Origin of the sequence: Brachybacterium phenoliresistens (genome assembly GCF_000576425.1) — a bacterium.
Lineage (GTDB): Bacteria > Actinomycetota > Actinomycetes > Actinomycetales > Dermabacteraceae > Brachybacterium > Brachybacterium phenoliresistens.
On record NZ_KK069997.1, the window covers coordinates 56,147 to 113,817 of the forward strand.

At 73.1% G+C, this 57,671-nt stretch carries 46 protein-coding genes (2 of these 46 running past the window's edge); 20 read left to right on the forward strand and 26 right to left on the reverse strand.

Features of this window, described 5'->3' with window-relative positions; genetic code table 11:
- Positions 1-684: the 3' portion of a phosphotransferase gene (locus BF93_RS12425; protein ID WP_038373054.1), read on the forward strand. It extends 264 nt beyond the left edge of the window; 684 of the gene's 948 nt are visible here — the last part of the coding sequence; its start codon lies beyond the left edge, outside the window; the stop codon is at positions 682-684.
- Here BF93_RS12425 and BF93_RS12430 read toward each other — a convergent pair.
- Complete coding sequence (locus tag BF93_RS12430; protein ID WP_038373055.1) at positions 663-3,950, reverse strand: ATP-dependent DNA helicase; 3,288 nt, start codon at positions 3,948-3,950, stop codon at positions 663-665. The two genes, BF93_RS12425 and BF93_RS12430, sit on opposite strands and share 22 nt — an antisense overlap.
- Complete coding sequence (locus BF93_RS12435; protein WP_051486913.1) at positions 3,947-7,207, reverse strand: UrvD/REP family ATP-dependent DNA helicase; 3,261 nt, start codon at positions 7,205-7,207, stop codon at positions 3,947-3,949. Before BF93_RS12435 ends, BF93_RS12430 begins: the two co-directional genes overlap by 4 nt.
- Positions 7,208-7,266: 59 nt before the next feature.
- On the opposite strand from BF93_RS12435, the gene BF93_RS12440 reads away from it, so the two are divergent.
- The 3 genes from BF93_RS12440 to BF93_RS12450 all read left to right on the forward strand — a co-directional run bounded on the left by BF93_RS12440 (position 7,267) and on the right by BF93_RS12450 (position 10,175).
- On the forward strand, positions 7,267-7,899 hold the full coding sequence (locus tag BF93_RS12440) for a TetR/AcrR family transcriptional regulator (protein ID WP_038373058.1): 633 nt from the start codon (positions 7,267-7,269) through the stop codon (positions 7,897-7,899).
- A 157-nt stretch (positions 7,900-8,056) separates the two neighbouring features.
- Positions 8,057-8,278 carry a DUF3107 domain-containing protein gene (locus BF93_RS12445; RefSeq protein ID WP_038373059.1) on the forward strand — a complete coding sequence of 74 codons (222 nt, stop codon included), beginning with the start codon at positions 8,057-8,059 and terminating at the stop codon, positions 8,276-8,278.
- A 130-nt stretch (positions 8,279-8,408) separates the two neighbouring features.
- The gene (locus BF93_RS12450) at positions 8,409-10,175 is read left to right on the forward strand and encodes a DEAD/DEAH box helicase (protein WP_038373060.1); all 1,767 of its coding nucleotides are present in this window, start codon (positions 8,409-8,411) and stop codon (positions 10,173-10,175) included.
- A gap of 160 nt (positions 10,176-10,335) precedes the next feature.
- Here BF93_RS12450 and BF93_RS12455 read toward each other — a convergent pair whose 3' ends face one another.
- Positions 10,336-10,965 (reverse strand): MarC family protein, encoded by a 630-nt coding sequence (locus BF93_RS12455; RefSeq protein ID WP_084148522.1) that lies wholly within the window; start codon positions 10,963-10,965, stop codon positions 10,336-10,338.
- Positions 10,962-11,858, reverse strand: a complete 897-nt coding sequence (locus BF93_RS12460) for a PHP domain-containing protein (RefSeq protein WP_051486914.1) — start codon at positions 11,856-11,858, stop codon at positions 10,962-10,964. The genes BF93_RS12455 and BF93_RS12460 overlap by 4 nt, the downstream gene beginning before the upstream one ends.
- 39 nt (positions 11,859-11,897) lie before the next feature.
- Between BF93_RS12460 and BF93_RS12465 the strand changes: the two genes are divergently transcribed.
- Genes BF93_RS12465 through BF93_RS12480 form a run of 4 tightly spaced genes read left to right on the forward strand, consistent with a single transcriptional unit; the run spans position 11,898 to position 16,730 of the window.
- On the forward strand, positions 11,898-13,472 hold the full coding sequence (locus tag BF93_RS12465; RefSeq protein ID WP_051486915.1) for an aminopeptidase P family protein: 1,575 nt from the start codon (positions 11,898-11,900) through the stop codon (positions 13,470-13,472).
- The gene (locus BF93_RS12470) at positions 13,469-14,791 is read left to right on the forward strand and encodes a magnesium transporter MgtE N-terminal domain-containing protein (RefSeq protein ID WP_038373061.1); all 1,323 of its coding nucleotides are present in this window, start codon (positions 13,469-13,471) and stop codon (positions 14,789-14,791) included. Before BF93_RS12465 ends, BF93_RS12470 begins: the two co-directional genes overlap by 4 nt.
- A 2-nt stretch (positions 14,792-14,793) precedes the next feature.
- Positions 14,794-15,552 carry a DUF1003 domain-containing protein gene (locus BF93_RS12475; RefSeq protein ID WP_084148523.1) on the forward strand — a complete coding sequence of 253 codons (759 nt, stop codon included), beginning with the start codon at positions 14,794-14,796 and terminating at the stop codon, positions 15,550-15,552.
- Positions 15,549-16,730: a P-loop NTPase gene (locus BF93_RS12480; RefSeq protein ID WP_084148524.1), complete on the forward strand. Its 1,182-nt coding sequence runs from the start codon at positions 15,549-15,551 to the stop codon at positions 16,728-16,730. Before BF93_RS12475 ends, BF93_RS12480 begins: the two co-directional genes overlap by 4 nt.
- Before the next feature lie 51 nt (positions 16,731-16,781).
- Here BF93_RS12480 and BF93_RS12485 read toward each other — a convergent pair whose 3' ends face one another.
- A complete protein-coding gene (locus BF93_RS12485; protein ID WP_051486916.1) occupies positions 16,782-17,171 on the reverse strand; it encodes a twin-arginine translocase TatA/TatE family subunit in 390 nt (129 codons plus the stop codon).
- A 140-nt stretch (positions 17,172-17,311) separates the two neighbouring features.
- Between BF93_RS12485 and BF93_RS12490 the strand changes: the two genes are divergently transcribed.
- Complete coding sequence (locus tag BF93_RS12490) at positions 17,312-17,965, forward strand: O-methyltransferase (protein WP_038373062.1); 654 nt, start codon at positions 17,312-17,314, stop codon at positions 17,963-17,965.
- Between the two features lie 98 nt (positions 17,966-18,063).
- Here BF93_RS12490 and BF93_RS19365 read toward each other — a convergent pair whose 3' ends face one another.
- The 4 genes from BF93_RS19365 to dapE form a co-directional block, all read right to left on the reverse strand.
- The gene (locus BF93_RS19365; RefSeq protein ID WP_084148525.1) at positions 18,064-18,234 is read right to left on the reverse strand and encodes a DUF3117 domain-containing protein; all 171 of its coding nucleotides are present in this window, start codon (positions 18,232-18,234) and stop codon (positions 18,064-18,066) included.
- A gap of 109 nt (positions 18,235-18,343) precedes the next feature.
- Positions 18,344-18,553 (reverse strand): hypothetical protein, encoded by a 210-nt coding sequence (locus tag BF93_RS12495; protein WP_038373063.1) that lies wholly within the window; start codon positions 18,551-18,553, stop codon positions 18,344-18,346.
- Positions 18,553-19,287, reverse strand: coding sequence for an LOG family protein (locus tag BF93_RS12500; protein WP_038373065.1), 735 nt, complete (start codon positions 19,285-19,287; stop codon positions 18,553-18,555). Before BF93_RS12500 ends, BF93_RS12495 begins: the two co-directional genes overlap by 1 nt.
- On the reverse strand, positions 19,284-20,423 hold the full coding sequence (gene dapE, locus BF93_RS12505) for a succinyl-diaminopimelate desuccinylase (RefSeq protein WP_038373067.1): 1,140 nt from the start codon (positions 20,421-20,423) through the stop codon (positions 19,284-19,286). Before dapE ends, BF93_RS12500 begins: the two co-directional genes overlap by 4 nt.
- Before the next feature lie 189 nt (positions 20,424-20,612).
- Between dapE and BF93_RS12510 the strand changes: the two genes are divergently transcribed.
- A complete protein-coding gene (locus BF93_RS12510; protein WP_038373068.1) occupies positions 20,613-21,563 on the forward strand; it encodes an endo-beta-N-acetylglucosaminidase H in 951 nt (316 codons plus the stop codon).
- A 70-nt stretch (positions 21,564-21,633) separates the two neighbouring features.
- On the opposite strand, the gene BF93_RS12520 is transcribed toward BF93_RS12510, so the two are convergent.
- Both BF93_RS12520 and BF93_RS12525 read right to left on the reverse strand, forming a co-directional pair.
- Complete coding sequence (locus BF93_RS12520; protein ID WP_156954144.1) at positions 21,634-24,231, reverse strand: FAD/NAD(P)-binding protein; 2,598 nt, start codon at positions 24,229-24,231, stop codon at positions 21,634-21,636.
- Between the two features lie 97 nt (positions 24,232-24,328).
- Positions 24,329-25,636 carry an MFS transporter gene (locus tag BF93_RS12525; protein ID WP_038373069.1) on the reverse strand — a complete coding sequence of 436 codons (1,308 nt, stop codon included), beginning with the start codon at positions 25,634-25,636 and terminating at the stop codon, positions 24,329-24,331.
- A 90-nt stretch (positions 25,637-25,726) separates the two neighbouring features.
- On the opposite strand from BF93_RS12525, the gene BF93_RS19075 reads away from it, so the two are divergent.
- The 5 genes from BF93_RS19075 to BF93_RS12550 all read left to right on the forward strand — a co-directional run bounded on the left by BF93_RS19075 (position 25,727) and on the right by BF93_RS12550 (position 31,323).
- Positions 25,727-26,362 carry an ArsR/SmtB family transcription factor gene (locus BF93_RS19075; RefSeq protein WP_051486917.1) on the forward strand — a complete coding sequence of 212 codons (636 nt, stop codon included), beginning with the start codon at positions 25,727-25,729 and terminating at the stop codon, positions 26,360-26,362.
- A 48-nt stretch (positions 26,363-26,410) separates the two neighbouring features.
- On the forward strand, positions 26,411-26,686 hold the full coding sequence (locus BF93_RS12535) for a DUF2277 domain-containing protein (protein ID WP_038373070.1): 276 nt from the start codon (positions 26,411-26,413) through the stop codon (positions 26,684-26,686).
- 92 nt (positions 26,687-26,778) lie between these two features.
- Positions 26,779-27,762 (forward strand): 2,3,4,5-tetrahydropyridine-2,6-dicarboxylate N-succinyltransferase, encoded by a 984-nt coding sequence (dapD, locus tag BF93_RS12540; protein WP_038373071.1) that lies wholly within the window; start codon positions 26,779-26,781, stop codon positions 27,760-27,762.
- Positions 27,763-27,770: 8 nt separating this feature from the next.
- A complete protein-coding gene (locus BF93_RS12545) occupies positions 27,771-28,688 on the forward strand; it encodes a hypothetical protein (RefSeq protein WP_038373073.1) in 918 nt (305 codons plus the stop codon).
- A gap of 127 nt (positions 28,689-28,815) precedes the next feature.
- On the forward strand, positions 28,816-31,323 hold the full coding sequence (locus BF93_RS12550; protein WP_051486918.1) for a polysaccharide lyase 8 family protein: 2,508 nt from the start codon (positions 28,816-28,818) through the stop codon (positions 31,321-31,323).
- Between the two features lie 141 nt (positions 31,324-31,464).
- On the opposite strand, the gene BF93_RS12555 is transcribed toward BF93_RS12550, so the two are convergent.
- From BF93_RS12555 to fdxA, 3 genes are read right to left on the reverse strand one after another with little or no spacing between them, the layout of a single operon-like run.
- Complete coding sequence (locus BF93_RS12555; protein WP_084148526.1) at positions 31,465-32,862, reverse strand: citrate synthase; 1,398 nt, start codon at positions 32,860-32,862, stop codon at positions 31,465-31,467.
- 42 nt (positions 32,863-32,904) lie between these two features.
- On the reverse strand, positions 32,905-34,062 hold the full coding sequence (dapC, locus tag BF93_RS12560) for a succinyldiaminopimelate transaminase (protein WP_084148527.1): 1,158 nt from the start codon (positions 34,060-34,062) through the stop codon (positions 32,905-32,907).
- A 3-nt stretch (positions 34,063-34,065) separates the two neighbouring features.
- Positions 34,066-34,389, reverse strand: coding sequence for a ferredoxin (fdxA, locus tag BF93_RS12565; RefSeq protein WP_038373074.1), 324 nt, complete (start codon positions 34,387-34,389; stop codon positions 34,066-34,068).
- Positions 34,390-34,594: 205 nt separating this feature from the next.
- Here fdxA and BF93_RS12570 point away from each other — a divergent pair, with 205 nt between their 5' ends.
- Complete coding sequence (locus BF93_RS12570) at positions 34,595-34,873, forward strand: acetyltransferase (RefSeq protein WP_084148528.1); 279 nt, start codon at positions 34,595-34,597, stop codon at positions 34,871-34,873.
- Here BF93_RS12570 and BF93_RS12575 read toward each other — a convergent pair.
- From BF93_RS12575 to BF93_RS12605, 7 genes are all read right to left on the reverse strand, one after another.
- Positions 34,791-35,429, reverse strand: a complete 639-nt coding sequence (locus BF93_RS12575) for a CDP-alcohol phosphatidyltransferase family protein (protein ID WP_084148529.1) — start codon at positions 35,427-35,429, stop codon at positions 34,791-34,793. The two genes, BF93_RS12570 and BF93_RS12575, sit on opposite strands and share 83 nt — an antisense overlap.
- A gap of 52 nt (positions 35,430-35,481) precedes the next feature.
- Entirely contained in the window at positions 35,482-35,868 is a 387-nt protein-coding gene (locus tag BF93_RS12580) for a hypothetical protein (RefSeq protein WP_038373076.1), read from the reverse strand.
- Between the two features lie 38 nt (positions 35,869-35,906).
- Positions 35,907-37,826, reverse strand: a complete 1,920-nt coding sequence (gene typA / locus BF93_RS12585) for a translational GTPase TypA (protein ID WP_038373077.1) — start codon at positions 37,824-37,826, stop codon at positions 35,907-35,909.
- 379 nt (positions 37,827-38,205) lie between these two features.
- Positions 38,206-40,122, reverse strand: a complete 1,917-nt coding sequence (locus BF93_RS12590) for an ABC transporter ATP-binding protein (RefSeq protein ID WP_084148530.1) — start codon at positions 40,120-40,122, stop codon at positions 38,206-38,208.
- Positions 40,119-41,072, reverse strand: a complete 954-nt coding sequence (locus BF93_RS12595) for an ABC transporter permease (RefSeq protein ID WP_038373078.1) — start codon at positions 41,070-41,072, stop codon at positions 40,119-40,121. Before BF93_RS12595 ends, BF93_RS12590 begins: the two co-directional genes overlap by 4 nt.
- Entirely contained in the window at positions 41,062-41,991 is a 930-nt protein-coding gene (locus tag BF93_RS12600; protein ID WP_038373079.1) for an ABC transporter permease, read from the reverse strand. The genes BF93_RS12595 and BF93_RS12600 overlap by 11 nt, the downstream gene beginning before the upstream one ends.
- An 82-nt stretch (positions 41,992-42,073) precedes the next feature.
- Entirely contained in the window at positions 42,074-43,729 is a 1,656-nt protein-coding gene (locus BF93_RS12605) for a peptide ABC transporter substrate-binding protein (RefSeq protein ID WP_038373080.1), read from the reverse strand.
- Positions 43,730-43,914: 185 nt separating this feature from the next.
- Here BF93_RS12605 and pgi point away from each other — a divergent pair, with 185 nt between their 5' ends.
- The 3 genes from pgi to BF93_RS12620 all read left to right on the forward strand — a co-directional run bounded on the left by pgi (position 43,915) and on the right by BF93_RS12620 (position 48,040).
- Positions 43,915-45,621: a glucose-6-phosphate isomerase gene (gene pgi, locus BF93_RS12610; protein ID WP_038373081.1), complete on the forward strand. Its 1,707-nt coding sequence runs from the start codon at positions 43,915-43,917 to the stop codon at positions 45,619-45,621.
- A 74-nt stretch (positions 45,622-45,695) separates the two neighbouring features.
- A complete protein-coding gene (locus tag BF93_RS12615) occupies positions 45,696-46,424 on the forward strand; it encodes a GH25 family lysozyme (RefSeq protein ID WP_038373134.1) in 729 nt (242 codons plus the stop codon).
- A 260-nt stretch (positions 46,425-46,684) separates the two neighbouring features.
- Entirely contained in the window at positions 46,685-48,040 is a 1,356-nt protein-coding gene (locus BF93_RS12620) for a nucleobase:cation symporter-2 family protein (RefSeq protein ID WP_051486919.1), read from the forward strand.
- A gap of 88 nt (positions 48,041-48,128) precedes the next feature.
- Here BF93_RS12620 and BF93_RS12625 read toward each other — a convergent pair whose 3' ends face one another.
- Positions 48,129-49,517 (reverse strand): MFS transporter, encoded by a 1,389-nt coding sequence (locus tag BF93_RS12625; RefSeq protein ID WP_232226394.1) that lies wholly within the window; start codon positions 49,515-49,517, stop codon positions 48,129-48,131.
- Between the two features lie 223 nt (positions 49,518-49,740).
- Here BF93_RS12625 and BF93_RS12630 point away from each other — a divergent pair, with 223 nt between their 5' ends.
- Positions 49,741-51,354 (forward strand): flotillin family protein, encoded by a 1,614-nt coding sequence (locus BF93_RS12630; protein WP_051486920.1) that lies wholly within the window; start codon positions 49,741-49,743, stop codon positions 51,352-51,354.
- A gap of 136 nt (positions 51,355-51,490) precedes the next feature.
- On the opposite strand, the gene BF93_RS12635 is transcribed toward BF93_RS12630, so the two are convergent.
- From BF93_RS12635 to BF93_RS12650, 4 genes are all read right to left on the reverse strand, one after another.
- A complete protein-coding gene (locus BF93_RS12635) occupies positions 51,491-52,726 on the reverse strand; it encodes an acyl-CoA dehydrogenase family protein (protein ID WP_038373139.1) in 1,236 nt (411 codons plus the stop codon).
- Positions 52,727-52,794: 68 nt separating this feature from the next.
- Entirely contained in the window at positions 52,795-56,349 is a 3,555-nt protein-coding gene (gene dnaE / locus BF93_RS12640; RefSeq protein WP_038373082.1) for a DNA polymerase III subunit alpha, read from the reverse strand.
- A 196-nt stretch (positions 56,350-56,545) separates the two neighbouring features.
- Complete coding sequence (locus tag BF93_RS12645) at positions 56,546-57,274, reverse strand: hypothetical protein (RefSeq protein ID WP_038373083.1); 729 nt, start codon at positions 57,272-57,274, stop codon at positions 56,546-56,548.
- Positions 57,275-57,321: 47 nt separating this feature from the next.
- Positions 57,322-57,671 carry the end of an RluA family pseudouridine synthase gene (locus BF93_RS12650; protein WP_038373084.1) on the reverse strand. It continues 577 nt past the right edge of the window, so only the last 350 of its 927 coding nucleotides appear in the window; its start codon lies beyond the right edge, outside the window; the stop codon is at positions 57,322-57,324.

Here is a 57,671-nt window from a genome sequence, read left to right on the forward strand (position 1 = left end):
CTGCCCGGGGGCGGCCGCGCGGCCGTCACCGAGGCGCCTCGGGGCCGCCCGCTGATGTTCGACCAGGTGACGGAGGATCCCTCCGTCGCCGTCTCCCTCGGGGCGACGATCGCCCGCATCCATACCCTTCCGGGCTACGCCGCCGAGGCGACGGGCGCGGAGTCCTTCACCGCCGCCGCGCTGCGGGAGATGCACCGCTCCCAGGTGGCGCGCGTGCGCGAGGCGGAGCACCTTCCCGCGGCCGTCTCCCAGCGCTGGGAGCGTCTGCTGGGCGATGACGAGCTGTGGGACTTCTCCCCCGTGTTCACCCATGCGGACCTCTCCGAGGAGTGCCTGTTCGTGCACGAGGGCCGCATCTCGGCCGTCCAGGGCTGGGCCTCGGCCCGCATCGGCGACCCGGCCGCGGATCTCGCCTGGCTGGTCGCGGCGCTGGACGCGGAGGTCTTCGACCGGCTCTACGCCGCCTACTGCGAGCATCTTCCCTCGAGCCCGCATCCGCGACTGCTCGAGCGGGCGCAGGCGGTGGGCGAGTTCGCCGTGGCGGACTGGCTCCTGCACGGGCTGGACTCCGGGGACGAGGACATCGTCTCGGACGCCCGCGGCATGCTCGCCGACCTCGAGGCCGACCTGGCCCAGCTCGCCCGCGACGAGGCCGAGCGGACCTACGACGACCTGGAGTCCTGACCGGTCCTCGACGACCCGCCCGGGTCCAGCATGTCCCGCAGCTCCTCCCGCCCGGGGTGCTCGGTGACCCACAGGGTGCGTCGCGCCGCCACGTAGTGGAAGGCCGTGCGGATCCGTGACAGCGGCATGCCGGTGGCCTCGTGCCAGGCCAGGCGGTACACGGACAGCTGCAGCGCCCGCGCCCGCCGCCGCGAGGCCGGCGGCACGGCGCCCGTCTTCCAGTCCACGATCACCGCGCCCGGCCCCTCCTCGGTCTCCTCGGGGTAGACGGCGTCGATCACGCCGCGCACGCTGAGCGAGCCGATCCGGGTGGTCACGGGGTGCTCGACGGCGATGGGCGTGCGTCCGGCCCAGGCGGAGGACTCGAAGGCCTCCCGCAGCGCGGCCAGGTCGTCCGGCCCGGCGGCCTCGTCCTCGGCGGCCTCACCCAGGTCCACCAGATCCTCGAGGTCCAGCAGGGTGCCGCCCGCGAAGCGCCCCTCGAGCCAGGCGTGGAAGGCGGTGCCGCGCCGGGCGGAGGCCGCCGGCGGCCTCGGCACCGGGCGCAGCAGGTCCAGAGCCGCGGCATCGGGATCCTGGGCGCGCTGGACCACCTGGCTGGCCGACAGCCTCACCGGGGAGTGCACGGCGGTGCGCTCGCGGCGCGCGGCGAGGTCCTCGAGCACCCGCCGGGTGGCCTCGGCCAGGGGATCCTCCGGCGGGACCTCCGGCAGCTCCCCGGCCCGGGCCCGCGCGAGCAGCGCGGCCGCGCGGTCGCGGCGGTGCTCGGCCTCGCCGGGCTCGGGCGGCCACGGCGCGACGGTGGCGATCGCCTCCAGGGGGTTGGCCTCGGGGACCTCCTCGGCGCGCCGGAACGCCGCAGGGACCTGCGGGAGGATCTCGCCGAGGTAGCGCGAGCGCGGCCGCGGGCGGGACAGGCCCGTGCGCCAGGCCGCGGAGGTCAGCAGCAAGCGGCTGCGGGCGCGGGTGACGGCGACGTACATCAGGCGCCGGTCCTCGCCCAGGGAGGCCTCTCCCTCGTCCTCGAAGTACTCCTGGATGATCGCCTCGGCGTCGACCTGCGTGTCGGCCTCGGCCCAGCGCAGCTGCGGCAGGATCTCGGCGTCCCCGCGCAGGGAGGAGGGCACGGCGGCATCGGCCAGCTTCCCCAGCCAGCCGCTGTCGGCGACGCGGACCCGGCCGTCCTCCCCCGTCCGCGCGCGGCGCAGGTCGTAGGAGGGGACGGTGCCCTCGACCAGTCCCGCGACGGCCACCAGGTCCCATTCCAGGCCCTTGGCCGAGTGCATGGTGATCAGGGTGACGGCCTCCGGGTCCGGCTCGACCTCGGCCGCGGTGACGGCCAGGCCCGCCTCCTTGTCCTCGCTGATGTCCAGCAGGGCCAGGAAGGGGCCCAGGCCCGGATGGCGGGCGCTGCGCTCGAACTGGACGGCGTAGCCGCGGAACGCCTCCAGATCGGCGAGCGACCGCCCGGTGGCCATCTGCTCGAGGTCGATGCCGAGCGCGCGCACCGCCGCGGTGACGAGGTCCGGCAGCGGGACGGACACGCGCCGCCGCAGCGCGCGCAGCAGCTCCTGGAGGTCCTCGAGGCGGGCACGGGCCGCGGGGCTGAGGGCGCGGCCGTCGGGGTCGGTCCATCCCTGCGGCGGGAGGTCGTCGACCGCGTCGACCAGGCCCACGGCATCGGCGTCGTCGCGGCGGGCGAGCTCGGTGCGGCGGCGCGCTCCCTGGTGGTCGCGCCATCGGCCCAGCACCGCGAGGTCGCGGGCGCCCAGCCGGAAGCGCGGCCCGGCCAGCAAGCGCATCAGGGAGTCGCCGCGACCGGGGTCGTGGACGCATTCGAGCAGGGCGCGCACGTCCGCGACCTCGGGCCGATGCAGCAGCCCGCCCAGGCCCACGATCTCCACGCGGAGCCCCGCGGCCTCGAGCTCCTCGGCCAGCACGGGGATCTGGCGGCGGGCGCGCACCAGCACCGCCGCGGTCGGGGGCTCCTCCTCCCGGTGCTCGGCGCGTCGGTCCAGGATCCAGGCGGCGATGGCCCGCGCCTCGGCGCGCTCGTCGGCCGCCTCGTGCACCTCGACGGCGCCCTCCCCCGCGCCGGGCCGCGCCTGCAGCTCGGGGATGTCGATGCCGGCCGAGCTCTCCCGCAGGGGTGCCGCGATCCGGTTGGCGACGGCCAGGGGCGCCTGGTCGTTGCGCCAGGAGGTCGACAGGGTGCGCTGCAGGACGGGGGCATCGGCCGCGGAGAAGGCCTGGGCGAAGCCGGACAGGGAGGCGGCCGATGCTCCGCGCCAGCCGTAGATCGCCTGCTGGGGGTCGCCGACGGCGCACGCCGGGTGCCCGGGCCCGAACAGCCCGGAGAGCATCTCCAGCTGGGCCACCGAGGTGTCCTGGAACTCGTCCAGCAGCACGACGCGGTGCAGATCGCGCGCCAGGCGGCCGGCCGCCGGGACGGTGCGGGCGATCCGCGCGGCAAGGGTCACCTGGTCGGCGAAGTCCAGGGCGCCCTGCGCGTGGCGGATCTGCGCGAAGCGCTCCAGCAGCGGGACCAGCGCGCGGCGGGCGTCCAGGGCGGCGATGGCCGAGGCGACCGCTTTCGGGGTGGTGCGGCGCCGGCCCTCGACCTGCAGGGGGATCTGCGCCAGGTGCTCCCGGATCTCCTCGAGCTCCGCCCCGAGCGCGGCCGGGTCCACCAGGTGGTCGGCGAGGGAGCTGGTGAGGGAGACCAGCGCCGCGGTGATCGAGGCCGGCGAGGCGTCCAGGTCCAGGGAGTCGTCCCAGCCCTCGACGATCTCGTGGGCGAGCTGGAAGGAGGCCGAGGGCGACATCATCGTGAAGTCGGGCGTGAGCCCGGCGGCGAGGGCATGCTCGGTCACCTGGTCCAGCGCGAAGCCGTTGTAGGTGTGCACCAGCGGGCGCTGTCCCACCAGCTCGTCCTGGCCCCGCACCAGTGCCGGCGGCAGCGGCAGCCCCTCGGCCTCGAGCGCGGCGGCGAGCGCGGCCAGGCGCCGCCCGATCCGTTCGGACAGCTCATGGGCGGCCTTGCGGGTGAAGGTCAGCCCCAGCACCTGGCGGGGCTGGACCAGTCCGTTGGCGATCAGCCACACCACCCGCGAGGCCATCGTCTCCGTCTTGCCGCTGCCGGCCCCGGCCACCACGAGCATCGGCGCGAGCGGCGCCTCGATGACGGCCTGCTGCTCCTCCGTGGGCGCGGGCAGCTCCATCATCGCGGCGAGCTCCCGGGCCCCCAGACGGATCGACGCGCTCACAGCTCGGCTCCTTCCGGCCACAGCGGGCAGCTGCGGCGCACGGTGCACCGGTCGCAGTGGCTGCAGCGGCGCGCCTGCACCCGCGCTCCGCGCAGCTCGGCGGAGACCGCGGCGACGGTCTCGTCGAACCAGGCCGGGTCCTCCGCCTCGGACAGGGCGCGCTGGTCGCGCACGGCCGGCTTCGCCGAGGGGGTCCCGATGTAGACCAGCGACGCCCCGGCCACCTGCGGGCGGCCGCCGAGCGTCTCGTCGAGGGCGCCGTCGCGCAGGGCCGCCTGGTAGGCGGCCAGCTGCAGGTCCTGCTCGGCCTTGGCGGCGGTCTTCGCCTGGCGGCCGGTCTTGAGGTCGACCACGCGGGCGGCCCGCGGCGTCCCCTCGATGCGGTCGATGGCGCCGCGCAGCACCACGTCGCCCAGGCGGACGGTGAACGGCGCCTCGGTGGCCAGGGGCTCCCCGGCGGCGGCGAGGTAGGAGCGCAGGGTGGCCACGGCGTCGTCGGCCTGCCGCAGGCGCCGCCGTCCCGACCAGGTCTCCTCCAGGCGCATCGGGGCGAGCATCCGGTGCAGCCGGGCGAGCAGGTCCGGGACGTCCTCCTCCGGCACCCCGGCCGGGTGCTGCTGCGCCAGCGCGTGCACGCCGGTGCCGATGGCCTGGGCGGGGCCGGCCTCGGGGGTGCCGCCGGAGCGTTCGAGCAGCCATGCCCGCGGGCAGTCGGCGGCCCTCTCCAGGGCCGAGGGGCTCAGCAGCAGCGGTGCCCCCGGGTCGACGAGGGCCTCCTGCGTGCTGGGCGCCTGGTGGTACCACCGTCCCGGGTCGACGCCGTCGACCCGGTGCTCGGCGAGCCGGGCCAGCAGCGCGGCGGCGCGCTGCGCAGCGGCCGGGTCCTCGCCCAGGAGGTCGCCGCGCAGGGCCGCGACCAGGCGGCGGGCGTCCGGGGCCGGCCCGGGATCGGCGGCCAGGCGCTCCGGGTCCGCCCAGCCGGGGCCGGCAGCCCGCTCGATGGCGTCCACCAGCGGGGACGCCGAGGAGTCCCCGCCGTCGATCGCGGTGACCAGCACCTTCTCGCGGGCGCGGGTGAGGGCGGCGACGGCCAGGCGGATCTCGTCGGCGATGACGATCTCGCGCTGGAGGGCGCGCAGGGCCGCGGGCTCGAGCCGCTCCTCGCGGCCGATCTCGAGGGCGAGCTCGGAGGCGCCCAGCAGCGTCGAGCGCAGCCGGGTGTTGGGCCAGGTGCCCTCCTGCACCCGCGCCAGGACGACCACGTCCCGCTCGTGGCCGACCAGCTGCGCCGGGGTGAGCACCGCGACGCGCCCGCGCGGCTCGGCCCGGGGGGCGAGGGTGTCCTCCGCGATCGCCTGGTCGCGCACGTGGTCGAGGAAGACGAGGGCGTCCGCCTGGGGCCGGCGGTCGGTGAAGCGGTCCACCGCGGCGAACAGGGCCGTCACGGCGTCCAGACGGTGGGCGGTCAGGCGCGACCGGGCCTCGTCGGCGTCGCCGTCCGCCCCGAGGGCCGCGGTGCGCCAGCCCTCGGCGACCCCGGCGGCGGACCAGGCCGCCCAGAGGGCGTCGGTCGCCGCCGCCTCGGGGCCCAGCGCCCGGACCGCGGCGATCATCCGGCGCAGCCGGTGCACCGGGGCGGCGGCGCGGTCCCGGGCATCGGGGGCCGGCAGGCCGGGCACGTCCTCCCCCATGACCGCGTCGGCGAGGAGGTCGATGCTGGCGACCGGATCGCCCGCGCCCTCGTCCGGGGCCCCGTCGGCGGGGCCCGCCGGAGGAGCATCGGCCCGGGCGCGGTGGGCGTCCAGCAGCAGGCGGCGGATCCGCCGCAGCCGCAGGGCGTCGGCGTCGCCGAAGGGCCCGCGCAGCAGCGCCATGGCCTCGCGCCCGTCGACCCGGCGCCCCGAGGCGCCCACCTCCACGATGCGCAGCAGGTCCATCACGACGCTCTCCTCGCGCAGCGGCCGCAGCCGCGTGGCGGTGGAGACGGGCAGGTCCTGGCGCTGCAGCAGTTCGGCGACCTCGTCGACCAGCCCGCCGGAGCGGCAGACGACCGCCATCTCGTCGTAGGGCGTGCCCGCCTCGTGGTGGAGGTCGCGCAGCACCCCGGCGATCATGCGCGCCTCCTCGAGCGCGTCGGCCGCGCGCAGCACGGACACCGAGCGGTCCTCGATCCCCGTCCCGGCGGCCGCCTCGATGCCGTCGGCGCCGCGTCCCGCGAGGACGGCTCGGCGGCGCAGCTCGACCGGTGCCCCGGCGAGCGGGAGCCGCGCGCGCAGGTCATCGGCGGCGCGGAGGGCGGAGCGCGGTCCCCGGCGCCGCGCCGTGAGCACGAGCGCCTGCTCGAGCCCGAGGCGGGAGGCGGCATCGGGCACGGACCCGCGGAAGGTGTCCACGGCGAGATCCGGGCAGGCGGTGGCCAGGACGGGCACGCCGAGCTCGTGGAGCCGGCGGACGAGGGCGACGCCCGCCGCCGTGAGGTCCTGCGCGTCGTCGACCACCAGCGCCGAGGCCGGCGCCTCGTGCAGGATCTGCGCCGCGCTGCGGACGATGTCCCCGGAGTCCAGCCGCGGCCCGGCGTCCAGCGCCATCGCCGCCTCCAGCGACAGCACCTCGCGGTAGGCCCGCAGCAGCGCCGCCGCGTCGCGCCAGGCAGGGCGGTCCCGGCGCACGCCCAGGTCCTCCAGCTCGGACGGTCCCAGTCCCAGCTCGCCGGCCCGGGTGATCAGCTCGCGCAGCTCGGTGCGGAACCCCGGCAGAGCGCGCGTGGCCGCATCCAGCTCGAGGTGCCACGGCTCGTGGACGGCGATCAGCTCGCCGAGGAGCGCGTCCTGCTCGGCACCGGTGACCAGGCTCGGCTCCCCGCGCCCGCGGGAGAGCGCATCGGCCCGCACCAGGGAGAAGGCGAGCGCCGCGGGGGTCGAGACACGGACGCGGCCGGCCGCTCCGGCCAGCGCCACCGCATCGCGCAGGGGCGCCGCGGTGCCCCGGCGCGGCGAGAGCAGCAGCACCGGCGGGGCGTCCGCCCGGGTGGACGCCGCGCGCTCCCCGGCCTCGAGCGCCGCGCTGAGGGCGAGGGCGGTGCGGCCGCTGCCGGGAGCGCCGTGCACGGCCGCGGAGCCGCCGGAGCGGAGGATCCCGAGGGCCTCGGCCTGGACCGGGTCGGCCTGGCCCGGCTCCAGCGGACGCGGCAGGTGGGACAGGTCGGGGTCCAGCAGCTGCACCCGGCGCTCGGCCCGCGAATCCGCTCCTCGTCCCATGCGTCCATCAAACCGCAGGACGGGGACATCTCACGACCGGCCCCACCTAGACTAGGAGCATGACCACCCGCCGACTGCCGAAGCACGAACGCCGGGCGCAGCTGCTCGCGATCGCCACCGAGCAGTTCTCCGCGAACGGGTTCCAGGGGACCTCGATGGACGAGATCGCCCGCACCGCGGGCGCCACCAAGCCCGTCGTGTATCAGCACTTCGCCTCGAAGGAGGCCCTCTACATCGCGGTGCTCGAGGCCCGGGCGGACGTCGTCCACGCCGCCATCGACGCCCTGCGCGAGCACACCGGCTCCCCGCTCGAGCGGGCCGAGACCGGGCTGCGGGCCTTCCACCGGCTGACCACGGCCGGCACGCCCCTGCGCCTGTTCCTCGGCGAGGAGATGGTCTCCCCCGCCGCCGCCGAGCGCGTCGCCGAGCTGCTGGACGCGATGGCCCAGCGCCTGGCCGGCGTGCTCCTGGAGTACCGCAGGATGGAGCCCTCCGAGGCCGTCATCCTGGGCCGCTCCCTGATCGCGATCGCCCAGAACTGCGCCCGGCTGATCGGCCCCGACGGGGGCCCGGAGCGCGAGGACGAGGTCGTCGCGATCGTCGCCCGCATGATCACCTCGGGCCTGACCGGCTTCGCCCCGCAGGACGAGAGCGCCGACGAGAGCCCGGACGAGAGCCCCGACGAGGCCTGAGCCTCCCGCGCGGCGCCGCGCCCGCCCGCCCCCTCGCGTTCCACCCTGCGCGAACGCGCCCCGCAGCGGCGGCCCCTGCGCCCGCGGCGGGCTAGACTCGCGGGGTACCCGACGAACCACGGGGTACCTGTCACCACCATCTGGAGGTCCGCCCATCATGGAGATCCGCATCGGCATCCAGCATTCCGCGCGCGAGCTCGTCCTCGAATCCGACGAGCCGATCGAGCAGACGCTGAGCGCCCTCTCCGACGCCATGTCCGAGGGCACCGCCGTCACGCTGCGCGATGCGAAGGGCCGCACGCTGCTCGTGCCGGGCCCGAAGGTCGCCTATGTGGAGGTCTCCGCCGACGAGCCCCGTCGCGTCGGCTTCCTCGGCTGACTCCTGCGGCGTCGGCGCCTGCCGACGCCGCGGGGCACGCCGGCGGCGTGATCCTGGCCCCCGGGTCCGAGCCCTGCTCGGCCCCGGGGGATACGATGTGTGGCGCAGACCCTTATCAGAGAGATGAACTGTGCCTGACACCACCCCGCACACCCCTGAGGCCGAGTCGGCCTCCCCCGCCGTCGAGCTGAGCTCCGGCACCCCGGCCCCCACCTTCGCGGACTTCGACGTCCGGGCCGACATCATCGAGTCCCTCGCGAAGAAGGGCATCGTCACCCCGTTCCCGATCCAGGCGATGACCCTCCCGGTCGCGCTGCGCGGCCGGGACATCATCGGGCAGGCCAAGACCGGGACGGGCAAGACGCTCGGCTTCGGCATCCCGATGCTGCAGAGCGTCGTGGCCCCCGGCGAGGACAATCCCCAGGACCGGCCGGTCGGCAAGCCGCAGGGCCTGGTGGTCCTGCCCACGCGCGAGCTGGCCGTGCAGGTCGCCCAGGATCTCCAGGACGCCTCGCTGACCCGCCCGGTGCGGATCCTCACCGTGTACGGCGGCCGCGCCTACGAGCCGCAGATCGAGGCCCTCGAGAAGGGCGTCGAGATCGTCGTGGGCACCCCGGGGCGCCTGATCGACCTCATGCGCCAGAAGTACCTGGACCTCTCGCAGGTGCGCACCGCCGTGCTCGACGAGGCCGACGAGATGCTCGACCTGGGCTTCCTCGAGGACATCGAGAAGCTGCTCAGCGCCGTGCCCACGGCCCGCCAGACGATGCTGTTCTCCGCCACCATGCCCGGCCCGATCATGGCCCTGGCCCGGCGGTTCATGTCCCAGCCCACGCACATCCGCGCCCACGACCCCGGCGACGAGGCCCGCACCAAGGCCGACATCACGCAGGTGGTCTACCGCGCGCACCAGCTGGACAAGATCGAGGTGCTCGCCCGCATCCTGCAGGCCCGCGGGCGCGGCCTGACCATCGTGTTCATGCGCACCAAGCGGGAGGCGGACCGGGTGGCCGGCGACCTGCAGGGCCGCGGCTTCGCCGCCGCGCCGCTGCACGGCGACCTCGGCCAGGGCGCCCGTGAGCAGGCGCTGCGCGCCTTCCGCCACGGCAAGGTCGACGTGCTCATCGCGACCGACGTCGCCGCCCGCGGCATCGACGTCACCGACGTCACCCACGTCATCAACTGGAACTGCCCGGACGACGACAAGACCTACCTGCACCGCACCGGCCGCACCGGCCGCGCGGGCAAGAAGGGCACCGCTGTCACCTTCGTGGACTGGGAGGATCTGGCGCGCTGGTCGCTCATCGCGCGCCAGCTGGGCCTGGAGTCCACCGAGGCGGTCGAGACCTACTCGACCTCCCCGCACCTGTACGCCGACCTCGACATCCCCGAGGGCACCAAGGGCACGCTGCCGAAGGAGCTGCGCACCCGCGAGGGCCTCGAGGCCGAGGAGATCGAGGACCTCGGCGGTCCCGACTCCGGCGGTCGCGAGAGCCGCGGGGGCCGCGACGGCGCCCGCGGGCGCGGCGGCCGGGGCGGCGAGCGCGGTGGACGCGGCGAGCGCAGCGGCCGCGGAGGCCGGGACGGCGAGCGCGGCGGTCGCGGGAACCGCGGGGGCGAGCGTCCGGGGCGCGGCTCCGGCGAGCCCGCGGAGGCGCCGGAGGCATCGGCCGCGGGCGGCCGCGAGGAGCGTCCCCGCCGCAGCCGTCAGCGCACCCGCACCCGTCGGGTGCACGGCGAGGTCGTGGACGCCCAGGGCGGCGAGGGCTCGGGGCCGGAGAGCTCCGGCGAGAAGCGCTCCGGCGGCAGCACCCGTCGACGTCGCTCGCGCGGCGGCCGCGGGCGCAGCGGCTCCTCCGAGTCCGCCGCGGCCGAGGGCGGGTCCTCCGAGAGCTGACAGCATCGGCGGCGCCGCGGAGCACCCTGCGCGGCGCCGCCCGATCACCGGAGGCCGGTGCCCTGGATCCCCTGCGGATCCGGGGCGCCGGCCTCCTGTGCTGCGTCGGCGATCCTGTACTGCGCGGGCGATCCTGTGCTGCGTCGGCGGCGGGGTCCGCTCAGGCGGGGAGGATGCCCCAGGACTCGAGGAAGGCCCGGATCGCGTCGAAGATCATCTGCGTCGAGATCGCGGCGAGCAGCACTCCGGAGATGCGGGTGACCAGGGTGACCCCGCCCTTGCCGAGCACCTTGGCGATCACGCCGGAGAAGCGCATGAAGACGTACATCATCGCGGCGATGCCCAGCATCGCGAGGACGATCGCGCTCACGCGGGTGGCCTGGCCGCCGGTCTGCTGGACGAACAGCATCATCGCCACGATCGCGCCGGGACCGCCCAGCAGCGGGGTGCCCAGCGGCACCAGGGCGACGTTCACGCCCTCGGAGGCGGACATCTCGCTCTCCTTGCCCAGCAGCAGCTGGAGGGCGATGAAGAACAGCAGCACCCCGCCGGAGAACTGGAGCGCCGGCAGCGAGATGTGCATGTACCCGAGGATGAACTGCCCGAACACGGCGAACAGGGAGATGATCAGCACCGCCACCCCGACCGCGACGAGAGCGGCCCGCGAGCGCTGCTTCGCGGTCATCGACCCGGTCAGCGCCATGAAGATGGGGATGGTCCCCGGCGGGTCGACGATGACGAAGAGCGTGACGAACACTTCCGCGAGGAAGCGGATATCGACCGGAATCACGGACGGAAGACCTCGGTTTCGCTGGTGGCGCGGGCCAGGAGTGCGCGGAGCACATCCGGCGCGGTGAGGTTCTCTCCCAGCCGGTTGGGCTTGCCCGCGCCATGGTAGTCGCTGCCGCCGGTGGTCAGCAGCCCGCGGAAGCGCGCATAGGCGCGAAGTCGGTCACGCTCGACCTCGTCGTGCTCGCGATGGTCGACCTCGACCGCCGACAGCCCCGCCTCCACCATCGAGTCCAGCAGGTCCACCGGCACCGCGCCCTCGCGCATGCCCGAGGCCGGATGCGCGGCCACGGCCACTCCGCCGGCGGCGACGATGGCGCGCACGGCATCGGCCGGGGCGGGGGCGTAGTAGGGCACGTAGTACGGGCTCGAGGGCGCCAGCAGCTCGGTGAACGCGGCGCTGCGATCGGCGACGATGCCGCGCGAGACGAGGGCGTCGGCGATATGGGGGCGCCCGACGGTGGTCTCCTCCCCCGCCACCTGCTCGAGGACGTCCTCCCAGCGGATCGGGTGGTCCGCCCCGATCCGCTCGACCATCACCCGGGCCCGGCGGGAGCGGGAGTCGCGGGCACGGCGCAGCTCGATGTCCAGGGCCGTCCCCGCGGACGGGTCGACCAGGAGCGCGAGGACGTGGACGCTGAGCCGATGATGCTCGGCGGAGACCTCGATGCCGGGGACGATGGTCACCCCGGTCTCGCGCGCGGCGCGCCGCGCGTCCTCCCAGCCGGCGGTCGAGTCGTGGTCGGTCAGGGCGATGACGTCCAGCCCCGCCGCCGCGGCGTCCTGCGCGAGCTCGAGGACGCTGGAGGTCCCGTCGGAGTACGTGGAGTGGGTGTGCAGATCGATGCGGGGCGTCTGCGGGCGTCCCTGCCCGGTCGTGTGCTCATCACCCATGGATCCCACAGTATCCCGACGTGAGACGATCGGACGGTGATGAACGAGGACAGCAGCCAGCCCACCGCACAGAACTCCGGTCCGAGCCCCGAGGAGCTCGCCGCCCGCGGCGACTCCCGCTCCCAGCGCCCCACCAACGAGGCGTTCCGCGCCTTCATCGCCGCGGACTGGGACGAGACCGTCCCCGACACGCAGCGCCGCGAGGTCGCCGATCACACGCCGGCGCGCCATGACGCGCTGGTCCGGGCGGTCCCCGGCACCCGCATGGTGCTGCCGGCGGGCGTGTTCAAGGTGCGCTCGAACGACACCGACTATCCCTTCCGCCCGGACACGGCCTTCGCCTACTACAGCGGCCTGGGCACCGATGAGGAGCCCGACAGCGTCCTGGTCGTGGAGCCCTCGGCCGATGATCCCGAGCGCGGCGAGGCGACCTACTTCTTCCGCCCCCGCGCCGGCTTCGACACCACGGAGTTCTACGCCGATGCCCGCTACGGCGAGCTGTGGGTGGGGCGGCGCCCCACCCTGGAGGAGACGGAGCAGCGCCTGGGCATCTCCTGCCGGCACATCGACACCCTGCGCGACCACCTCGCCAAGGACGTCGGCGACCAGCTCTCCCTGGTGGTGATGCCCGGGGTGGACCAGGGCGTCGAGGAGATGGTCCAGGAGATCCGGGCCCAGAACGGTCTGCCCGGCGGCGAGGAGGAGACCGGCGAGTTCGACCGGCTCGCCGAGGTCGCCAGCGAGCAGCGCCTGGTCAAGGACTCCTACGAGATCTCGCAGATGCGCAAGGCCGTCGCGGCGACGATCGCCGGGTTCACGGACGTGGTCCGCCACCTCCCCGATGCGGTCGCCCATGCCCGCGGCGAGCGCGTCATCGAGGGCGTGTTCCAGCGCACCGCCCGCGGCGACGGCAACGGCGTCGGCTACGACACCATCGCGGCCGCCGGCGATCACGCCTGCACCCTGCACTGGATCCGCAACGACGGCCCGGTGCGCGAGGGCGAGCTCGTGCTCATCGACGCGGGCGTCGAGGTCGACTCCCTCTACACCGCCGACATCACCCGCACCCTGCCCGTGGACGGCACCTTCACCGACGTCCAGCGCCGCGTGTACTCGGCCGTGCTCGAGGCGGCCGATGCGGTCTTCGCCGTCGCCCGCCCGGGGCTGCGCTTCCGCGACCTGCACGCCACCGCGATGGAGGTCATCGCGGGCCACCTCGAGCAGTGGGGCCTGCTGCCGGGCACGGCGGCGGAGTCCCTCTCCCCCGAGGGCCAGTTCCATCGCCGCTGGATGGTTCACGGCACCAGCCACCACCTCGGCATGGACGTGCACGACTGCGCGAAGGCCCGCCGTGACATGTACCTCGACGCCGAGCTCGTGCCCGGGATGGTCTTCACCATCGAGCCGGGCCTGTACTTCAAGGCGGCCGACCGCAAGGTCCCCGAGGAGCTGCGCGGCATCGGCGTCCGCATCGAGGACGACGTCCTGGTCACCGAGGACGGCGTCGAGAACCTCAGCGCCGCGCTGCCCCGGGACCCCGACGAGATCGAGGCGTGGATGGCGTCCCTTCTCACGGGCGACGCCGAGGCCGGGGGCACTACGCTGGGAGGGTGACCTCCCCCCAGAAGCGCATCTACGCCGCCCGCCTCGCCGGCACCCGGGTCTTCGACCCCATCGGCGACATGGTCGGCACCGTGCGCGACGTCGTGGTCCTGCCCCAGGTCCACGGCGCCGCGCGCGTGGTCGGCTTCGTCGTCGAGGTGCCGGGCAAACGGCGCGTGTTCCTCCCCGCCACCCGGGTGACGGCGATCGACGCCGGCCAGGTGATCATGTCGGGCCTGCTGAACATGCGCCGCTTCGAGAAGCGCAGCGGGGAGATGCTCGCGATCGGGGACCTGCTCGAGCGCCGCGTGACCCTGCTGGACGGCTCGGGAGAGGCCGTCGTCGAGGACGTGGGCCTGGAGCAGAACCGGCATCGGGACTGGGAGCTGACCAAGCTGCACCTGCGCCGCCGCAAGGGCGGGTCCTTCAGCCGCCTCGTCTCGCGCGGGGAGAGCCTGACGGTGCCGTGGCGGTCCGTGGCCGGTCTCTTCGGCACGCAGGCGGAGCAGTCCGCCGCCCTGCTGCTGGCGTCCTACCAGGACCTCAAGCCGGCGGACCTGGGCGAGATCATTCAGGAGCTGAACCCCAAGCGCCGCATCGAGCTCGCGGCGGAGCTGTCCGACGAGCGGCTCGCCGATGTGCTCGAGGAGCTGCCCGAGGACACCCGCGTCGAGGTCGTCACCGGCCTGGACGCGCGCCGCGCGGCCGATGTCCTGGACGCCATGGACCCCGACGACGCGGCGGACCTCGTCCAGGAGCTGCCCGAGCCCGTGGCCCAGGAGCTGCTGGACCTCATGGAGCCCGAGGAGGCGGAGGACGTGCGCCGCCTGCTCGCCTACGACGAGTACACCGCCGGCGGCATGATGACCACCGAGCCGCTGATCGTGGCCCCCGAGACCCCGGTCGCGCACTGCCTGGCGATGATCAGCCGCGAGGAGCTGCCGGCCGCCCTGGCCTCCACCGTGCACGTGTGCCGCTCCCCGCTGGAGACGCCCACGGGCAAGCTGCTGGGCATCGTGCACTTCCAGCATCTGCTGCGCGAGCGGCCGGACCGCCCCGTCGGCGAGATCCTCGACCCGGACCGGCACACCGTGGAGGGCGCCGCGCCGCTGTCCGCGGTGACCCGCGAGATGGCCACCTACAACCTCGTCTCGATCCCCGTGGTCGACGACGACGGGCGCCTGCTGGGCGCGGTGACCGTGGACGACGTGCTGGACCACGTGCTGCCCGATGACTGGCGCGAGCAGGACGAGCCGGTGCCCACCACCACCGGCCAGATCGACCTCTCCGAGATCGCCCGCGGCATCGGCCGCTCCGACGGGGAGGGGTGAGCATGGCCGAGAGCACCCCGGGCCCCCTGGACTCGCCGGCGCCCCGCCGCCGCGCCCTGCGCAACCCCTTCCGGGGGGACGCGTTCGGCAAGGCCGCGGAGGGCTTCGCCCGCTTCATGGGCACCCCCGCCTTCCTGGTGGGGATGACGCTGTTCTGCGCCATCTGGCTGTCCTGGAACTCCCTCATGCCCGAGAGCGCGCAGTTCGACCCGCGCGCCCTGAACTTCACGCTGCTCACCCTGATCCTCTCGCTGCAGGCCTCCTACGCCGCGCCCCTGCTGCTGCTCGCCCAGAACCGCCAGGACGACCGCGACCGCGTGCAGGCCGAGCAGGACCGCCAGTCCAACGAGCGCAACCACGCGACCACCGACTTCATCACCCGCGAGATCGCCTCCCTGCGCCTGGCCCTGAACGACGTCGCCACCCGCGACTTCGTGCGCGGAGAGCTGCGCGACCTGCTCGAGGAGCTCGAGGGCGAGGAGCGCGGCGCCGAGGGCGAGGACCGCCCGCACCGCGCCGCACCGCGCTCGCGCACCGCCGGGCCGGCCGATGCCCGGCAGCCCTCGCCGGTCCCGGACGCCCGGCTGCGGGCGATCCTCCGCGAGGAGCTCGCCGCCGTCCTGGCCGAGCGCTCGGGGGGCGCCGTGACGATGCCGGAGGGCGCCGAGGCGGGCTCCGCCTCCGCGCCCGCCCCGTCCCCGGCCCCCGAGGCCGCCCCTGCACCCCGCCCGCACCGTCCCGAGGAGGGACCCCGCCCGTGACCGACACCCCGCCCGCCGCCCCGTCCGAGGACCGGCCCGCCGGCCGCTCCGACGACCCGCGCGTCGCCCGCATCCTCGAAGCCCTCGACGGGGTGATGGACCCCGAGATCCATCGGCCCATCACCGAGCTGGGCATGGTCGGGGACGTGAGCGTCGACGACGAGGGCGCCGCCCTCGTCCATGTGCTGGTCACCATCGAGGCCTGCCCCATGCGCGACCGGATCGAGCAGCAGACCGCCGAGGCCGCCGCGACCGTCCCGGGGCTGACCTCCGTGCGCGTGGAGACCTCCGCCATGTCCGAGGAGCAGCGCAAGGAGCTCACCCTGCGCCTGCGCCAGGGCCGTCGCGCCATCCCCTTCAACCAGCCCGGGTCCCTCACCCGCATCCTCGCGATCTCCTCCGGGAAGGGCGGGGTCGGCAAGTCGACGGTCACCGCGAACCTGGCTGCGGCGATGGCCGCGGACGGCCTGCGCGTGGGCGTGATCGATGCGGACATCCACGGCTTCTCGATGCCGGGCATGTTCGGCATCGACGACAAGCCGACCAAGGTCGGCGATCTGCTCATGCCCCCGTCCGCGCACGGCGTGTCGGTGATGAGCATCGGCATGTTCGTCCCGCCCGGGCAGGCCGTGGTCTGGCGCGGCCCGAAGATGCATCGGGCGATCGAGCAGTTCGCCTCCGACGTGTTCTGGGGCGACCTGGACGTGCTGCTGCTGGACCTCCCGCCGGGCACGGGCGATGTCGCCATCTCGGTGGCGCAGCTGCTGCCGCAGGCGGAGATGGTCGTGGTCACCACCCCGCAGGCCTCGGCGTCCTCCGTCGCCGAGCGCGTGGGCTCCCTCGCCCAGTCGACCGAGCAGCGCATCGCCGGCGTGGTGGAGAACATGGCCGGCCTGCTGCTGCCCGACGGCACCCGCATGGACGTCTTCGGCACCGGCGGCGGCGAGCGGGTGGCGGCCACGCTCTCGGCGGCCGTGGAGAAGGACGTGCCCGTGCTGGGTCAGGTGCCGCTGGCCCCCGCCCTGCGCGAGGGCGCCGACGGCGGCGTGCCGCTGGTGGTGTCCTCCCCCGAGGACCCGGCGGCGCAGGAGCTGCGGCGGGTCGCACGAGCCCTGGTGCGCCGGCCGCGCGGGCTGTCCGGCATGAAGCTCCCGCTGGCGGTCAGCCGCCCGTCCTGAGCGCGCCGGCCCGGGGTCGGATCCCCGGGCCCGGGTCGCTCGTCGGGGGGATCAGGTCGCCTCGTCGTCGAAGGGGGCCCGCTGGGGGCCGGTGTCCTTCTTCCTGCGGCTGCTGCCGGTCTTCTTGGCCGCCGCCCCGGCGGCGCCCACGGCGAGCGCCTCCTTGTCGGGCAGGATGTCCTCCGGGCTCGTGTCGCCCCAGGCCTCGCGGATGATGCGGCGGGGATCGTACTGTCGCGGATCGTACTTGCGCAGGTCATCGACGGCGATGCCCATCTCGCTCTCGACCGTCTCCCGCGAATCGTCCACCCAGCGGCGGGCCCGGCGCACCATGCGCACCACGTTCCGGGTGTACTCGGGGAGGCGCTGCGGGCCGATGATCACCAGGAAGACGATCAGCAGGACGACTGGCTCCCAGCCGCCCAATCCCAAGAACTCCACGTTCCCACCTGTCGTCGCGCCTCAGGACCGGCGGATGCGTCCGGCCCGGCGTTCATTATGGCAGAGGCCACGGCCCGTGGAGCTGGGAGCTCCACCGCTGTCGTACTCTGGGGCCTGACCTACGAGGAAGGACGGCGTCGATGGCATCGGGGAAGGTCGCCAGCTGGGCCCACGGCGAGGCGTTCGTCGACGAGGAGTCGATCTTCGCCGACGAGAGCGTGCTGGCCCGGGCGCGCGAGCGCGGCAGCGAGCTGGGCGTGGCCCCCGTCCTGCCCGGAGCCGGTGCCGTGATGCGGCTGCTGGCCGCGGCCCTGGACGCGCGGGCCGTCGTCGAGGTCGGCACCGGGGCGGGCGTCGGGTCCCTGTACCTGCTGTCGGGGATGAACCCGGCCGGGGTGCTCACCACCATCGACACGGAGGTGGAGAACCAGCGCGCGGCGCGGGAGTCCTTCGCCGAGGCCGGGGTGCGCCACACCCGCGTGCGCACCATCGCCGGGCGCGCGCCCGAGGTGATCGGTCGCCTGACCGATCATGCCTACGATCTGGTGGTCCTGCGGGCCGATGCCCCGCAGGCGGACGTCCTGCTCAGCCACGCGCTGCGGCTGCTGCGCCCCGGCGGGGCGCTGGTGGTGGACCATGCGCTCTACCACGACCGGGTGGCGGACCCTGCCAGCCGCGACGCGACCACGAAGGCGGTGCGGGCGCTGCTGCGCCGCATCGCCGAGGAGAGGACCCTGCTGCCGGCGCTGGTGCCCAGCGGGGACGGCGTCCTCGCCGCGATCCTCCGCCCCTGACAGGCCCGCCGCAGGCACGACAAAGACCCGCCCCGCGCACCGTCGGTGCCTGCGGAACGGGTCCCGTGCGCCCTGGCTCTCCAGGGATCAGGCGTATCTCACGCCGTGATCACACCCTCGAGGGCGTCGCGGAGCGAAGCCGCTTCGGCCTTGTCGATCTCCACCACGAGGCGTCCTCCGCCCTCCAGCGGGACGCGCATGATGATGCTGCGCCCCTCCTGAACGACCTCGAGCGGACCATCGCCAGTACGCGGCTTCATAGCAGCCATGAGCGTGCCTTCCTCTGTTCTGTGTTGCCCGCCGGGCGCCGCATCGGCGCCCGGGAGGCACGTTCTCCTGACCATTATCCCAGGTTTTGCCGCCGAGGTGTGCATGGCGTCACTCCGGGGGTCGCTCCGGGCGGTCAACGGCGGCCGGATCGGCGGCCTCGGACGGGGGCGCGGAGGGCCGCAGGGCCGGGCGCCGCCGCCACGGCTCGGGAGCATCCATGCCCAGCTCGAGCCTGCCCGTCGCGGCGAGCACCATGAGGCCCGCGACCACGGCGGCGAGCACGAGCAGCAGCACCACCCCGAAGGAGACCGCGGTCATCAGGGCGCCTTCCCGCTCACCTCGCGCAGCGCCTGCAGGGCCTCCTCGGCGGTGTCCACGATGCGCAGGATGTCGAGGTCCTGCGGGGAGATCACCTCATGCTCGAGGACGGTCGAGGACAGCCAGTCGATCATGCCCTGCCAGTAGTCCCGGCCCACCAGGATCAGCGGGAACATGTCGATCTTGTGGGTCTGCATCAGGCACAGCGCCTCGAAGAGCTCGTCCAGGGTGCCGAACCCGCCGGGCAGCACGACGAAGCCGCTGGAGTACTTCACGAAGACCGTCTTGCGGGTGAAGAAGTACCGGAAGTCGACGCCGAGGTCCACGTACTGGTTCATGCCCTGCTCGAACGGGAGCTCGATGCCGAGGCCGACGCTCACGCCCCCGGCCTCCTTGGCGCCCTTGTTCCCGGCCTCCATGATGCCGGGCCCGCCGCCGGTGATGACCGCGTAGCCGAGCTGGACGATGCCGGCGGCGATCTCCTCGGCCGCCGCATAGTGCGGATGGCCCGGGGGCGTGCGCGCCGAGCCGAAGATGGAGACGGCGGGCCCGAGCTCGGCGAGGGCGCCGAAGCCCTCCACGAACTCGGCCTGGATGCGCAGCACCCGCCAGGGGTCGGCGTGGAGCCAGTCGGCGCCGCCCGCGTTCTCCAGGAGGCGCTGATCGGTGGTGCGGTCCGGTCGCTGCGTCCCCCGCAGCGTCACCGGGCCCTTGCGGTAGTCCTCCGGGTTCATGAGGCGAGGGTAGCGTCCGCGCCCGGGAGTCCGAGCCAGCGTCGCAGGGAGGCGAGGGCGATGCGCAGGTCCTCGGTGGGGACGTGCTCGTCGTCGGTGTGCGCGAGCAGCGGATCCCCGGGGCCGAAGTTCACCGCCGGGGTGCCCAGGGCGCTGAAGCGCGCCACATCGGTCCACCCCTGCTTGGCGGCGACGGGGACGTCGCCGCCGAGCGCGGCCAGGAACTCCTGCGCGGCGGGGCTGTCCAGGCCGGGCAGCGCCCCGGCGGCGGCATCGGAGACCTCGATCTCCACGTCGAGGCCGGCCAGGACCTCGCGCACGTGCGCCTCCGCCTGCTCGACGGAGGTGTCGGGAGCGAAGCGGTAGTTGAGCGTCGCGTGGGCGCGGTCGGGGATCACGTTGCCGGCGATCCCGCCGTCGATCGCGACGGCGTTGAGGCACTCGCGGTACTCCAGCCCGTCGATCACGGCCCGCCGCGCCCGGTAGCCGGCGAGGCGCTCGAGCACGGGGGCGAGGCGGTGGACGGCGTTGACGCCCACCCAGTCGCGCGCCGAGTGCGCGGCCACGCCCCGCGCGGTGACCTCGAGCTTCATGGTCCCCTTGCAGCCGCCCTCGACCCCGGCGGAGGTCGGCTCCCCGAGGATCGCGAAGTCCCCGCGCAGGTGCTCGGGATGCTCGGCGGCGATCCGCGTGAGGGAGTTGTCCGCCGCCGCGACCTCCTCGTGGTCGTAGAAGATCCAGGTGAGATCGACCGGCGGGTCCGACGCCTCGACGGCGAGGGCCAGGAACACGGCCACCCCGCCCTTCATGTCGCAGGTGCCGCGACCGACCAGCTCCTCGCGCCCCTCGCGGACCCGGCGGCGGGAGGGGAGGTTGTCGGCCACCGGGACGGTGTCCAGGTGCCCGGCCAGCACCACCCGCTGCGCCCGGCCCAGCTCGGTGCGGGCGATGACCGTGTCCCCGTCGCGCAGGACGCTCAGGTGCGGGGCATGGAGCTTCAGGGCCAGCTCGACGGCATCGGCGAGCGCCTTCTCGTTCCCGGAGACGGACTCGATGTCGACGATCGCGGCGGTGAGCTCGACGATGTCGGCGCGCGGGTCGAGGACGGCGGGAGCGGTGGGATCAGCGGAGGTCATGGCCGACATCCTGCCACGGCGCGGGACGGCGGCCGCGGAGGCGGGCAGGGCCCGCCGCGGGCCGGCGCCGGCCCGCGGGATGCGAGGCGGATCCGACGGAACCCGGGCGACAGCAACCGCTTAAGCGCTAAAGTCGGCGGGGGCGGCGGGATGGCCCCGCCGCCGTCTTCGCTCGATGAGGAGCACTCCATGACCCCGCCTCCCTCCCACCCCGTGCGGCGCCGGCTCAGCCGCCGCGCCGCCCTCGCGCTCGTGCCCGCCACCGGCGCCGCGCTGCTGGCCGGCTCGTCCGCCGCGGCGTCCCCGCTGCCGGCCGACAAGGGCCTCCACCTCGGCCGCGAGAAGGGACCGCTCTCGGTCGCCTACGTCGAGGTCAACAGCAATCCCCTGGCCAGCGTCGGCGACTACGTGCTCTCCGGCACGCGCACTCCCGTCTTCGACGTGGCCATGATCTTCGCCGCGAACATCAACTACGACGGCACCGCCGCGTACCTGCACCTGAACGACCGGGTCACCGCCGTCCTCGCGGACGCCGAGACCCAGATCCGGCCCCTCCAGCGCCGAGGGATCCGCGTGGTCCTCTCCGTCCTGGGCAACCACCAGGGCGCGGGCTTCGCCAACTTCCCCGACGCCGCCGCGGCCGACGACTTCGCCCGCCAGCTGGCCGACGTCGTCCAGCGATACCGGCTGGACGGCATCGACTTCGACGACGAATGGGCGAAGTACGGCGAGAACGGCACCGGGCAGCCGAACGACAGCTCCTTCGTGCAGCTCGTGACCGCGCTGGACCGGCGCCTGCCGGCCGACAAGCTGATCACCCTGTACGACATCGGCCCTGCGGCCGAGCGGACCGAGCACGACGGCGTGCGCCTGGGCGACGTGCTCGACTACGCCTGGAACCCGTACTACGGCAGCTGGCGCCCGCCGCAGATCGAGGGCATGGAGCCCTCCCGGCTCGCCCCCGCGGCGGTGGACATCACCGCGACGCCCGTGGACCGGGCCGTCGAGCTCGCGCGGCGCACCGTCGAGGAGGACTACGGGGCGCTGATCACCTACAACCTCACCGACGCGGACCACACCGAGATGGTCTCCGCCCTGGCGCTCGAGCTGTACGGCACCCCGGCCGTGCGCCTGCGCTGACGGCGTCCCGGGCGGCTGCTCGGGACGGCGCCGGGCGCCGCGGGACGGCGCCGCGGGCCCGGCGGGAGGCTCACCAGCGGGCGCGGGTGGTCTCCGTCGGGCCGTCGAGCTCGGTGAAGCCGGCGTCGATCACCTGCACCGGCCGGGTCGTCGCGGCCCATCGCGCGGCGCTCGGCCGCTCCAGGCGCACGCGGAATCCACCGGACCGCCAGGCCGCACGCGCCGTCTCGTCCATGGCGGAGTAGGCGAGCTGCGCGGCGTGGGCGGCCTGCGCCGCGAGCTTGCCGCTGGTCATCTCGATCAGCGGGCTCGCCTCGATGACCACGGTCGCGCCCTCGGCCGCGCCGTCCCCGGCCGCGCCGGGATCCGCGCAGCCGCCCTCCCCGCCCTCGGCCTGCGCACGGCGCGGGAAGGTGGTCCCGCCGACCTGGAGCTTGTCCAGGGCCTTCGGCAGCGGGCGGGTGGGGCCCGGCACGAGGGCGCGCACGGCGGCGCGCCCGGTCTGCGAGGCCACCGTGACCCCGGGCAGCTCCTGCACGTCGCGCCACCGCTTGCCGTCGGCGCGCCGCACCAGCTTGCGGATCCGGCCGCCGTCCGCCCACCGCGAGATCTCGGCGTGCCAGGGGCCGCCGGGGCGGGCGCGCTCGTCGTCCAGCATCGCGACCACGGCGCGGGCGGCGGTCTCGGCCACGTCCTCCTCCTCGGCGAGGTCATGCTTGTCCCGCAGCACCACCAGCTGCAGGGCCCAGGGGACCTCGTCCTGCTCCGCCTCGGCGCGCTCCTGCGCCCGGCCCAGCGGCGGCGAGGCCTCGGGGACGGGCGCGGGCTCGGTGCTGGGGACGGGAGCACCGGACAGGGGCGCGGGGCCGGCGGCGTCGGCGCCCTCCGGCGGGAGCACGCCGCCCATGCGCGCCAGGCGCACGGCCACCGCCTCGGCGTGGCGCAGGAGCTGGGCGGAGGATCCGGGCTGCGCGGTGATGGCCGAGCCCGGCTGCGCGGTCGAGACGGGAATGCCGACCAGGAAGCGCCGTTCGAAGACCCGGCCGTCCACGGCGATCGGCGCATACAGGCCGTCGACCGCGATCGATCCGGTCAGCACGCGCGTGCCGCTGCCGCGCGAGCTCCACGAGTCCTTCTGCACCTCTCCGCGCTCGCGCCACGCCCCGATCAGCGCGCTGCGGTAGGCGGGCAGGTCCACGGGAGGCAGGTGCGCCTCCAGGACGCCGTCGCAGAGGTGCTCGAGGCCCTCCGCGCCGCTGCGCACCACGAAGCGCCCGCGGTCCGGGTCGACGGTCACGGCCATGCCGGGGCCGCTGAAGACCACCAGCCCGGCCTCGACCAGCGCGAGCAGCTGGCGCGCCCGGCGCAGCGGCGGCCCCGAGGCCCAGGAGGCGAAGGCGTTGCGCAGGTGGCCGTCGATGTCGCGCCGCACGCTGTCGGTCGTATAGGCGCCGAGGTCGACCAGGCGGTTGACCTGGATCCGCAGCGCGGTGAGCACCCGGAAGGTGAGCACCCAGGCCGGATCGGGCTCGGCCGCCTGGCGGACGCTGCGCCGGAGCTCCTCGACCGATCGACGATGCGCGTCCTCGCAGCGGCCGCCGCGCCGGCCGAAGGGGAACAGCAGGCGCAGCAGCCCCTCGTCGGTGGTCAGCTCGCGGTTCCCGGCCTCCCGATGGGCGGCGCGCAGCTCCGCGAGCATGAGCGGCATGACGTCGCGCTCGTGGTCGACGCCAGCCGGACGCACGGCGAGCTCCAGGACGCGTTCGCCGGTGAGGATGCGCGGGGTGTACGGGTCCGGGAGCGCATCGCCGAGGTCGGGCTTGGGCCGGTAGATCATCCCCGACCGCGAGCCGACCACCAGCTGCGGCTCTCCCCCGCCGGGCAGGTAGCGCAGGCCGGAGGGCGCCGATGCGTCCTCGACGAACTCCCCGCCGGCGACGGCGGTGAGCATGCCGATCGCGTCGTAGAAGTTCAGCCCCATCCCGGCGACCGCGATGCGCTCGCGCCCCAGCAGGGAGCGGTAGTCGACCTCGAGCGGGTTCGCGGGGCCGATGTGCAGCAGATCGTGCTGGGCGGCGGCATCGGCCAGCTGCAGGGAGCGGGGACCGAGGGCCGTGGGCAGATGGCCGAGCGCGAGGGCGACGGCGTCGACGGTCAGCACGCGCCCGTCGTCCAGCCGCACCCGCTGCGGGGCGTCCGGCTCCCCGGTGACGTCCACGGCCTCGGCGCGGTGCCGCACGATGCGCAGCCGCGCGGGATCGGCGTCGGCCTCCGCCGCGGCGAGGACATGGGCGAGATAGCGGCCGTGAGCGGCGCGCGGGGCGTAGTCCGTCGGCCCCAGGCCCTCGGCGGCGAGATGGTCGCCGAGGGTCTCCCGCCGCGCCACCGGGAGGTCCGGATGACAGGAGTCGTCGGGATACATGGTGGTCTGGCAGGTGGTGGTGTTCATCAGCAGGACCTCGCCCTGGTCGCTGCGCCAGACGGAGCCGCCCTGCCCCACGTGCGGATCCACCAGGTGCACGGTCAGCAGCCCGTCCCACGGATCGGTGCGCGAGGCCGCGGCGAGCCGCTCGACGATCGCCGTCCCGCGCGGCCCGGCCCCGATCACCGCGACCGCCCGATGGGGCGCGGCGGGGACGGTGCGGCGGGTCTCGACGAAGGCGGTCATGCTCCCAGTATCGCGCCCTCGCGGGCGTCGCCCGGCGTTCCGCGCCTCCGGCGGGAGGAGCGCGCGATGGAGGTCACCGCGACGGGCCCGGCCGGCCTCATGCGGCGTGGAGGCCGTGCGCGCGGGCGTGCTCCTGCCAGCCGCGGGCGGACGGGACGGTGCGCAGGTGCGGACCCCGCAGCGAGATGATCGCGGCCAGCACGCAGATCCCCGCGAAGATCGCCATGATCCCCGGTCGACCCATCCCGTCGAGCCCCCAGCCGGCGAGCGCGGGGGCGAGCGGCATCAGCCCGGTGCCCACGAGCGCCATCAGCGCCCCGATCCTCCCCTGCATCGCCACCGGAGTGATGTGCATGAAGAAGCCCGAGGTCGCCGCGTTGAGCGGGGCGATGCCGAGCCCGATCGCGGCGTAGACGACGGCGATCACCAGCAGCTGATCGGTCAGCGCCAGCACGAGCCCGAGCACGGCCATCGCCGTGATCTGCCCGATGATCAGCAGGCCCGTCGGGATGCGCTCGACCATGCGCGGGGCGAGCAGGGCTCCGACCAGGATCGACCCCGCCAGCACCGAGGACAGCAGACCGATCTGCACGGCCGGCACCTGCCGGAGGGCGAGGCTCAGGGTGACCGTGAGGATCAGCCCGTTCGAGCCGAGGTTGATGAGCGCGGCGACGGCGCCGAGCTGGAGCCGGATCGGCTGGGCGAGGACCCATGCCCCGGCCTCGCGGAGGTCCTCGCGCACCCGGGTGCGCGGCGCGTCCTCTGCGCGCGGGCGGTAGTCGCCGCGCAGCAGCAGGGTGGTCAGCCCCGAGGCGAGGGCGCCGATCAGCTGCACCAGCGCCGGCAGCGCGATGCCGAGCGCGAGGAGCGCTCCGCCGAGCGGGCCGGCGCCGAGCTCGACGGCGGCGCCCCGCCCCTCGTTGACGGCGACGGCCCGCGGGATCTGGCGCGGGGCGACGATCTGCTTGAGCATCGCATCCGTGGACCCGCCCAGCAGGGCGCCGCGGAAGCGGTCGGCGAAGGCGAGGGCGGCGAGGATACCGACCGACCCGGCCCCGGCGAGCAGGACGACGACGAGGGTGCCCTGGAGGAGCGCGCCGAGCAGCCCGGCGAGCGCCCGCAGCCGGCGACGGTCGACCCGGTCGCAGAGCAGGCCGCCGGGGACGAGGCCGAGGAGCCCGCCGATCCCCTGCACGAGGCCGACCAGTCCCGTCGCGGCGGCCGAACCGGTCACGGCGAGGGTGACGAGCGGGAAGGCGAAGGCGCCGACGCCGGAGCCGGCGGCCAGCAGCACGTCGCCGAGAAGCCAGATGCGGTATTCGCGGTTGCGGAGCAGAGGCGTCGGCGCGGGAGCTCCGGGCTCGGCGGGAACGGGGATGGCGGTGGGGGTGCGGGGGGCGTCCATGATCCGAAGCCTAGATCCGCACCACCCATTGCGCAATAGTTCTTGCGCAACTATTCGTGCGGATCCTGTGCCCGCGCCTAGACTCGGGACATGCCCATCGAGGAGAAGCCCGAGTACGCGACGCGCGACATGATGCGCGCCATGGCGCACCCCCTGCGCCTGCAGATCCTCGAGCGCGTGGGGCGCCGCGGCACCGCCCGGGCCGCGGACGTCGCCGCGGACCTCGGGATCCCCGCCAACTCCGTGAGCTACCACCTGCGGATCCTCGCGCGCGGCGGGGTCGTGGTCGAGGCGCCGGAGGCCGCGACCGATCGCCGGGACCGGGTGTGGAAGCTCAGCCGGTCCTCCTACCGCAGCGACCGGCACGCCGCAGCGGCGAACGACCCGGAGGTGGACGAGGGCGAGTACGTCGAGGCGACCGGCGCCATGTCGATCGCTGCGATCGACTGGATCCGCGGCGCATGGGTGGCCGAGGCCGCGCGGAGGGCGGCCGCCGGGGAGGATTCCGAGCCCGCGATCGGCTCCCTCTTCGCGACGACGCTGCATCTCACCCGCGCCCAGGCCGAGGAGCTCTCCACCCTCGTCACGACCAAGATCGCCGAGTTCAACCGGCTGAACCGCGATGCGGAGGGGGTGGACCTGCCCGCCGACGGCGAGGAGGAGGTCTCCGACTACGCGGTCCTGTACGCGCTCCTCGCCGACCCGCGCTCCGCCCCCTCCGCCTGACTCCCCGGTCCTCTTCCGCGGGTCCGCACCCCGGCGTAGCGTGCGGGCATGTGCCGAAACATCCGCACCCTGCACAATGTCGACCCCGGGGCGACCGCCGACGAGGTCCAGGACGCCGCGCTGCAGTACGTCCGCAAGATCGCCGGGACGACGAGGCCGTCCCGGGCCAACCAGGCCGCCTTCGACCGGGCCGTCGCGGAGATCGCCCACGCGACCCGGCATCTGCTGGACGACCTCGTGGCGACGCGACCGCCGAAGAACCGCGAGGAGGAGGCCGCGAAGCGGCGCGCGCGGGCCGTCGCCTCCGGGCGCTACGCCTCCTGACCCGGGTCCTGGGGCGGCCGCCGAGGCCGATCCCGTGATCTTCCCCCGGCCGGCTCGGCGCGCTCTCCCCTGCGCTCCGTAGAATCGGCGCCATGACGACTTCTGCGACCGACTCCGCCGCTCAGACCGCCCGCGCCGCCTGGGGCATCGGCCTGGCGACCCTCGCCGCCGACGGCTCCGTGCTCGACGCCTGGTACCCGGCGCCCCGCCTCGGGGAGGCCCCGGAGGACCCCGCCTCCGAGGACCTCCACGCCCGGCTGACCGCCGCCGCCCGCACCGACGAGGCGCGCGGCACCCGCCAGGAGGTCGTGGTCCGCGCCCTCGACCTCGATGCCGCCCCCGCCGACACCGCCGACGCCTACCTGCGCCTGCACCTGCTCTCGCACCGGCTGGTCCAGCCCAACGAGCAGAACCTGGACGGGCTCTTCGGCGTGCTCACCAACGTCGTGTGGACCTCCGAGGGCCCCTGCGCCGTCGCCGGCTTCGAGGAGACCCGGCTGCGCCTGATCGCCGCGGGCCGCACCCCCACCGTCCTCGGCGTCGACAAGTTCCCCCGCATGGTCGACTACGTCCTGCCCACCGGCGTGCGGATCGGCGACGCCGACCGGGTGCGCCTGGGCGCCCACCTGGCCGAGGGCACCACGGTCATGCACGAGGGCTTCGTGAACTTCAACGCCGGCACCCTGGGCACCTCCATGGTCGAGGGCCGCATCTCGCAGGGCGTGGTCGTCGAGGACGGCTCCGACATCGGCGGCGGCGCCTCCACCATGGGCACCCTCTCCGGCGGCGGCACCCAGCGCGTGCGCATCGGCCGCCGCTCGCTGGTGGGCGCGGAGGCCGGCATCGGCATCGCGCTGGGCGACGACTGCGTGGTCGAGGCCGGCCTGTACGTCACCGCGGGCACGAAGGTGACCGTCGTCGGCGAGAAGGGCACCGAGTCCCGCCTGGTCAAGGCCCGCGAGCTCTCCGGGGTGCCGAACCTGCTGTTCCGTCGCAACTCCGTGACCGGCGCGGTCGAGGTCGTGGCCCGCGCGGGCCAGACCGTCGAGCTGAACGCCGCCCTGCACGCCAACTGAGCCCGCCCATGGCAGCTCGCCGCTCCCCGGTGCGGCATCTCGTGGTGCCCCTGGTGATGGTCCTCCTCTTCGGGGGCATCGCCGGGGGCAGCTACGTGGCCCTCACGCGCTACGGAGATCCGGCCGATGTGGGCACCTGCGTCGCCTCGGGGCTCGGCACCACGCATCGCTACGACACCGAGCAGACCGCGAATGCGGCGCTGATCAGCGCGATCGCCGTGGACCGCGGGCTGCCGGCGCGCGCCGCCTCGATCGCGCTCGCGACCGCCTACCAGGAGTCGCGGCTGCGCAACATCGACTACGGCGACCGCGACTCGCTGGGGCTGTTCCAGCAGCGCCCCTCGCAGGGCTGGGGCAGCGAGGAGGAGATCCTCGACCCGGTGTACTCGACCAACACCTTCTACGACGCCCTGATCGAGCTGGACGGGTACGAGGACATGTCCATCAACGACGCCGCCCAGACGGTGCAGCGCTCCGGGCATCCCGAGGCCTACGCCGATCACGAGACGGAGGGGCGGCTGTACGCTTCCGCGCTCACCGGCCGTTCCGGCCCCAACCTCGTGTGCACCCTCGGCGAGGTCTCCTCGACGGTCTCGCCGGAGCAGGTGCGCGAGCAGCTGCGCACGCACTATCCGCGCGCCGCGGAGGACGGCCGGATCACCGCCGAGCTCGCCTCGGCCGGCTCCGTCGCCCCGACCGTGCCGGCGGGGTCGGGCGCCACGGCGCTGGTGATCGACGTCGGCGGGGACGAGACGCTCGGCTGGTCGGTCGCGAACTGGGCGGTCGCCCGCGCGGCCGATGACGGCATCGTCCAGGTCTCCTTCGCCGGGCGCTCCTGGGACCGGTCCGTCCAGGGCGAGGATGCCCGCTGGGCCGAGGTCGAGGACCGCGCCGCGGGGCGGGTCGTCGTGCTGGTGGGCGGCTGACCCCCGCGACACGGCCCCACACTTGCGCGATAGTGCGCGGTGATGGTGTGATTCACGCATCACCGCGCAGGTAAGCGGTTGCGGCACCGTGGCCGTTGCCCTCTGCGCCCGATCGCCAGGAGCGCGCATGCCCGAGAACTCCCTGCCCGTGGCAGCACCCGAGCACCGACCCGACCCCCGGTCCGCCGCCGGATCACCGGGCCGAGGCCCCGCACGGCCCCGCCGCCGCAGCGTCCTCGCCGGCGGCGCCGCCTCGGCCCTGATGCTGGCCGCCCCGCTGGGCGGCCCCTCCGCGGCCCGGGCCGAGCCCGCGGTTCCCTCCCTCGCGTCGACCGACGACGAGCTCGACGCGCTGCGCCGGCGCTGGTTCGACCTCCTCACCGGCGGCGACGTCCCGACCGAGGACGATCGCATCGGCGCCGCCCTGCAGCGCCAGGACTCCGCGGCGGAGCGGGCCCTCACCGGCTTCTCCCCCACCGCGCCCCTCTGGCCGGACGCCCCGTTCGGCAGCGACGCGGCGAACGTGTCGCTCGCCCTCGGTCGGCTGCGGGCGATCGCCCTGGCCTGGGCGACCCCTGGCTGCCGCATCCACGGCGACGCCGCGATCGGTGCCGATCTCGTCGCCGCGCTGGAGGTCGTCAGCCGGGACGGCTACCACCCCGGTCGCACCCCCAGCGGCAACTGGTGGTTCTGGGAGATCGGCGTCCCCAACGCGCTCACCGACCTCGGCGTGCTGCTGCATGACGTGCTGCCCGATGCGCTGCTGCTGGCCCTGATGGACGCGATCGCCCACTTCGCGCCGGACCCGAACTACCGCGGACGGGGCACGAGCCTGCGCGAGACCGGCGCCAACCGGGTGGACAAGTCCCTGCGCTGCGCGCTGCGGGGGATCCTGCGCCGCGATCCCGCAGACCTGGTGCTGGGACGCGACGCCCTCAGCGACGTCGCCGGCGGCGGGGGCGCGAGCGTCTTCGGCTACGTGACCTCCGGCGACGGCTTCTACGAGGACGGCTCCTTCATCCAGCACGGACGTCTGCCCTACGTCGGCACCTACGGGACCGTCGCCCTGTCCGGGATCTCCCAGATCCTCCCGCTGCTGGCCGGCTCGACCTGGGAGGTCACCGATCCCGAGCAGAGCGTCATCTACGACGCCATCGAGCGCAGCTTCGCCCCCTTCATCTGGCAGGGCGTCATGATGGACACCGTGCGCGGACGCGCGGTCTCCCGCCAGCAGGACAGCGGCTCGCGCAACGCGCTCAGCGCAGCGCACTCGACCCTGCTGCTGGCGCAGGGAGCGACCGGTGCGCTGCGCCGGCAGCTGCTGGGCCGCGCCCTGGGCTGGATCACGACGATGCCGCTGGACATCGCCGAGGTCGCGAGCGTCGCACAGATCTCGCGCTTCATCGCCGCGGAGTCCGAGGGGGCCGAGCTCCTGCACGACGAGCCGGGACTCGCCGTCTTCCCCGACCAGGAGCGGTTCGTCCACCGCCGCGATGACTGGGCGTTCACGGTCTCCACGTCCTCGTCCCGGATCGGCCGGTACGAATGGGGCAATCGGGAGAACGGCACCGCCTGGTACCAGGGCGACGGCGCGAGCTACCTGCAGCTGGCCGCGGACCCCCAGCAGACCGACGTGGACTACTGGCCCACGATCGACCCGTACCGGCTCCCGGGGACGACCGTCGAGATGTCCCCGCGCGCGAGCGGCCTCGCCGACGGCACCGGCATCCCCCGCGCGACGGCGGCCTGGGCCGGTGGGACGCACGTCCTGGATGCCTACGGGGCATGGGGCATGGACCATGCCGACCATGACGGGGCCCTCACCGGGCGACTGTCCTGGTTCCTGCTGGGCGACCTGATCGTCATGCTGGGCGCCGGCATCACCTGCACCACGGGAGCCGAGGTGGAGACCACCGTGGAGAACCGGGCGCTGCGCCGCGGCGCGCCCGCCCTGCGCGCCGACGGCTCCGTGATCGCCGCCGTGCCCGAGGAGACCGGGACGGAGATCGAGGACCCGGCATGGGTCCATCTGGAGGGCGTGGGCGGGTACATCATGCTCGGACCGCAGAGGCTGCGTGTGCGCCGCCGCGTCCGGCAGGGCTCCTGGTGGGACATCAACCAGGGGGCCGACACCTCCGGGGACGACGTGCAGCGCACCGTCACCTACGCCGAGATCTCGGTGCTGCACGGGGTCGCGCCGAAGGACGCCTCCTACGCCGTGGCCATCGCCCCCACCGCCTCGGTGCGGGCCGCGCGACGCCTCGCGGAGCAGGCGGCCGAGGGCAGCGGGGTGCAGGTGGTGGCGAACGACCGCGTCGTCCAGTCGGTCTCCGCGCGCCTCAGCCCGGGCACGATGCGCCTGGCGAACGCCTTCGCGGCGGCGAGCACGCCGTGGCTGGCCACGAGCGGACCGGCGAGCGTGGCCCTGGCCGAGCTGCCGCGGACCCTCGAGCTGTCGGTGAGCGAGCCGAGCCGCACCGCCGCCGAGACCACCGTGACCCTGACGGGGCTCTCCGCCGCGTCGGTCGCCTCCGCCGATGACACCGTCGCCGTCCTCTCGCTCGACCCGGTGACGGTGCGCGTCGCCACCGGCGGCAGCCGCGGCGCCACCCACCGGATCGCGCTGACGCGCTGAGCCTCGACCGGGCCGGTGCCCGGCGACGGCACGAGCCCCCGACCGCGATCGCGGTCGGGGGCTCGTGCCGCAGGCGGAGGATCTCCGCGGCCCGGCGCGCCGAGGGGCCGCGCCGGACGCGACCCCGGAGCCCGGGCAGCCTCAGTGGTCCAGGCGGCGCTCCTGCGCGAGCTTCTGCTGGTGCGCGCGATGCTCCTCCTCGAGCTCCACCTGCAGCTGCTCCAGGCGCAGCTCGGTGGTGCCGGTGCGGGACTCCATGTGCACGTAGTTCCGCTCCCCGTGGCCGGTGTAGATCTGGCGCGGGCGGCCGATCTTCGTCTCCGGGTCGTGGATCATCTCCTGCCACTGGGCGATCCAGCCGGGAAGGCGGCCGATGGCGAACAGCACCGTGAACATGTGCGTCGGGAAGCCGATCGCCTTGTAGATGATGCCGGTGTAGAAGTCGACGTTCGGGTAGAGCTTGCGCTCGACGAAGTAGTCGTCCTTCAGGGCGATCTCCTCGAGCTTCATCGCCAGCTCGAGCCGCTCGTCGTGGACGCCGAGGCGCTCGAGGACGTCGTCGGCGATCTTCTTCACGAAGCGGGCGCGCGGATCGTAGTTCTTGTACACCCGGTGGCCGAAGCCCATGAGGCGGATGCCGTCCTCCTTGCGCTTGACCTTCTCCATGAAGTCGCGCGGGTCCATGCCCTGCGACTGGATCTGGTCGAGCATCTCCATGACGGCGGCGTTCGCGCCGCCGTGGGCGGGGCCGGACAGCGCGCCGATGCCCGCGGAGACCGAGGTGAACAGGTTCGCCTGCGCGGAGCCCACCAGGCGCACCGCGGAGGTCGAGCAGTTCTGCTCGTGGTCGGCGTGGAGGATCAGCAGCTGCTCCATGGCGCGGACCACGACCGGATCGGCGATGTACTCCTCGACGGGGAAGCCGAAGGTCAGGCGCAGGAAGTTCTCGATCAGCGAGAGCCGGTTGTCCGGGTACAGCAGGGCGTGGCCCTGGGAGATCCGGTGGGCGTAGGCGGCCATCGTGGGCACCTTGGCCAGCAGCCGCAGCGTGGACAGGCGGGTCTGCTCGACGTCGAACGGGTTCAGGGAGTCCTGGTAGAAGGTCGACAGGGCCGAGACCCCGGCCTGCAGCACCGCCATCGGGTGCGCATCGCGCGGGTAGCCGTCGAAGACCCGCTTGAACCGCTCGTCGAGCAGGGTGCGCCGCTCCACCTGGGTGACGAAGTTGTCGAGCTGGCCCTTGGTGGGCAGCTCGCCGTTGATCAGCAGGTAGGACACCTCGAGGAAGGTGGAGTGCTCGGCCAGCTGCTCGATGGGGTACCCGCGGTAGCGCAGGATCCCCTCGTCGCCGTCGATGTAGGTGATCGCGGACTTCGTGTTCGCGGTGTTCATGAAGCCGGGGTCGTAGGTGACGTCCCCGGTGGTCTTCCGCAGCGGAGCGATGTCGATCCCGGAGTTGCCCTCCACGGCAGGGACGACGGGGAGGTCGAGGTCATGCCCCGAGTAGGACAGTCGGGCGGAATCGATCGCGTGATCCATGGGCTCTCCGTTGTGCAGGTCGGATCTGTGGACGTGACGAGATCAGCGCGAGGCCAGCCGGGTCGCGGCGGCCCCGATCCGTTCGTCGGTGGCGGTGAGGGCGACGCGGACGAACGCGTCCCCGGCTTCACCATAGAACATTCCGGGAGCGCAGAGGATTCCGAGGTCCGCGAGACGGCCCACGCTGCGCAGCGCGTCCTCCCCGAAGGTCGTCCAGAGGTACAGTCCCGCGGCCGACTCCTCGACGCGGCCGCCGAAGGACTCCAGGGCGGGACGCAGGACGGCGCGCCGGTCGCGGTAGCGCTGGTGCTGCTCGGCGACGGAGGCGTCGTCGTCCAGCGCGACCGCCATGGCCGCCTGCACCGGTGCCGGCAGCATCATCCCGGCCTGCTTGCGCACGGCCGTCAGCTCGCCGATGAGCTCCGCGTCCCCGGCGACGAAGGCCGCGCGGTAGCCGGCGAGGTTGGACTGCTTGGACAGCGAGTACACGCACAGCAGGCCGCTGAGGTCCCCGCCGTTGACGGCCGGGTCCAGCACCGAGGGCACCGCGTCGACGTCCCACGGGAGCAGGGCGTAGCACTCGTCGGAGGCGACCACGATGCCACGCGCGCGGGCCCAGGCGATGATCGCGGAGATCTCCTGCGCCGAGAGCACCGCGCCGGTCGGGTTCGAGGGGCTGTTCAGCCACAGCAGGCGGATGCGGGCGGCGTCCTCGGCATCCAGGGCCGCATCGCCGCGTGCGGCGAGATCGGCCATGTCCAGCGGCAGGGCGCGGGCGCCGACGAACCGGGCCCCCATGTCGTAGGTCGGGTAGGCGATGTGGGGGTGGGCGACCACATCGCCCTCGCCGATGCCCAGCTGGAACGGCAGATGCGCCACCAGCTCCTTCGAGCCGACCGTGGGCAGCACGTGCTGCTCCCCCAGGTCCTCCCCCGCGCCGCGGCGGCGCCGGACGAAGCGCACCAGCGCGTCCCGCAGGGCGGCGGTGCCGATGGTCGTCGGGTAGCCGGGCGCATCGGCCGCATCGGCCAGGGCGCGCCGGACGGCCGCCGGGGTCGGATCCACGGGAGTGCCGACCGAGAGGTCCACGATGCCGTCGGGGTGGTCCTCCGCGCGGCGGCGGGCCTCGGCCAGGGAGTCCCAGGGGAAGGCCGGCAGGCGGCCGGCCAGCGAGAGGCGCGCAGCGGCCTGCGAGGCCACGGCTCAGCCCTCGCTCTGCGGGGGCAGCGCGTCGATGAGCGGGTGGTCCTTCTCGATCACGCCCATCTTCGCGGCGCCGCCGGGAGCTCCCAGCTCGTCGAAGAACTCGACGTTGGCCTTGTAGTAGTCCGCCCACTCATCGGGCAGGTCGTCCTCGTAGTAGATGGCCTCGACCGGGCACACCGGCTCGCACGCGCCGCAGTCCACGCATTCGTCGGGCTGGATGTAGAGCGAGCGGTTGCCCTCGTAGATGCAGTCCACGGGGCATTCGTCCACGCATGCCCGATCCTTCACATCCACACAGGGCAGGGCGATGACGTAGGTCATGGCGTCGGGGTTCCTTCCAGGAAGCCGGGGCGGGGCCAGTCCATCCTCTCACCGTGCGGGGCGGAGCGGGGATCTGTGTGAACGTCGTGTCTCCTCGAGCGCGACATGACATGGATCTCAGCCCGGATGCCGAGGGCCGCAGGGAGGACGCCGAGGGCCGCGGGGGCCGGCGCCGCGCCGGACCCGGCCCGCCTAGGCTGGGGGCGTGAGCGATCCCCGAGACCCCCGCCCCTCGCAGCGTCCCGGCTGGGCTCCCTTCCTCACCCCGGGGACGCGGGTGGTGGTGCGCCACGCGATCGACCGCGAGGCGTCCCCGGGCGGGGAGTCGATGACCGACGCGCTGGGGACGGTGGTGGCGGCCGATGCGGACACCATCACCATCATGACCCGTCGCGGCGAGGTCAGCGTCCTGCGCGGCCTGGTCCTGGCGACGAAGGAGGTCCCTCCGGCTCCGGTGCGCCGGCATCGGGACGATCCGCGCTGAGGCCCTCTCGCCGCCGGCCGGTGCGGGCGCTGACGATGTAGTGCAGCCCGGCCCCGACGTGCAGCAGCACCCCCGCCCACAGCAGGGCCAGCACCCCGGGGATCAGCGACGGCGCCCAGGCGCCCGCGGCGGCGAGCAGGAACACCGAGGTCATCAGGATGAACGTGCGCAGCTTGCCCAGCGGCGAGACGTGCAGCCGCCCGCCCATGGCCGCCCCGCCCGCGAGCGCCGTCGCGGCCACGTCGACGACCAGGACGATCACCAGGGCGGTCCAGGGGAGCAGGCCCGCGAGCGCCAGCGAGGCGACGATCCCGACCAGGCCGATCCGGTCGGCGATCGGGTCGAGGATCTCGCCGGTGCGGCTGCGCTGGTCCAGCGCACGGGCCAGCAGGCCGTCGATCCAGTCCGTGCACGCCCACACCAGCAGCAGCACGACCGACAGGGTGTCGGGCCCGTCGACCACGAGCATCCGGCACACGGGCACCAGCAGGAGCAGGCGCACCACGGTGATGGCGTTGGGCAGCGTCGCCCAGTCGGGGCGGGTGCGGGTGGTCATCGGCCTCCCTCGTCGTCGAGATGCCGGGACGACGCGTCCCGGCACGGCCCGCTCAGCGCGAGCGCCGGCGGCGCACCGTCTCCCCCGCGATGACGGCGAACGGGACCAGGACGCCGATGCCCTGCACGATCCATCCGGCGTACTGCGCCTGCTCGGCGATGACCGCGGGCATCAGGACCCCGCCGCCGGCGCCGCGACCGGCGAACGGCATCACCATGATGCCCCATGCGGCGGCGAGGACGGCCGCGGGCAGCCGCGAACCGGTCACGGAGATCAGGAAGATCGATGCCGCGCCCTGGAACAGGACGCCCAGCAGGAGACCCGCCGGGATGCGCACGACCCCGACGTCGACCTGCAGCCGGTGCAGCGAGACCAGCAGTCCCACGGAGATCGCGGCGAGGACCCCGGCCAGCACGCACTGCATGATGCGTGCGGCCATGTCCGTCTCCGGCACGGCGGCCGGCCGGGGTCCAACGCTCACGCGGAGGCCTTGGCGCGGCCGCGGGCGCGGGCCCGCTCGCCGGCGTCCAGGATCACCTTGCGGATCCGGACGATCTCCGGGGTGACCTCGACGCACTCGTCCTCGCCGGCGAACTCGAGGGACTCCTCGAGGGTGAAGCGGCGCGGCGGGATGAGGTTCTCGAAGGAGTCGGAGGAGGCCGCACGCATGTTCGTCAGCTTCTTCTCCTTCGTGATGTTCACGTCCATGTCCTCGTTGCGGGAGTTCTCCCCCACGACCTGGCCGGCGTAGACCTCGCTGGTGGGCTCGACGAAGAACGAGCCGCGCTCCTGCAGGTTGATCATCGCGTAGGGGGTCACGGCACCGGCGCGGTCGGCGACCATGGAGCCGGTGGCGCGGAACTCGATCGGGCCCATCCACGGCTCGAAGCCCTCCGCGATGGAGGCCGCGATGCCGTTGCCGCGGGTCTCGGTGAGGAAGCGGGTGCGGAAGCCGATCAGGCCGCGCGAGGGCACCAGGAACTCCATGCGCACCCAGCCGGAGCCGTGGTTGCTCATGGTCTCCATGCGGCCCTTGCGCGAGGCCATCAGCTGGGTGACGGTGCCCAGGAACTCCTCGGGCACGTCGATGGTCATCCGCTCGACGGGCTCGCAGGTCTTCCCGTCGATCTCCTTGGTCAGCACGGTCGGCTTGCCGACGGTCAGCTCGAAGCCCTCGCGGCGCATCTGCTCGACGAGGATCGCCAGCGCCAGCTCGCCGCGGCCCTGGACCTCCCAGGCGTCGGGACGGTCGGTGGGCAGCACGCGCAGCGACACGTTGCCGACGAGCTCGGCGTCCAGGCGGTCCTTCACCTGGCGGGCGGTGAGCTTGTGGCCCTTGCCGTTCTTGCCCGCGAGCGGGGAGGTGTTGATGCCGATGGTCATGGAGATCGCCGGATCGTCCACGGTGATCAGCGGGAGCGGGCGCGGGTCGTCCACATCGGCGAGGGTCTCGCCGATCATGATCTCGGGGATGCCGGCCACGGCGACGATGTCGCCCGGGCGCGCCGGGCGGGTCATCGGCTCGCGGGCCAGGCCCTTGGTCTCCAGCAGCTCGGTGATCTTCACGGTCTTCACCTCGCCGTCGCGGCACCAGGCGACCTGCTGCCCCTTGGTCAGCTCGCCGCTCTTGATGCGCAGCAGGGCCAGACGGCCCAGGAACGGGGAGGCGTCGAGGTTGGTGACGTGGGCCTGCAGCGGCACCTCGTCGTCGTAGGACGGCGCCGGGATCGACTCGATGATCGTCTTGAACAGCGGCTCGACGTTCTCGGAATCGGGCAGGGTGCCGTCGGCCGGCTTCTCGGCACTGGCGCGGCCGGCCTTGCCGGAGGCGTAGACGACAGGGACGTCGAGGATCGCGTCGAGATCCAGGTCGGGGACCTCGTCGGCCAGGTCGGAGGCCAGACCCAGCAGCAGGTCGGTGGACTCCCCCACGACCTCGTCGATGCGGGCGTCGGGACGATCCACCTTGTTGACCACGAGGATCACGGGCAGGCGGGCCACGAGCGCCTTGCGCAGCACGAAGCGGGTCTGCGGGAGGGGGCCCTCGGAGGCGTCCACCAGCAGCACGACGCCGTCGACCATCGACAGGCCGCGCTCGACCTCGCCGCCGAAGTCGGCGTGGCCGGGGGTGTCGATGACGTTGATGGTGATCCCGCCGGGCTCGCCGACGGCGGCCGCGGTGGGGCCGGTGTAGCGGATCGCCGTGTTCTTCGCGAGGATCGTGATGCCCTTCTCGCGCTCCAGCTCCCCGGAGTCCATGGCGCGGTCCTCGTGCTTGTCTCGCTCGCCCAGGGCGCCGCCCTGGGTGAGCATCGCGTCGACGAGGGTGGTCTTGCCGTGGTCGACGTGTGCGACGATCGCGACGTTCCGGAGGTCGGTGCGGTGCTGGATGGACATGCCTGGGCTGCTCGATTCGTCGTCGGGGGCGGCCACGGATCGCAGGCGCGCGCAGAGGGGCGCGTTTCGGGCCATAGCGATTCTATCGGCCCGCCCGGCCCCGCAGCCCGTGTGATGCGACACGCCGGGCCGGAATCCCCCGGGAACGGAGGAAGAGTTCCCCCGCACGGAGACAGGACGTCACCTGTGCTTCGCTCCGGAGCCGGAGGGAGGCACAGGCGACGTCCTGCGGACGGCGTCGCGAGTGCGCGGGACCAATACCGAGTGCGCGGGACCAATACGGGGACACAGCGCCATATCCGGCCTGTGTCCCCGTATTGGTCCCGTCGACCTGCAGCCGGGGCCCGACCTGCCCCCGGATGGAGAGCCGAGAGGCAGGTCAGACGTGCTCGCCGCCTGCGCCTCCGATGGGTCCGCCGCTATGGCCGTGGTCGCGGCGATCCGGACGGTCCGCCGGGTTCACGAAGGCGCCGTAGGGCATCTCGTCGGGAGCGGGAGCCGCGTGCTCGGGCTCGTCGTCCGCGGAGGAGTCGAGCTCCGCGACGTCCACGTCGATGGTCTCCGCGCCCGCGAGCGGGATGGAGCCGCCGGGGATCGCGCCCAGGAGCCGACGCGTGTACTCCTCGCGCGGGGAGTGGAAGACGTCCTCCGTCGCGCCCTGCTCGACCACGCGGCCCTTCTCCATCACCAGGGTGCGGTCGGCGATCTGCCGCACCACCGCGAGGTCGTGGGTGATGAAGATGTAGGACAGCCCCAGCTCGGCCTGCAGGTCGTTGAGCAGCTCGAGGACCTGGGCCTGGACCAGCACGTCGAGGGCGGAGACCGCCTCGTCGCACACGACGACCTCGGGGTCCAGCGCGAGGGCGCGCGCGATGGCGATGCGCTGGCGCTGGCCGCCGGAGAGCTCGTTGGGGTAGCGGCGCATCATCTCCGCCGGGAGCGCGACCTTGTCCAGCAGGTCGCGGACCTTGGCCTCGCGGCTCTTCGCGTCGCCGATCCCGTGCAGCCGCAGCGGCTCCTCGATCGTGCGGTAGATCGAGTACATCGGGTCCAGGGTCCCGTAGGGGTTCTGGAAGATCGGCTGGACGCGCCGGCGCAGGGACTTCAGCTCCGCCCCGCGATAGGTGGTGACGTCCTTGCCCTCGTACAGCACCCGCCCGGAGGTGGGCTCGAGCAGCTTGAGCACCATCTGCGCGACGGTGGACTTGCCCGAGCCGGACTCCCCCACGATCGCCGTGGTGGTCCCGCGCTCGAGGTCGAAGGAGACGTCGTCCACCGCGCGGAACGGCGTCGAGCGCCATGGGACGGACCCGCGGATCGGGAAGTCCTTGGTGAGGTTCTCGACCCGGATGACGACGTCCGAGGCCGGGGACTGCGCATCGGCCGCGGCGGGTCCGGTCTCCGGAGCCTGCGCATCGGTCGCGGCGTGGGCGGCCGCGGCGTGGGCCTGCGCCTGCTCGACGACCCGCTCGCGCTCCTTGACGGAGACGAGCCGGCGCGAGGCCAGCGACGGCGCCGCGGCGATGAGCCGCTTGGTGTAGGGGTGCTGCGGGGACTGCAGGATCTCCAGCGCCGGGCCGGATTCGACGATCTGGCCCTTGTACATCACCACGAGGTGCTGGGCGCGCTCGGCGGCCAGCCCCAGGTCGTGGGTGATCAGCAGCACCGCCACACCGAGCTCCGTGGTCAGGGAGTCGAGGTGGTCGAGGATCTGCTGCTGGACGGTGACGTCCAGGGCGCTGGTGGGCTCATCGGCGATGAGCAGCTTCGGCCTCGCGGCCAGGCCCATCGCGATGAGGGCGCGCTGCTTCATGCCGCCGGAGAACTCGTGCGGGTACTGGCCCGCGCGACGGGCCGCGTCGGGCAGCCCCGCCTCCTCGAGCAGCTCGACGGTGCGCTTGCGCGCGGCGGAGCCGCGGGCGACGTTGTTCGCCGCGAGCGCCTCCGTGATCTGGGAGCCCACCTTCCACATGGGGTTGAGGTTGCTCATCGGGTCCTGCGGGACCAGGCCGATCTCGCTGCCGCGCAGCGCGAGGATCTCGCGGGTGGGCACGGAGGTGATGTCCTTGCCGCCGAAGCGGATCGAACCACCGGTGACCGCGCCGTTCTTCGGCAGCAGGCGGGCGATGCTCATGGCGGTGGTGGACTTGCCCGAGCCGGACTCCCCCACGATCGCGACGGTCTCGCCGGGGTACACGGCCAGGCTCGCGCCGCGCACGGCCTGCACCGGACCGGAGGAGGTGCTGAAGGTGATCTCGAGGTCGGAGATCTCCAGGAGCGGGGTGGTGGAGGTCATCGCTTCCTCGCCTTCGGGTCGAGGGCGTCGCGGACGGCGTCGCCGAGCATGATGAAGCTCAGCACGGTGATCGCGAGCGCCATCGACGGGTAGAACAGCATCATCGGCTGGGTGCGCAGGGCGTTCTGGGCGGCGGAGATGTCGCCGCCCCAGGAGACGGAGGTGGGCGGCAGGCCCACGCCGAGGAAGGTCAGCGTCGCCTCCGCGACGATGAACACGCCGAGGTTCACGGTCGCCGTCACGATCACCGGGGCGATCGCGTTGGGGATCACGTGCTTGAGCAGGATGACCGGTCGGCTCGCCCCGAGGGCGGTGGAGGCGGTCACGAAGTCCTGGTTCTTCACCGAGATCACCGCGCCGCGCATGATGCGCGCGATGTTCGTCCAGCCGAAGACGCCCAGGACGACGACCACGATCCACACGGTCACGTGGTCGACGCGGTTGCCGATGACGATGGCGCCGAGGATCAGCGGCACGGCGAAGAAGATGTCCGTGATGCGCGAGAGGACGGCGTCGAAGAACCCGCCGAGGTACCCGGCGAGCGCCCCGAGGGTGCCGCCGATCAGCGTGGACAGGATCATCGTGAAGAAGCCGACGGTCACCGACGTGCGGGTGCCGTACAGGGTGCGGGCGAGGACGTCGTACCCCTGGGTGGTGGTGCCGAAGGGGTGCTCGGCGCTGGGGCCCTGGTTGGCCCGGCCGAGGACCCCGTAGGTCGGATCCTGGCTGGTCAGCAGGCCCGGGAAGGCAGAGACGAAGAGCACCAGCAGGATCAGCAGCGCGGAGACGATGAAGACGGGGTTGCGCACCAGGACCCGGAAGGCCTCGCCCCACATGGAGCGGGGCGCCGAGGTGGTGTCCACCGCGTCGACCGCCTGCAGCGGCGTCTCCTCGAGCGGGGCGACGAAGTGCTCCGCGCGGGGGCGGAGGGAGCGGGCGTCACTGGGCATAGCGGATCCTCGGGTCGAGCACGGCGTAGAGCAGGTCCACGATGAGGTTGGCGAGCAGGAAGATGATCACCAGCAGCGTCACCAGGGACACGATCATCGGGCTCTCGCCGGCGTTGATGGCACGGAACAGCAGCGAGCCGATCCCGTTGATGTTGAAGATCCGCTCGGTGACGATGGCGCCGCCCATGAGCGCGCCCAGATCGGCGCCGATGTAGGTGACCACCGGGATCAGGGAGTTGCGCAGGATGTGCTTGGTGATCACGCCGCCGCGGGAGAGGCCCTTGGCCGTCGCGGTGCGGACGTGGTCCGCCGTGGCGACCTCGGCGACGGAGGTGCGGGTCAGGCGCAGCACATAGGCGAAGGAGACCGCCCCGAGCACGAACCCTGGCAGCAGGAGGTTCTCCCAGGAGGGATCCCGGCCCACGTTGATCTGGACGACGCCGAGCTTCACCCCCAGCACGAACTGCGCCGTGAAGCCGATGACGAAGGTCGGCACCGCGATGACGACCAGGGAGAGCATCAGCAGCGTCGTGTCGAAGATCGTGCCCTTCTTCAGGCCCGCGATGACACCCGCGATGACGCCGAAGATGGTCTCGATGACGACGGCGATCAGCGCCAGGCGGATCGTCACCGGGAACGCCGCGACGATCTGATCCATGATCGGCCGGCCGTTGAAGCCGACGCCGAAGTCGCCCTGGACGACGTTGCCCAGGTAGATCAGCCACTGCACCAGGACGGGCTTGTCGAGGTTGTACTGCTCGCGCAGGGCCTGCTGCACGGCGGGGGAGATCGGCTTGTCACCCGCGATCGCCGCGATGGGGTCGCCGGAGGAGGCGAAGGCCATCAGGTAGACGATCAGGGTGGCGCCGAGGAAGACAGGGATCATCTGCAGCAAGCGCCGCCCGATGTACCAGATCACGTCGGTCACCTTCGTAGGGGTTCAGGAGGAGCTGCGGCAGGACGTGCGCGAGCGCACTCCGCCGGCTCCTGGGGTCAGGGGGTCACTTGGTGACCGCGTAGTACAGCGGGACGGTGTCCCACCCGAAGGTCACGTTCGAGACCTTGTCCGAGAATCCGCCGAAGGTGTTCTGGTACCACAGCGGGATCACGGGCAGGTCCTCCATGAGGATCGCCTCGGCCGCCTTGAACTTCTCGATCGCCGCGTCGATGTCCGGGGCTGCGAGGCCCTCGGCGAGCAGCGCGTCGAACTCGGGGTTCTTGTAGTCGCCGTCGTTGGAGCCCTTGCCGTCGGCCGCGGCCGTGGAGTAGAGCGGGCCGAGGAAGTTGTAGGCCGAGGGGTAGTCGGCCTGCCACCCGGAGCGGAACGCGCCCTTGAGGGTGCGCGCGGTGATCTGCTCGCGGAACTCGCCGAACGCCGGGAACGGCTGCGGGGTCGCCTCGATGCCCAGGGTGTTCTTGATCGAGTTGCACACGGCCTCGACCCACGACTGGTGCGGGCCGTCCGCGTTGTAGGAGAGGGTGAACGTGCCGCTGAAGGGCTGGAGGGCCTCGGCCTGCGCCCACAGGTCCTTCGCCGCGGCCTCGTCGAACTCCAGGACCTCGGCGCCGGGGATGTCGGTGGCGCCGCCGCCGTCGATCACCGGGGCGACGAAGTCGGTCGCCGGGGTGCGGGTGCCGAAGAACAGCGAGTCGCAGATCTCCTGACGGTTGATGGCCCGCGAGATCGCCTGGCGGCGCAGCTTGCCGGCCTCGCCCGAGAAGTTCGGGTCGTTCTGGGGGATGGTGAAGGACTGGAAGACGGCGCCGGGCTCGTTGACCGCCCGATCGCCCAGCTCGTCCTCGAAGGTCGAGAGCGCCGAGTCCGGGATCTGATCGGCGACGTCGACGTTGCTCGAGCTCAGATCGTTGTACAGCGTGTCGGGGTCCGCGTAGATCACGAAGGTGAGCCCGGCGTTCTGCGCGGCACGGGGCCCGGAGTACTCCGGGTTCGGGACCAGGACGATCTCGCTGTCGTGGGTCCACGTCTCGACCATGTACGGGCCGTTGCCGACCGGCTTCTCGCCGAAGGCGGCCATGTCGTCGTAGGCGGAGGCGGGCAGCGGCTTGTAGGCGGAGTAGCCCAGGCGGCTGGGGAAGTCGGACTGCGCGGAGACCAGCTTGACGGTGAAGGTCGTCTCGTCGACGACGGTCAGGCCGGACAGCGTCTGGTCCGCGGTCGCGCCGTCGGCGGAGACCACGTCGAAGCCCTCGATGGGCTGGAAGAAGGACTGGCTCTTCTGGGCGTTGGCGGTGTTCGCGCCCCAGTTCCAGGCGTCCACGAAGCTCTGGGCGGTCACCGGGGTGCCGTCGGAGAACTTCTGGTCGGCCGCGATCTTGATGGTCCAGGTCTGGTTGTCCTCGGACTCGATGGACTCGGCGACCTCGTTCTCGACCTTGCCGTCGTGGGTGTAGTACACCAGGCCCGAGAAGATCGAGTCGATGACGCGACCGCCGCCGACCTCGCTCGTGTTCTGCGGGACCAGCGGGTTCTCGGGCTCGGTGCCGTTGGCGAGGACCGCCTCGCCCGAGCCGCCATCGTTGCCGCTGCCGCCGCCCGTGCCGCCGCCGTCGCCGTTCCCGCCGCAGGCGGCCAGGGTGAAGGCCGCCGTGCCGGTGGCCGCGGTGCCGAGGATCATCGACCGTCGCGAAAGTGCCATGGATAGCTCCTGTTTCATCTCCGTGATGACCGGCGACGCGACCTCGCGCCACCGGAGTGCCCACCAGTGTGCACCACGTCAAGGATGTTCCGAGCCATGGACGGTCACGTTTCTGTTGCGCTTTGTGGCCTCCCATGACATGACCTGCACTCTTCCCGGTCATCCGGAGGTGGACAATAGGTGCCATGACTGATGCACCCGAGGCCGCCATCGCCGCCGCCGAGCCCGTCGACCCCACCACCACCGCCGCCTGGGAGGCGCTCGAGGAGCACGACCTCGAGATCGCCGGCTCCCTGCGCGAGTGGTTCGCGGAGGATCCGCAGCGCGCCGAGCGCTTCACGCACGACGCCGCCGATCTGCACGTGGACCTGTCCAAGAACCTCGTGACCGCCGAGACGATCGAGCTGCTGCTGCAGCTGGCCGATCAGACCGGCGTGCTGGAGCGGCGCGACGCCATGTACTCCGGCGGGCACATCAACACCACCGAGGACCGCGCCGTCCTGCACACGGCGCTGCGCCGCCCCGCCGGCGCCTCCCCCGCGCTGACCGTCGACGGCCAGGACGTCGACGCCGATGTCCAGGAGGTCCTGGGCCGCGTCGCCGACTTCGCACGGCGCGTGCGCTCGGGCGAGTGGACGGGCGTGACCGGCAAGCGCATCGAGACCGTGGTGAACATCGGCATCGGCGGCAGCGACCTGGGACCGGTCATGGTCTACGAGGCGCTGAAGCCCTTCGCGCAGGAGGGGCTGGAGGCCCGCTTCATCTCGAACATCGACCCGACCGACGCGTACGAGACCACCAAGGACCTCGACCCCGAGACCACCCTGGTCATCGTCGCCTCGAAGACCTTCACCACCCTCGAGACGATCACCAACGCGAAGCTCGTGCGCGCCTGGCTGCTGGACGGCCTCGCGGAGAAGGCGGGCCTCGCGCCGGAGAAGCAGGCCGAGGCGATCGCGAAGCACTTCATCGCGGTTTCCACCGCCCTGGACAAGGTCGCCGAGTTCGGCATCGACACCGACAACGCCTTCGGCTTCTGGAGCTGGGTGGGCGGGCGCTACAGCGTCGACTCCGCGATCGGGACGTCGCTGGCGATCGTGCTGGGCCCGGAGGCCTTCGAAGAGCTGCTGGCCGGCTTCCACGCCATGGACGAGCACTTCCGCACCGCCGCGCCGGAGGTGAACGTCCCGCTGCTGATGGGCCTGATCAACGTCTGGAACGTCAACTTCCTCGAGGCGGAGACCCACGCGGTCCTCCCCTACTCGCAGTACCTGCACCGCTTCCCGGCGTACCTGCAGCAGCTGACCATGGAGTCCAACGGCAAGTCCGTGCGCTGGGACGGCTCCCCCGTCACCACCGAGACCGGCGAGATCTTCTGGGGCGAGCCCGGCACCAACGGCCAGCACGCCTTCTACCAGCTGATCCACCAGGGCACCCGGATCATCCCGGCGGACTTCATCGCCTTCGCCGACCCGGCGCACCCGCTCAAGGACGGCGAGCAGGACGTCCATGAGCTGTTCCTGGCGAACTTCTTCGCCCAGACGAAGGCGCTCGCCTTCGGCAAGACGGCCGATGAGGTCCGTGCCGAGGGCACCGAGGGCTCCCTGGTGGCGGCCCGTGAGTTCTCCGGCGACCGCCCGACCACGTCGATCATGGCCCCGGCCCTGACCCCCGGCGTGCTGGGCCAGCTCATCGCGCTGTACGAGCACATCACCTTCGTGCAGGGCGCCGTCTGGGGCATCAACTCCTTCGACCAGTGGGGCGTGGAGCTGGGCAAGCAGCTGGCCAAGGGCCTCGCACCGGCCGTCGCGGGCGACGAGGACGCGATCGCGGCGGAGGACTCCTCCACCGCGGCGCTGATCCGCTACTACCGCGAGCACCGGAGCGTCTGAGCGCTCCGCCCGTGACGGTCGAGCCGGGAGGAGGGGCCGGGGCGGTCGCCGCGCCGGCCTCTCCTCCGCGTGCCGTGCGGCGGCGCCGCGCCCTCGGGCTCGGCGCCGCCGCGGTCGTCGTCCTGGGAGCGCTCGCGCTGCTGGTGGGGTCGGGGGTCGTGTGGCCCGGACGGATCTTCGCCCTGGGCCATCCGGTGCGCGGGGTGGACGTCTCCTCGTACCAGGGCCGCATCGACTGGCCGGTCCTGGTGGCCGATGACCTGGACTTCGCCTACATCAAGGCCACCGAGGGATCCTCGCACGTGGATCGGCGCTTCGCCGCGAACTGGGAGGGGGCGCGGACCAGCGGCGTGCTGTTCGGCGCCTACCACTTCCTGTCCTTCGAGAGCTCGGGAGAGGACCAGGCCCGGCACATCATCGAGACCGTCCCGGCCGACGGCACGCTCCCCCCCGCCGTCGACGTCGAGTACTACGGCGAGCACTTCGCGGATCCGCCGCCGCGCGAGGAGGTCGCCGCGATCCTCGACCCCCTGATCCGCGAGCTCACCGAGCACTACGGCACGGCGCCGGTCATCTACGCGACCCCCGCCGCCTACGAGCGCTACATCGCCGGCGCCTACCCGGACTGCCCGATCTGGATCCGCTCGGTCGTCGTCCCGCCCTCCCTGGCGGACGGACGGGAATGGACGTTCTGGCAGTACTCGCACCGGGACCGCCGCTCCGGCTACGACGGCACGGAGCCCTACATCGACATGAACGTGTTCCGCGGCTCCCGCGCCGAGCTCGCCGATCTCGCGGGCTGAGAGCCCAGACGCCCCTCTGTCCCCGCCGCCGCGTTCCGGTCCGCGGTCGCGCAGAGCAGACCTCCGCCCCGCTGCACGACGGCACCGCGCTGTGGCGCATTCGTCCGCGGGCCCCGCCCGCGGGCCGGAGCATCGGCCGTAGAATCCCCGGAGCGCCCGCCGTCGTCGCACTCCGGGCGCTCGCCCGTGCGTGCGTTCTGCGGCGGACCGCCGTCCGCTTCCCCGCCCGAGAACGCCCCCGATCCCGAGGACAGCACCCCGTGACCTCCGCATCCCCCCGCGCGACCACCGCCCCGCCCGTCCGGCCCGAGGACGAGCGCCTGCCGCTGGGGCGCACCGTCCTGTTCGGCGCCCAGCACGTCCTGTCCATGTACGGCGGCGTCGTCGCCATCCCGCTGATCGTCGGCAGCGCGGCCGGCTTGCCCGAGGTCGAGGTCGGCCTGCTGGTGGCCTGCGCCCTGTTCGTCTCGGGCCTGGCCACGGTGCTGCAGTCGATCGGCGTGCCCGGCTTCGGCGCCCGGCTCCCCCTGGTCCAGGGCACGACCTTCGGCGCCGTCTCGACGATGGGCGTGATCATCGCCGACGGCGGCGGCCTGCCGGCCGTTTTCGGCTCGGTGATCGTCGCGAGCATCGTCGGCCTGCTCCTGGTCCCCCTGGTCACGCGCATGCAACCGCTGTTCCCGCCGGTGGTGACGGGGACGATCATCGCCGCCATGGGCATCTCCCTGCTTCCGGTCGCGGCCGGCTGGATCCTGGGCACCGAGGGGACCGAGGGCTTCGGCGGCGCCGGGAACCTGGGCCTGGCCGCGATCACCCTGGTCGCCGTGCTGGTGCTCTCGCGGATCCGCGCCCTGTCCGGGGTGGCGATCATGCTGGGCATCGTGATCGGCACGCTGGTGGCCCTCGCCCTGGGCCGGGCGGACTTCTCCGCCGTGGGCGAGGGATCGCTGCTCGCCTTCCCGCAGCCCTTCGCCTTCGGCGCCCCGACCTTCCACCTCGCGGCGATCATCCCCATGGTCGTCGTGATCATCGTGACCCTCATGGAGACCACGGCGAACCTGTTCGCGGTGACGAAGGTGGTCGGCACCGACCTGCCGCCGCGACGCCTGTCCGACGGCCTGCGTGCGGACATGCTCGCCTCCGCCCTCGCGCCGGTGGTCAACTCGTTCCCGGCCACGGCCTTCGCCCAGAACATCGGCCTCATCTCCGTCAGCCGCGTCCGCTCGCGCTACACCGTGGCCGCCGGCGGCGTGCTGCTGCTCCTGCTGGGCCTGGTGCCGGTGCTGGGCCGCGTCATCGCCGCGGTCCCCTCCCCCGTGCTCGGCGGCGCCGGGATCGTGCTGTTCGGCTCGGTCGCCGCGGCGGGCATTCGGACGATCTCCGAGGCGCCGCGCACCGATGAGCGCGACGCCGGCCACGACACCATGATCGTCGCGGTGTCCCTGGCCCTGGCGGTCATGCCGCTCGCCGTGCCGGACCTGTACGCCTCGCTGCCGACGCTGGTCTCGATGGTCCTCAGCTCGGGCGTGAGCGCCGCCGCCTTCAGCGCGGTGACCCTCAACCTGGTGCTCAAGGGCCGCGGCGGGATCCAGCCGCGGGTGCGCGACATCCTCTGAGGGGCCCGGAATCCTCTGAGGGGCCCGGAATCCTCTGAGGGGCCCGGACGCCGGACGGGAGCGATGACCCGGCCGGGGCCTGACGGGGTCAGGCCAGGTAGTCGACCTCGCGCGTCTCGGTGCCCAGCAGCAGCGCGACGATCGTGATCACGGCGGCCAGCAGCAGGTAGCCGCCCACCAGCCACAGCGGTCCGCCGAGGGCCTGCCACAGCGCGATCATCGCGTACGGCGCCGGCGCCGCGCCGATCACGGAGGCCAGGTTGTAGCTCACGGCGCTGCCGGTGTAGCGCACATCGGCGGTGAACATCTCCGGGAGGAACGCGGCCATCGGCCCGAAGGTCATGCCCATCAGGGCGAAGCCCAGGATCAGGGCGGCCATCACGCCGACGGTGCCCGAGCGCATGAGCGGCTCCAGCAGCAGGCCGAACACGCCGATCCCGGCGGTGACCGCGAGCAGCAGGCGGCGCCGGCCCAGGCGATCGGCCAGCGGCCCGGAGACCACGGTGAAGATGCCGAAGAAGACGACGCCGATGATCAGCATCGTGAGGAACTGCGGTCGGGCGAAGCCCAGCCCCGGCGCGAAGGACGCCGCGTCGAAGGACTTGCCGGCGGCCTCGGCCGCGGCGCGCGCCGTGCCCTCGTCGGCCGGGGTGGTGCCCACGACCATGAGGAACGCGGTCATCATGTAGAACAGGACGTAGGTGGCGACCATGGCGAAGGTCGCCAGGACCAGGGGCTTCCACGAGCGGCGGAACACCCGGGCGATCGGCACCGCGGCGACCCGCTCCTCGTCGATCACCTTCTGGAACGCGGGCGACTCCATGAGCTTCAGGCGCACCCACAGCCCGACGATCACCAGCACGGCCGAGAGCAGGAACGGCACGCGCCAGCCCCAGCTGGTGAACTGGGCGTCGCTCAGGCCGAGGCTCAGGCCCACGAACAGCAGGTTGGACAGGATGAAGCCCAGCGGGGCGCCGAGCTGCGGGAAGGTGCCGTACAGCGCCCGCTTTCCGGGCGGGGCGTTCTCGGTGGCCAGCAGCGCCGCACCGGACCATTCGCCGCCCAGGCCCACGCCCTGGCAGAAGCGCAGCAGCACGAGGATGGCCGGGGCGAGGATGGTGAAGCCGGGGGTCTGCGCGGTGGGCAGGACGCCGATGAGGAAGGTCGCGATGCCCATCACCAGCAGGCTCGCCACGAGCGTGGTCTTGCGGCCGACGCGGTCGCCGTAGTGGCCGAAGACGAGCGAGCCCAGCGGGCGGGCGACGAAGGCGACGCCGAAGATCGCGAAGGAGCTCAGGAGCTGGTTCGCGGGGCTCTGCGTCGGGAAGAACAGGGCGGGGAAGACGAGGGAGGCCGCGGTCGCGTACGCGTAGAAGTCGAAGAACTCGATGGTCGTGCCGACCATCGAGGCCGTGATGACGCGTCCGCGCGTGTTGGCCGGGGCCACGGGCGGGGTGGGGGATTCGGTGATGCTCACGGCACGGCACCATAGACCCGCAGTCCCACGATATGGACAGAGGGTCGCATCGTGAGATCGGAGGATTCGGACGAGCTGGGCGGACGCCGAACGCCCCCTGATAATCTGCTCACGGTGTCCCGGGGACTGAGCTGGACACCGCCCTCGCGCAGGGCTCCCTCCGGAGCGCGCGGCGGCGAGCGCCCCGCATCGGACACCGGACGCACCGATCGAAGGGGAATCCATGGAGCCGTTCCTGGGACTGGGGCTCGTCGTCCTGGTCGGAATCGCGGTGGTGGTGCTGATCGGGATCCTCGTGATCCTGCGCAGCTACCGCATCGCAGCGCCGAACGAGGCGCTCATCATCACCGGTCGCAACGCCAAGTCGGGCGATGTCGACCTCGAATCCGGAGGCGCGCGGGTGGTGATCGGCTCGCGCGCGATCGTGCGGCCGTTCTTCGACCGCGCCTTCGTGCTCAGCCTCAGCTCGCGGCAGATCCCCGTCGAGGTCGAGGGGTACTCGATGAACGGGATCTTCCTGCGCCTGCGCGGCGTCGCGCAGGTCAAGGTCGGCGGCAACGTCGACGACGTCCGCAAGGCCTCGCAGCGCTTCCTGGACCAGCAGCAGCAGATCGACCACTACACGCAGGAGATCCTCTCGGGCACCCTGCGCGCCGTGGTGGGCACGCTGTCGGTCGAGCAGATCATCCGTGACCGCGCGTCCTTCGCCAACCAGGTGCAGGCCGAGGCGGAGCACTCGATGAACAACCAGGGTCTGGTCATCGACACCTTCCAGATCTCCGCGGTCGAGGACGACGGGTCCTACCTGCGCGACTGGGGACGCCCCGAGGCCGCCCTGGTCGCCAAGCGCGCGGCGATCGCCGAGTCGGACGCGAACCGCGAGTCGACCCAGGCGAAGAACATCAACCTCCAGCAGGAGGCGGAGTCCAAGCAGGCCTTCGATCTGCGCAACGCGGAGATCAAGGAGGAGACGGACGCCCGTCAGGCCGTCGCCGATGCCGCCGGTCCGCTCTCCCGGGCCGCGCAGCAGCAGCGGATCATCGAGCAGGAGGAGCTCATCGCGGTCCGCAACAACGATCTGCGCGAGAAGCAGCTGATCGCCGAGGTCCACAAGCCGGCGGAGGCCAAGCGCTACGCCGAGCAGCAGGACGCGGACTCGAAGAAGTACGCGCGCATCGCCGACTCCGAGGCCCAGCTGGCCGACGAGCGCAACCGCGCCGAGTCCCGCAAGGTGTCCGCCGACGCGGAGGCGCATGCCATCGAGGCTCGCGGTCGCGCCGAGGCGGAGGTCGAGCTGCAGCGTCGCTCCAAGGACGCCGAGGCGGTGCGCCTGGAGGGCCAGGCGCAGGCCGACTCGCTGCGCGCCAAGGGCGAGGCGGAGGCCGCGGCGATCCTCGCCCGCGGCGAGGCCGAGGCCGAGGCCACCCGCGCCAAGGCGGAGGCGTACAAGCAGTTCAACGACGCCGCCGTGCTGGCGCAGGTCCTCGAGGTGCTGCCGGCGGTCGCGAACGAGCTGGCCGCGCCGTACAGCAACATCGAGAAGCTGTCGGTGATCTCCTCCGACGGCGAGTCGAAGATCGGCCAGAACATCTCGCGCGGGCTCGCGCAGGTGCTCGACATGGTCAGCGCCACCACCGGCGTCGACTTCCAGGAGACGCTCGAGCGGGCCGCGAGCTCCGGCCGGGACGTGCGCGCCTCCGACCCGGCGACCCCGGCGGGCGCCCGCCCTGCGTGGGCATCGGCCGAGCCGGGCGCCTCCGCGAGCTCAGCGCCGGCCGGCTCGGCCTCCTCGGGGGCCGACGGCGAGGGCACGCAGCCCGCAGGCGCCGAGGACTGAGGTCCGCGGGGGCGGCCGCGCCGGCCGTCCCCGCAGCCCCTCCCGCCCCGGGGCGCAGGCCTCGACGGGGCACGGACGAGATCGACCAGGGCTTCCTCCCGGAGGAGGCCCTGGTCGATCTCGTCTGCGGGAGGCGTCAGGCTCCGGAGCCCGCGGCGCCGATCTCGCCCAGCAGCGCCTTCGCGTAGGAGGCCTGCACGGACTCCTCGTCGCTGGGGTGGTAGATCCCGGCGCGCGCGTCGCGGGAGAGGCGCTCCAGCTCGCTGCGGCGCGAGTAGTGGGCTCCGCCGCTGGCCCGCAGCACCTCGTCGACCGCGGCGATCGCCGCCTCCGTGGCGCGGGACTTCACCCCGGAGAACTGCAGGAACCAGCGCCCGCCGTGGTCGGTGGTCCCGGGACCGGCCTCCCCCGTGCCGAGGGCGTCGAGGTCGGCGAGGAGCTTGTCGATCTGGAGCACGGAGCCGTCCACGCCGATCGCGGCCCGGGCCAGGCGGCGGCGCACGTCGGGATCGTCCGCGTGGACGATCCCGCGGGTGATGCTCCGCCTGCGCAGCGCGACCTGGGTGCCGAGCTCGACGGCGCGCTGGGCGATGCCGGTGTACACCGCGGCGATCAGCAGCTCGAAGCAGCCGAACACGCCCAGCACGAAGGGATCCTGGTTCGGGCCGACCGGGGTGGTGGTGATGACCTGCTCCGCCGGGCAGGGCGCCTGGTCCAGGATCGTGGTGCGCGACTGGCTGGCGCGCATCCCGTGGGTGTCCCAGTCGTCCAGGGTGCGCACCGCCTCGGTGCGCTCGAGGACGCCGAACACGAGGGTCGGGTCCGTCTCCACGGTCGCGGCGAGGCGGCCGTGGACCACCAGGCGATCCCAGGCGGGAGCCAGCGAGGTGAAGATCTTGGTGCCGGAGAAGACGACGCCTCCCCCCGCCGCCCCGCCGCGACGGCCGGCAGGGGCCGTCCCGGCGCTCCGCGGCGCCTCGTCGAGGCGGCGGGCCTCGGTGGAGGCGTCGAAGAGCATCGCCTCGTTGCCGGCCTCGGAGATCCCGAAGGCGAACAGGCGGTCCTGCGCGGCGTCCTCGAGGATCGGCCGCACGCCCTCGTGCCCGCGGCGGTGGGCGTGCAGGGCCGCGCCGGTGACCACGAGGTGCATGTTCATCGCGAGCGCCGTCGCCGGCGCCGCCGCGGCCAGGCGCCGCTGGACGCGGCCGGCCTCGGCCAGGGTGGCGCCGAGGCCGCCCAGCTCCTGCGGCACCAGCAGGCGCAGGTATCCGCGCTCGCGCAGCGCGGCGAGGTCCTCGTCGAAGAAGCGGTTCTCGCGGTCGTAGACGGCGGCGCGCTCCCGGATCTCGGCGAGCAGCGCCTCCGGCAGCAGCTCGCGGGCGGCGGCTCCCGGCTCGGTGCCCGGCCCGGCGCCGGGAGCGCCCGCGCCCGTCGGCCCGCTCACTGGAGGCAGCCCGGGCCCAGCAGGGCCTTGAGCGAGGCGTACAGCGCGGCCGACGGGGTGACGGACAAGCGCTTGTCCAGCTGCATCAGCGTGGTGCGGCCGGGCTCCTGCAGGCGCAGGCGGACCTCGCTCGAACCGCGGTTGTCCTCCAGCACGTCCCGCAGCTGCTGGGCGACCTTCTCCGTGGCGCGGCCCGCCGCCAGGGAGATGACCACCGGGCCGTCGGCCCCGCCGCCGGTCTCGGGGATCGTCATCTCCATCACCCGAAGCTCCGGCATGCCCTTGGAGGTGTCCACGCGGCCCTTCATGGAGACGACGAGGTCCTCCGCGAGCTCCGTGGCGACCGTCTGGTACGTCGAGGGGAACAGCAGGCAGTCGATCGACCCCTCGAGGTCCTCGACGGTGGCGATCGCCCACATGTCGCCCTTCTTGGTGGTCTTGCGCTGCAGGGCCGTGATCAGCCCGGCGATGGTGACCATGGCGCCGTCCTCGACCGCGCCCTCGTCGGCGAGCGCGCTGATCGACGTCGAGGAGTTCTGGGCGATGACGTGCTCGAGCCCGTGCAGGGGGTGGTCCGAGACGTACAGGCCCAGCATGTTGCGCTCGAAGGCGAGCTTCTCCTTGCGGTCCCACTCGGGCAGGTCGGGCACGGTGATCGTCGCCGCGGAGCCCGTCTGGGCGCTGGGGTCGTCGCCGAACATGTCCGCGCCGAACAGGTCGTACTGCCCCTGGGCCTCCTTGCGCTTGACGTCGACCACGGCATCGACCGCATCCTCGTGGATCAGCACGAGGGAGCGGCGGTTCGCCCCGAGGGAGTCGAAGGCGCCGCCCTTGATGAGCGACTCGATGGTGCGCTTGTTGCACACCGTGAGCGGCACCTTGTCCAGGAAGTCGGTGAAGGACGTGAAGGCGCCCTTCTCCTCGCGCGCCTGGATGATCGCCTCGACGACGTTCATGCCCACGTTGCGGATGGCCGAGAGCCCGAAGCGGATGTCGTCGCCCACGGCCGAGAAGTACATGTCGGACTCGTTGACGTCCGGGGGGAGCACGGTGATGCCGCGGTGGCGGCAGTCGCCGAGGTACAGGCCCAGGCGGTCGCGGTTCTCCTGGGTGGAGGTGAGCAGCGCCGCCATGTACTCGGTGGGGTAGTTCGCCTTGAGGTACGCGGTCCAGTAGGAGACCACGCCGTAGGCGGCGGAGTGCGACTTGTTGAAGGCGTAGTCGGCGAAGGGCAGCAGAGTCTCCCACAGGGCGCTGACGGCCTCGTCGGAGTATCCGTGCTCCTTCATGCCGGCCTCGAAGGAGACGAACTGCTTGTCCAGCTCGGCCTTCTTCTTCTTGCCCATGGCGCGGCGCAGGATGTCGGCCTGTCCCAGGCTGTATCCGGCGACCTTCTGCGCCGTCTGCATGACCTGCTCCTGGTAGACCAGCACGCCGTAGGTCTCGCCGAGGATCTCCGAGAGCGGCTCCTCCAGCTCCGGATGGATCGGCGTGATCGGCTGCAGGCCGTTCTTGCGCATCGCGTAGTTCGTGTGCGAGCCCATGCCCATCGGCCCGGGACGGTACAGGGCCGAGACCGCGGTGATGTCGCCGAACTGGTCGGGCTTCATCTGGCGCAGCAGCGTGCGCATGCCGGAGCCATCGAGCTGGAACACGCCCAGCGTGTCGCCGCGCTGGAGCAGCTCGTAGGTGGCGGTGTCGTCGAACGGCAGCTGCTCGAGGTCGACGGCCTCCTTGCCGTTCTTGGTGATGTTCTCGACCGCGTCGGAGAGCACCGTGAGGTTGCGCAGGCCCAGGAAGTCCATCTTCAGCAGGCCCAGCGTCTCGCAGGTCGGGTAGTCGAACTGGGTGATGATCTGGCCGTCGGAGGGGCGGCGCATCATCGGGATGATGTCGATCAGCGGGTCGCTGGACATGATGACGGCGCAGGCGTGCACGCCCCAGCCGCGGGTCAGGCCCTCGACGCCGCGGGCGATGTCCACCACCCGACGCACGTCCGGGTCCTCGTCGTGCAGGCGGCGGAACTCCCCCGCCTCGGCGTAGCGCTTGTGCTCCGGGTCGAAGATCCCGGAGATCGGGATGTCCTTGCCCATCACGGTGGGCGGCAGCGCCTTGGAGAGGCGATCGCCCATGGCGTACGGGTAGCCCAGCACGCGCGAGGCGTCCTTGAGGGAGTTCTTCGTCTTCATCACCCCGTAGGTGATCACCTGGGCCACGCGGTCGTCGCCGTACTTGCGGGTGACGTACTCGAGCACCTCGCCGCGGCGGCGATCATCGAAGTCGACGTCGAAGTCGGGCATGGACACGCGGTCGGGGTTCAGGAACCGCTCGAACAGCAGGCCGTGCTCGATCGGGTCGAGGTCCGTGATGCGCATGGCGTAGGCGACCATCGAGCCGGCGCCGGAGCCACGGCCCGGCCCCACCCGGATCCCGTTCTCCTTGGCCCACTTGATGAAGTCGGAGACGACCAGGAAGTAGCCCGGGAAGCCCATCTGCGTGATGACGCCGACCTCGTAGTCCGCCCGCGCGCGGACCTCGTCGGGGATGCCCGCGGGGTAGCGGTACTCCAGGCCCCGCTCGACCTCCTTGACGAACCAGGAGTGCTCGTCCTCGCCCGGCGGGGTCGGGAAGACCGGCATGTAGTTCGCGCCCTCGTCGGTGGTGGTGAAGGCGACGTCCACCATGTCGGCGATGCGCAGCGTGTTGTCGCAGGCCTCGGGCAGCTCGCGGAACAGCTCGCGCATCTCGCGCCCGGACTTGAGGTAGTAGCCCGAGCCGTCGAACTTGAAGCGGCCGGGGGTGTCGAAGGTCGACCCGGAGTTGATGCACAGCAGCGCATCCTGGATCTTGGCGTCCTCCTCGGTGACGTAGTGGAGGTCGTTGGTCGCCACGATCGGGGCGCCGATGGTCCGGGACAGCTCCAGCAGCTCCTTGGTCACGCGCTGCTCGAGGGAGAGCCCGTGGTCCATCAGCTCGATGAAGTAGTTCTCCTTGCCGAAGATGTCCTGGTACTCCCCCGCCGCCTTGACGGCCTCGTCCCAGTGCCCCAGGCGGATGCGGGTCTGCACCTCGCCGGAGGGGCATCCGGAGGTGGCGATGAGGCCCGTGCTGTACTTCTGGATGCTCTCGCGGTCCATGCGTGGCCACTTGCCCATCTGGCCGTCCAGCGAGGCGGTGGAGGCCAGGCGGAAGAGGTTGTGCATCCCCTCGGTGGTGCGCGAGAGCAGGGTCAGGTGGGTGTAGGCGCCGCGCGCGGAGACGTCGTCCCCCGCCTCCTGCTGCTCCTTGGTGCCCCACTGCACACGGGTGCGGTCGTGGCGGCTGGTGCCGGGGGTCACGTACGCCTCGACGCCGATGATCGGCTTGATGCCGGCGGCCTTCGCGGTGCGGTAGAACTCGTAGGCCCCGAAGGTGTAGCCGTGGTCCGTGATCGCGATGGCCTTCTGACCCAGACGTGCGGTCTCGTCGACGAGTTTGCTGATCTTCGCGGCCCCGTCCAGGAGGGAGTAGTCGGTGTGGACGTGGAGGTGCACGAAGTCGTCGGAAGCCATGGTCCAAGCCTAGTCACCGTCCCCCTCCGGCGGGGCCCCCGGGGTCCCGCCGCAGCGGCCGCGAAGGTCACGCCGCGCGTCCGGCGTGTCGCCCGATCCCCGTGATCCGCCGGCCGCCGCCCGCCCGGGGAGCCGGTGCCGGCGAGGGGGCGGACGGCCCGGCGGCGGAGGCGGCCGGCGGTGCGCGGTCAGCGGATCAGCGCGACCCGCCGTCCTCCTCGGCCTGCTGCCCGCGCCGGGTCTCGGCGAGCAGCGTCGCGAGGTAGTCCTGGACGTCCTCGGTGCTCAGCGAGCGCTCGTCGCGCCGCGGCGGGATGCCGCCGACGAAGGCGCCGCCGTGCCAGGCGAGGGAGTCGTCGGGCAGGCTCGGATCGTCGTCGCGCCACAGGTCGATCGGCACGTCGTGGGCGGCGAGGTCGCGGGCGATCTCATCGGCCGCCGCCGCGGAGCCCGAGCGCTGCAGCACGGCCACGAGCAGGGACTGGGCGGCCCAGGCGGAGGCGTCGTCCTGCCCGGGGTCCACGGACTCCTGCACCAGGGCGATGTAGCTGGCGGCCAGCTCGTCGTCCCCGGACTCGTAGTGGTCCTTGGCCACGCGCAGCGCGATCCTCGGCACCAGATGGCGCGCGTCCCACAGCACCGCCGCGCCCACCAGCGCCATGCCGACGCCGGTGGGGAAGTCCGGGTCCAGGGCGATGGGGCTGGCGGGGGTGCGCCCCGCACGGCGGTCGTCATCGGCCTCGAGGTAGGCCTGGGCGGCCTCCTCCACCGCGGTGCGGGCCCGGCCCTCGTCGCGCAGAGCGAGCTCCGCGCCGGCAGGGTCGATGCCCAGGCGCCGCGCCACCCGGGCGAAGGGGAAGTCGGGGCGGGACAGGGCGCTGTCCCGGGAGGCGGACAGGGCGGTGCTCGGCTGCTCGTCGCTCATGCTCCGACGGTATCGCGATCGGCTCCGCACCCGGCGCCGCAGGGGCCTCAGCCCTCGCGCAGGATGCGGAGCGCCTCGGCGAGGTCCTCGGGATAGGACGAGGTGAAGGTGACCTGCTCGCGGGAGATCGGATGCTCGAAGCTGAGCTCGACGGCGTGCAGCCACTGGCGCTCCAGGCCCAGACGGGCCGCGATCGTCGGATCCGAGCCGTAGAGCGGGTCCCCCACCAGCGGATGCCGCATGGCGGAGAAGTGGACGCGGATCTGGTGGGTGCGGCCGGTCTCCAGGTGGATCTCCAGCAGCGCGGCCGAGCGGAACATCTCCTCGACCTCGTAGTGGGTCACCGCGTGCTTGCCGGTGCTCATGACCGCGTACTTGTAGTCGTGGTGCGGGGAGC

Bases quoted from the DNA above. Each gene is read 5' to 3' on its own strand.
- BF93_RS12435 (WP_051486913.1), bottom strand. From the start codon at position 7,207: ATGGGACGAGGAGCGGATTCGCGGGCCGAGCGCCGGGTGCAGCTGCTG.
- BF93_RS12440 (WP_038373058.1), top strand. From the start codon at position 7,267: ATGACCACCCGCCGACTGCCGAAGCACGAACGCCGGGCGCAGCTGCTC.
- BF93_RS12445 (WP_038373059.1), top strand. From the start codon at position 8,057: ATGGAGATCCGCATCGGCATCCAGCATTCCGCGCGCGAGCTCGTCCTC.
- BF93_RS12460 (WP_051486914.1), bottom strand. From the start codon at position 11,858: ATGGGTGATGAGCACACGACCGGGCAGGGACGCCCGCAGACGCCCCGC.
- BF93_RS12465 (WP_051486915.1), top strand. From the start codon at position 11,898: ATGAACGAGGACAGCAGCCAGCCCACCGCACAGAACTCCGGTCCGAGC.
- BF93_RS12475 (WP_084148523.1), top strand. From the start codon at position 14,794: ATGGCCGAGAGCACCCCGGGCCCCCTGGACTCGCCGGCGCCCCGCCGC.
- BF93_RS12490 (WP_038373062.1), top strand. From the start codon at position 17,312: ATGGCATCGGGGAAGGTCGCCAGCTGGGCCCACGGCGAGGCGTTCGTC.
- BF93_RS19365 (WP_084148525.1), bottom strand. From the start codon at position 18,234: ATGGCTGCTATGAAGCCGCGTACTGGCGATGGTCCGCTCGAGGTCGTT.
- BF93_RS12495 (WP_038373063.1), bottom strand. From the start codon at position 18,553: ATGACCGCGGTCTCCTTCGGGGTGGTGCTGCTGCTCGTGCTCGCCGCC.
- BF93_RS12500 (WP_038373065.1), bottom strand. From the start codon at position 19,287: ATGAACCCGGAGGACTACCGCAAGGGCCCGGTGACGCTGCGGGGGACG.
- dapE (WP_038373067.1), bottom strand. From the start codon at position 20,423: ATGACCTCCGCTGATCCCACCGCTCCCGCCGTCCTCGACCCGCGCGCC.
- BF93_RS12510 (WP_038373068.1), top strand. From the start codon at position 20,613: ATGACCCCGCCTCCCTCCCACCCCGTGCGGCGCCGGCTCAGCCGCCGC.
- BF93_RS12520 (WP_156954144.1), bottom strand. From the start codon at position 24,231: ATGACCGCCTTCGTCGAGACCCGCCGCACCGTCCCCGCCGCGCCCCAT.
- BF93_RS12525 (WP_038373069.1), bottom strand. From the start codon at position 25,636: ATGGACGCCCCCCGCACCCCCACCGCCATCCCCGTTCCCGCCGAGCCC.
- BF93_RS19075 (WP_051486917.1), top strand. From the start codon at position 25,727: ATGCCCATCGAGGAGAAGCCCGAGTACGCGACGCGCGACATGATGCGC.
- BF93_RS12535 (WP_038373070.1), top strand. From the start codon at position 26,411: ATGTGCCGAAACATCCGCACCCTGCACAATGTCGACCCCGGGGCGACC.
- dapD (WP_038373071.1), top strand. From the start codon at position 26,779: ATGACGACTTCTGCGACCGACTCCGCCGCTCAGACCGCCCGCGCCGCC.
- BF93_RS12545 (WP_038373073.1), top strand. From the start codon at position 27,771: ATGGCAGCTCGCCGCTCCCCGGTGCGGCATCTCGTGGTGCCCCTGGTG.
- BF93_RS12550 (WP_051486918.1), top strand. From the start codon at position 28,816: ATGCCCGAGAACTCCCTGCCCGTGGCAGCACCCGAGCACCGACCCGAC.
- BF93_RS12555 (WP_084148526.1), bottom strand. From the start codon at position 32,862: ATGGATCACGCGATCGATTCCGCCCGACTGTCCTACTCGGGGCATGAC.
- fdxA (WP_038373074.1), bottom strand. From the start codon at position 34,389: ATGACCTACGTCATCGCCCTGCCCTGTGTGGATGTGAAGGATCGGGCA.
- BF93_RS12575 (WP_084148529.1), bottom strand. From the start codon at position 35,429: ATGACCACCCGCACCCGCCCCGACTGGGCGACGCTGCCCAACGCCATC.
- BF93_RS12580 (WP_038373076.1), bottom strand. From the start codon at position 35,868: ATGGCCGCACGCATCATGCAGTGCGTGCTGGCCGGGGTCCTCGCCGCG.
- typA (WP_038373077.1), bottom strand. From the start codon at position 37,826: ATGTCCATCCAGCACCGCACCGACCTCCGGAACGTCGCGATCGTCGCA.
- BF93_RS12590 (WP_084148530.1), bottom strand. From the start codon at position 40,122: ATGACCTCCACCACCCCGCTCCTGGAGATCTCCGACCTCGAGATCACC.
- BF93_RS12595 (WP_038373078.1), bottom strand. From the start codon at position 41,072: ATGCCCAGTGACGCCCGCTCCCTCCGCCCCCGCGCGGAGCACTTCGTC.
- BF93_RS12605 (WP_038373080.1), bottom strand. From the start codon at position 43,729: ATGGCACTTTCGCGACGGTCGATGATCCTCGGCACCGCGGCCACCGGC.
- pgi (WP_038373081.1), top strand. From the start codon at position 43,915: ATGACTGATGCACCCGAGGCCGCCATCGCCGCCGCCGAGCCCGTCGAC.
- BF93_RS12630 (WP_051486920.1), top strand. From the start codon at position 49,741: ATGGAGCCGTTCCTGGGACTGGGGCTCGTCGTCCTGGTCGGAATCGCG.
- dnaE (WP_038373082.1), bottom strand. From the start codon at position 56,349: ATGGCTTCCGACGACTTCGTGCACCTCCACGTCCACACCGACTACTCC.
- BF93_RS12645 (WP_038373083.1), bottom strand. From the start codon at position 57,274: ATGAGCGACGAGCAGCCGAGCACCGCCCTGTCCGCCTCCCGGGACAGC.